General features: G+C 71.7%; 47 protein-coding genes, 3 tRNA genes and 1 pseudogene. 16 read left to right on the top strand and 35 right to left on the bottom strand.

The genetic code is table 11. The features are described from left to right. Window positions 1-86: 86 nt before the first annotated feature. From purL to purS, 3 genes are read right to left on the bottom strand one after another with little or no spacing between them, the layout of a single operon-like run. Entirely contained in the window at window positions 87-2,336 is a 2,250-nt protein-coding gene (gene purL / locus EST54_RS13625) for a phosphoribosylformylglycinamidine synthase subunit PurL (protein WP_129247862.1), read from the bottom strand. After that, entirely contained in the window at window positions 2,333-3,013 is a 681-nt protein-coding gene (purQ, locus tag EST54_RS13620; RefSeq protein WP_129247861.1) for a phosphoribosylformylglycinamidine synthase subunit PurQ, read from the bottom strand. Before purQ ends, purL begins: the two co-directional genes overlap by 4 nt. Then, window positions 3,010-3,255 carry a phosphoribosylformylglycinamidine synthase subunit PurS gene (purS, locus tag EST54_RS13615; protein WP_006604673.1) on the bottom strand — a complete coding sequence of 82 codons (246 nt, stop codon included), beginning with the start codon at window positions 3,253-3,255 and terminating at the stop codon, window positions 3,010-3,012. The genes purQ and purS overlap by 4 nt, the downstream gene beginning before the upstream one ends. A 300-nt stretch (window positions 3,256-3,555) precedes the next feature. Between purS and EST54_RS13610 the strand changes: the two genes are divergently transcribed. The 4 genes from EST54_RS13610 (at window position 3,556) to EST54_RS13595 (ending at window position 5,697) form a co-directional block, all read left to right on the top strand. After that, window positions 3,556-3,876, top strand: a complete 321-nt coding sequence (locus EST54_RS13610; protein ID WP_026170169.1) for a histone-like nucleoid-structuring protein Lsr2 — start codon at window positions 3,556-3,558, stop codon at window positions 3,874-3,876. 119 nt (window positions 3,877-3,995) lie between these two features. Then, window positions 3,996-4,067 (top strand) — tRNA-Gly (locus tag EST54_RS13605). A gap of 74 nt (window positions 4,068-4,141) precedes the next feature. Next, window positions 4,142-4,214, top strand: a tRNA-Gly gene (locus tag EST54_RS13600). 1,410 nt (window positions 4,215-5,624) lie between these two features. After that, window positions 5,625-5,697, top strand: a tRNA-Gly gene (locus EST54_RS13595). 84 nt (window positions 5,698-5,781) lie between these two features. Here EST54_RS13595 and EST54_RS13590 read toward each other — a convergent pair. The 4 genes from EST54_RS13590 to purD form a co-directional block, all read right to left on the bottom strand. Continuing rightward, a complete protein-coding gene (locus tag EST54_RS13590) occupies window positions 5,782-6,681 on the bottom strand; it encodes a phosphoribosylaminoimidazolesuccinocarboxamide synthase (protein WP_129247860.1) in 900 nt (299 codons plus the stop codon). Window positions 6,682-6,891: 210 nt separating this feature from the next. Further along, window positions 6,892-8,373: a N,N-dimethylformamidase beta subunit family domain-containing protein gene (locus EST54_RS13585; protein WP_129247859.1), complete on the bottom strand. Its 1,482-nt coding sequence runs from the start codon at window positions 8,371-8,373 to the stop codon at window positions 6,892-6,894. Between the two features lie 272 nt (window positions 8,374-8,645). Next, window positions 8,646-10,520 carry a hypothetical protein gene (locus tag EST54_RS13580; protein WP_244942509.1) on the bottom strand — a complete coding sequence of 625 codons (1,875 nt, stop codon included), beginning with the start codon at window positions 10,518-10,520 and terminating at the stop codon, window positions 8,646-8,648. Window positions 10,521-10,957: 437 nt separating this feature from the next. After that, window positions 10,958-12,232: a phosphoribosylamine--glycine ligase gene (gene purD, locus EST54_RS13575; RefSeq protein ID WP_129247858.1), complete on the bottom strand. Its 1,275-nt coding sequence runs from the start codon at window positions 12,230-12,232 to the stop codon at window positions 10,958-10,960. Window positions 12,233-12,520: 288 nt separating this feature from the next. Here purD and EST54_RS13570 point away from each other — a divergent pair, with 288 nt between their 5' ends. Further along, window positions 12,521-13,285 carry an SLATT domain-containing protein gene (locus EST54_RS13570; RefSeq protein WP_129247857.1) on the top strand — a complete coding sequence of 255 codons (765 nt, stop codon included), beginning with the start codon at window positions 12,521-12,523 and terminating at the stop codon, window positions 13,283-13,285. A gap of 171 nt (window positions 13,286-13,456) precedes the next feature. Here EST54_RS13570 and EST54_RS13565 read toward each other — a convergent pair whose 3' ends face one another. The 4 genes from EST54_RS13565 to EST54_RS13550 all read right to left on the bottom strand — a co-directional run bounded on the left by EST54_RS13565 (window position 13,457) and on the right by EST54_RS13550 (window position 17,460). Next, the gene (locus EST54_RS13565; protein ID WP_129247856.1) at window positions 13,457-14,107 is read right to left on the bottom strand and encodes a hypothetical protein; all 651 of its coding nucleotides are present in this window, start codon (window positions 14,105-14,107) and stop codon (window positions 13,457-13,459) included. 94 nt (window positions 14,108-14,201) lie between these two features. Further along, window positions 14,202-14,879 (bottom strand): GntR family transcriptional regulator, encoded by a 678-nt coding sequence (locus EST54_RS13560; RefSeq protein WP_129247855.1) that lies wholly within the window; start codon window positions 14,877-14,879, stop codon window positions 14,202-14,204. Between the two features lie 232 nt (window positions 14,880-15,111). Continuing rightward, on the bottom strand, window positions 15,112-16,485 hold the full coding sequence (locus EST54_RS13555) for an aspartate aminotransferase family protein (RefSeq protein WP_129247854.1): 1,374 nt from the start codon (window positions 16,483-16,485) through the stop codon (window positions 15,112-15,114). A gap of 180 nt (window positions 16,486-16,665) precedes the next feature. Further along, window positions 16,666-17,460: a VTC domain-containing protein gene (locus EST54_RS13550; RefSeq protein ID WP_129247853.1), complete on the bottom strand. Its 795-nt coding sequence runs from the start codon at window positions 17,458-17,460 to the stop codon at window positions 16,666-16,668. Window positions 17,461-18,001: 541 nt separating this feature from the next. Here EST54_RS13550 and EST54_RS13545 point away from each other — a divergent pair. Next, entirely contained in the window at window positions 18,002-19,687 is a 1,686-nt protein-coding gene (locus EST54_RS13545) for a serine/threonine-protein kinase (RefSeq protein WP_129247878.1), read from the top strand. A gap of 208 nt (window positions 19,688-19,895) precedes the next feature. Here EST54_RS13545 and EST54_RS13540 read toward each other — a convergent pair whose 3' ends face one another. Further along, window positions 19,896-21,182, bottom strand: a complete 1,287-nt coding sequence (locus EST54_RS13540) for an adenylosuccinate synthase (RefSeq protein WP_129247852.1) — start codon at window positions 21,180-21,182, stop codon at window positions 19,896-19,898. Between the two features lie 206 nt (window positions 21,183-21,388). On the opposite strand from EST54_RS13540, the gene EST54_RS13535 reads away from it, so the two are divergent. After that, complete coding sequence (locus EST54_RS13535; RefSeq protein WP_244942507.1) at window positions 21,389-22,381, top strand: diacylglycerol kinase catalytic domain-containing protein; 993 nt, start codon at window positions 21,389-21,391, stop codon at window positions 22,379-22,381. A 40-nt stretch (window positions 22,382-22,421) separates the two neighbouring features. On the opposite strand, the gene EST54_RS13530 is transcribed toward EST54_RS13535, so the two are convergent. Then, entirely contained in the window at window positions 22,422-22,979 is a 558-nt protein-coding gene (locus tag EST54_RS13530) for a GbsR/MarR family transcriptional regulator (protein WP_129247851.1), read from the bottom strand. A gap of 93 nt (window positions 22,980-23,072) precedes the next feature. On the opposite strand from EST54_RS13530, the gene EST54_RS13525 reads away from it, so the two are divergent. The 3 genes from EST54_RS13525 to EST54_RS13515 all read left to right on the top strand — a co-directional run bounded on the left by EST54_RS13525 (window position 23,073) and on the right by EST54_RS13515 (window position 26,400). Next, window positions 23,073-24,005, top strand: coding sequence for an ABC transporter ATP-binding protein (locus tag EST54_RS13525; RefSeq protein WP_129247850.1), 933 nt, complete (start codon window positions 23,073-23,075; stop codon window positions 24,003-24,005). After that, window positions 24,002-25,642, top strand: a complete 1,641-nt coding sequence (locus EST54_RS13520; RefSeq protein ID WP_129247849.1) for an ABC transporter permease — start codon at window positions 24,002-24,004, stop codon at window positions 25,640-25,642. The genes EST54_RS13525 and EST54_RS13520 overlap by 4 nt, the downstream gene beginning before the upstream one ends. A gap of 293 nt (window positions 25,643-25,935) precedes the next feature. After that, window positions 25,936-26,400, top strand: coding sequence for a BP74-related protein (locus EST54_RS13515; RefSeq protein ID WP_129247848.1), 465 nt, complete (start codon window positions 25,936-25,938; stop codon window positions 26,398-26,400). A 72-nt stretch (window positions 26,401-26,472) separates the two neighbouring features. On the opposite strand, the gene EST54_RS13510 is transcribed toward EST54_RS13515, so the two are convergent. The 14 genes from EST54_RS13510 to EST54_RS34250 all read right to left on the bottom strand — a co-directional run bounded on the left by EST54_RS13510 (window position 26,473) and on the right by EST54_RS34250 (window position 41,001). Further along, window positions 26,473-27,129, bottom strand: coding sequence for a response regulator (locus EST54_RS13510; protein WP_006604655.1), 657 nt, complete (start codon window positions 27,127-27,129; stop codon window positions 26,473-26,475). Continuing rightward, window positions 27,126-28,448 (bottom strand): sensor histidine kinase, encoded by a 1,323-nt coding sequence (locus EST54_RS13505; RefSeq protein ID WP_129247876.1) that lies wholly within the window; start codon window positions 28,446-28,448, stop codon window positions 27,126-27,128. Before EST54_RS13505 ends, EST54_RS13510 begins: the two co-directional genes overlap by 4 nt. Window positions 28,449-28,563: 115 nt before the next feature. Beyond that, a complete protein-coding gene (locus tag EST54_RS13500; RefSeq protein WP_129247847.1) occupies window positions 28,564-29,346 on the bottom strand; it encodes an alpha/beta hydrolase family protein in 783 nt (260 codons plus the stop codon). Further along, window positions 29,343-30,677: a kynureninase gene (kynU, locus tag EST54_RS13495; protein ID WP_174857436.1), complete on the bottom strand. Its 1,335-nt coding sequence runs from the start codon at window positions 30,675-30,677 to the stop codon at window positions 29,343-29,345. Before kynU ends, EST54_RS13500 begins: the two co-directional genes overlap by 4 nt. After that, window positions 30,670-31,572, bottom strand: a complete 903-nt coding sequence (locus tag EST54_RS13490; RefSeq protein ID WP_174857435.1) for a tryptophan 2,3-dioxygenase family protein — start codon at window positions 31,570-31,572, stop codon at window positions 30,670-30,672. The genes kynU and EST54_RS13490 overlap by 8 nt, the downstream gene beginning before the upstream one ends. Before the next feature lie 215 nt (window positions 31,573-31,787). Beyond that, entirely contained in the window at window positions 31,788-32,201 is a 414-nt protein-coding gene (locus EST54_RS13485) for a DUF3151 domain-containing protein (RefSeq protein ID WP_006604650.1), read from the bottom strand. A 118-nt stretch (window positions 32,202-32,319) separates the two neighbouring features. Continuing rightward, a complete protein-coding gene (locus tag EST54_RS13480; protein ID WP_129247846.1) occupies window positions 32,320-33,900 on the bottom strand; it encodes an MFS transporter in 1,581 nt (526 codons plus the stop codon). Window positions 33,901-33,993: 93 nt separating this feature from the next. Beyond that, on the bottom strand, window positions 33,994-35,016 hold the full coding sequence (fbaA, locus tag EST54_RS13475; RefSeq protein ID WP_129247845.1) for a class II fructose-bisphosphate aldolase: 1,023 nt from the start codon (window positions 35,014-35,016) through the stop codon (window positions 33,994-33,996). Window positions 35,017-35,229: 213 nt separating this feature from the next. Continuing rightward, window positions 35,230-35,772, bottom strand: coding sequence for an orotate phosphoribosyltransferase (gene pyrE, locus EST54_RS13470; protein WP_006604647.1), 543 nt, complete (start codon window positions 35,770-35,772; stop codon window positions 35,230-35,232). Between the two features lie 10 nt (window positions 35,773-35,782). Then, the gene (locus tag EST54_RS13465; RefSeq protein ID WP_129247844.1) at window positions 35,783-36,676 is read right to left on the bottom strand and encodes an aldose epimerase family protein; all 894 of its coding nucleotides are present in this window, start codon (window positions 36,674-36,676) and stop codon (window positions 35,783-35,785) included. A gap of 120 nt (window positions 36,677-36,796) precedes the next feature. Continuing rightward, window positions 36,797-37,726 carry an SRPBCC domain-containing protein gene (locus tag EST54_RS13460; RefSeq protein ID WP_129247843.1) on the bottom strand — a complete coding sequence of 310 codons (930 nt, stop codon included), beginning with the start codon at window positions 37,724-37,726 and terminating at the stop codon, window positions 36,797-36,799. Between the two features lie 164 nt (window positions 37,727-37,890). Further along, window positions 37,891-39,615, bottom strand: a complete 1,725-nt coding sequence (locus EST54_RS13455) for a polyamine aminopropyltransferase (protein WP_129247842.1) — start codon at window positions 39,613-39,615, stop codon at window positions 37,891-37,893. A 277-nt stretch (window positions 39,616-39,892) separates the two neighbouring features. Further along, window positions 39,893-40,414, bottom strand: coding sequence for a DUF2617 family protein (locus EST54_RS13450; protein ID WP_129247841.1), 522 nt, complete (start codon window positions 40,412-40,414; stop codon window positions 39,893-39,895). 326 nt (window positions 40,415-40,740) lie between these two features. Next, a complete protein-coding gene (locus EST54_RS34250) occupies window positions 40,741-41,001 on the bottom strand; it encodes a hypothetical protein (RefSeq protein WP_161989281.1) in 261 nt (86 codons plus the stop codon). Window positions 41,002-41,233: 232 nt separating this feature from the next. Between EST54_RS34250 and EST54_RS13440 the strand changes: the two genes are divergently transcribed. Beyond that, entirely contained in the window at window positions 41,234-42,412 is a 1,179-nt protein-coding gene (locus tag EST54_RS13440) for a pyridoxal phosphate-dependent aminotransferase (protein ID WP_129247840.1), read from the top strand. Window positions 42,413-42,472: 60 nt separating this feature from the next. Here EST54_RS13440 and EST54_RS13435 read toward each other — a convergent pair whose 3' ends face one another. From EST54_RS13435 to clpB, 4 genes are all read right to left on the bottom strand, one after another. Beyond that, the gene (locus EST54_RS13435) at window positions 42,473-43,189 is read right to left on the bottom strand and encodes a hypothetical protein (RefSeq protein ID WP_129247839.1); all 717 of its coding nucleotides are present in this window, start codon (window positions 43,187-43,189) and stop codon (window positions 42,473-42,475) included. A 351-nt stretch (window positions 43,190-43,540) separates the two neighbouring features. Continuing rightward, the gene (locus tag EST54_RS13425; protein WP_129247838.1) at window positions 43,541-44,308 is read right to left on the bottom strand and encodes a hypothetical protein; all 768 of its coding nucleotides are present in this window, start codon (window positions 44,306-44,308) and stop codon (window positions 43,541-43,543) included. A gap of 92 nt (window positions 44,309-44,400) precedes the next feature. Further along, window positions 44,401-44,937: a YbjN domain-containing protein gene (locus EST54_RS13420; RefSeq protein WP_129247837.1), complete on the bottom strand. Its 537-nt coding sequence runs from the start codon at window positions 44,935-44,937 to the stop codon at window positions 44,401-44,403. Window positions 44,938-45,174: 237 nt separating this feature from the next. Beyond that, on the bottom strand, window positions 45,175-47,805 hold the full coding sequence (gene clpB, locus EST54_RS13415; RefSeq protein WP_129247836.1) for an ATP-dependent chaperone ClpB: 2,631 nt from the start codon (window positions 47,803-47,805) through the stop codon (window positions 45,175-45,177). Window positions 47,806-48,040: 235 nt separating this feature from the next. On the opposite strand from clpB, the pseudogene EST54_RS35385 reads away from it, so the two are divergent. From EST54_RS35385 to EST54_RS13400, 3 genes and pseudogenes are all read left to right on the top strand, one after another. Beyond that, a pseudogene (locus EST54_RS35385) lies at window positions 48,041-48,208 on the top strand (Uma2 family endonuclease); the annotation flags it as partial. Between the two features lie 49 nt (window positions 48,209-48,257). Continuing rightward, window positions 48,258-48,662: a pyridoxamine 5'-phosphate oxidase family protein gene (locus tag EST54_RS13405; RefSeq protein ID WP_006604634.1), complete on the top strand. Its 405-nt coding sequence runs from the start codon at window positions 48,258-48,260 to the stop codon at window positions 48,660-48,662. Between the two features lie 80 nt (window positions 48,663-48,742). Beyond that, entirely contained in the window at window positions 48,743-49,147 is a 405-nt protein-coding gene (locus EST54_RS13400; protein WP_129247835.1) for a hypothetical protein, read from the top strand. Between the two features lie 82 nt (window positions 49,148-49,229). Here EST54_RS13400 and EST54_RS13395 read toward each other — a convergent pair whose 3' ends face one another. Genes EST54_RS13395 through dnaK form a run of 4 tightly spaced genes read right to left on the bottom strand, consistent with a single transcriptional unit; the run spans window position 49,230 to window position 53,408 of the window. Beyond that, window positions 49,230-49,682 carry a heat shock protein transcriptional repressor HspR gene (locus EST54_RS13395; RefSeq protein ID WP_006604632.1) on the bottom strand — a complete coding sequence of 151 codons (453 nt, stop codon included), beginning with the start codon at window positions 49,680-49,682 and terminating at the stop codon, window positions 49,230-49,232. 1 nt (window position 49,683) lies between these two features. Next, on the bottom strand, window positions 49,684-50,853 hold the full coding sequence (gene dnaJ / locus EST54_RS13390; protein WP_129247834.1) for a molecular chaperone DnaJ: 1,170 nt from the start codon (window positions 50,851-50,853) through the stop codon (window positions 49,684-49,686). A gap of 45 nt (window positions 50,854-50,898) precedes the next feature. Beyond that, window positions 50,899-51,558 (bottom strand): nucleotide exchange factor GrpE, encoded by a 660-nt coding sequence (gene grpE / locus EST54_RS13385; RefSeq protein WP_129247833.1) that lies wholly within the window; start codon window positions 51,556-51,558, stop codon window positions 50,899-50,901. After that, window positions 51,555-53,408, bottom strand: a complete 1,854-nt coding sequence (dnaK, locus tag EST54_RS13380; protein WP_129247832.1) for a molecular chaperone DnaK — start codon at window positions 53,406-53,408, stop codon at window positions 51,555-51,557. The genes grpE and dnaK overlap by 4 nt, the downstream gene beginning before the upstream one ends. Before the next feature lie 288 nt (window positions 53,409-53,696). Here dnaK and EST54_RS13375 point away from each other — a divergent pair, with 288 nt between their 5' ends. Continuing rightward, the gene (locus tag EST54_RS13375) at window positions 53,697-55,964 is read left to right on the top strand and encodes a (Fe-S)-binding protein (RefSeq protein ID WP_129247831.1); all 2,268 of its coding nucleotides are present in this window, start codon (window positions 53,697-53,699) and stop codon (window positions 55,962-55,964) included. Between the two features lie 170 nt (window positions 55,965-56,134). Continuing rightward, window positions 56,135-57,463, top strand: a complete 1,329-nt coding sequence (locus EST54_RS13370) for an FG-GAP repeat domain-containing protein (RefSeq protein ID WP_129247830.1) — start codon at window positions 56,135-56,137, stop codon at window positions 57,461-57,463. The last annotated feature ends 208 nt before the right edge of the window (window positions 57,464-57,671 follow it).

The following is a 57,671-nucleotide window of genomic DNA, read 5'->3' as shown; positions in this document are numbered from 1 at the left end:
GGGGAAACGCCGACGGCCCCTCCCCGTAGTGGGGACGGGCCGTCGGGACCGTCAGTGGGGACGCGATGCGCCGCCCGGGCTCCGGCTCAGGCGATGAGGCCCGGGATCGTCGCCTCGTGGGCCTCCTTCAGCTCGCTCAGCGGGATGCTGAACTGGCCCTGGATGTCGATCTCTTCGCCGTCGACCACACCGATCCGGGTGGCCGGCAGCCCCCGCGCACCGCACATGTCGGTGAAGCGGAGCTCCTCGCTGCGCGGGACGGCCACGACCGCACGGCCCGCCGACTCGGAGAACAGCAGGACGAAGGGGTCCAGACCGTCCGGAACCACCACGCGGGCGCCCTTGCCGCCGCGCAGGCACGACTCCACCAGGGCCTGGATCAGCCCGCCGTCGGAGAGGTCGTGCGCGGCGTCGATCATGCCGTCGCGGGAGGCGGAGATCAGTACCTCGGCCAGCAGCCGCTCGCGCTCCAGATCGACCCGCGGCGGCAGACCGCCGAGGTGCTCGTGCACGACCTGCGACCAGGCCGAACCGCCCAGCTCCTCGCGGGTGTCCCCGAGGAGGTAGAGCAGCTGACCCTCCTCCGCGAAGCCGATCGGCGTACGGCGGTTCACATCGTCGATCACGCCCAGCACCGCGACGACCGGGGTCGGGTGGATCGCCACCTCGCCGGTCTGGTTGTAGAGCGAGACGTTGCCGCCGGTGACCGGCGTGCCCAGGGTCTGGCAGGCGTCCGCGAGACCACGGGTGGCCTCGGCGAACTGCCACATCACCGCCGGGTCCTCGGGCGAGCCGAAGTTCAGGCAGTCGGAGACCGCCAGCGGCTTGGCCCCGGACGCGGCGACGTTGCGGTACGCCTCGGCCAGCGCCAGCTGGGCACCCGCGTACGGGTCGAGCTTGGCGTAGCGGCCGTTGCCGTCCGTGGCGAGCGCGACACCGAGGTTGGTGTCCTCGTCGATCCGGACCATGCCGGAGTCCTCCGGCTGCGCCAGGACGGTGTTGCCCTGCACGAACCGGTCGTACTGGTCGGTGATCCACGCCTTGGAGGCCTGGTTGGGCGAGGCCACCAGCTTCAGGACCTGCGCGCGCAGCTCCTCGGCGTTCGCCGGGCGGGCCAGCGCGGCGGCGTCGTCTGCCTGGAGGGCGTCCTGCCAGTCGGGGCGCGCGTAGGGGCGCTGGTAGACCGGGCCCTCGTGCGCGACGGTGCGCGGCGGCACGTCCACGATCTGCTCGCCGTGCCAGAAGATCTCCAGCTGCGAGCCCTCGGTCACCTCACCGATGACGGTGGCGATGACGTCCCACTTCTCGCAGATCTCCAGGAAGCGGTCGACCTTGCCGGGCTCGACGATCGCGCACATCCGCTCCTGCGACTCGCTCATGAGGATTTCCTCGGGCGAGAGGGAGGAGTCACGCAGCGGGACGGTGTCCAGCTCGACGCGCATACCGCCGCTGCCGGCGCTGGCCAGCTCGCTGGTCGCACAGGACAGCCCGGCGCCGCCGAGGTCCTGGATACCGGCGACCAGCTCCTCCTTGAAGATCTCCAGGGTGCACTCGATGAGCAGCTTCTCCTGGAAGGGGTCACCGACCTGGACGGCGGGGCGCTTGGCGGGCTTGGAGTCGTCGAAGGTCTCGGACGCCAGGACCGAGACGCCGCCGATGCCGTCGCCGCCGGTGCGGGCGCCGTAGAGGATGACCTTGTTGCCGGTGCCGGAGGCCTTGGCGAGGTGGATGTCCTCGTGCTTCATCACGCCGATGCAGCCGGCGTTGACCAGCGGGTTGCCCTGGTAGCAGGCGTCGAAGACGACCTCGCCGCCGATGTTGGGCAGGCCCAGGCAGTTGCCGTAGCCACCGATGCCCGCGACCACGCCCGGCAGCACGCGCTTGGTATCGGGGTGGTCGGCGGCGCCGAACCGCAGCGGGTCGACGACGGCGACGGGGCGGGCGCCCATGGCGAGGATGTCGCGGACGATGCCGCCGACGCCGGTGGCCGCGCCCTGGTAGGGCTCGATGTACGAGGGGTGGTTGTGGGACTCCACCTTGAACGTGACGGCGTAGCCCTGGCCGACGTCGACGACACCGGCGTTCTCGCCGATGCCGACGAGCAGTGCGTCGTTCTCGGGGGCCTTCTCGCCGAACTGCTTCAGATGGACCTTGCTGCTCTTGTAGGAGCAGTGCTCGGACCACATGACCGAGTACATGGCGAGTTCGGCGCCGGTGGGACGGCGGCCGAGGATCTCCCGGATGCGCTGGTACTCGTCCTGCTTCAGGCCGAGCTCGGCCCACGGCTGGTCGGTGTCCGGCGTCTCGGCTGCGTGCTTGACGGTGTCGAGAGTCATACGTTGACCAGCTTCTTCAGGATCGAGGTGAAGAATCCGAGGCCGTCGGTACGGCCCGTACCGATCAGCGGCTCCACGGCGTGCTCGGGGTGCGGCATGAGGCCGACGACATTGCCCGCCTCATTGGTGATGCCGGCGATGTCGCGGAGCGAGCCGTTGGGGTTGCCGTCCAGGTAGCGGAAGGCGACCCGGCCCTCGGCCTCCAGCATGTCGAGCGTCCGCTCGTCGGCGACGTACCGGCCGTCGATGTTCTTCAGCGGAATGCTGATCTCCTGCCCGGACGAGTAGTCCGCGGTCCAGGAAGTCTCCGCGTTCTCCACCCGCAGCTTCTGATCACGGCAGATGAAGTGCAGATGGTTGTTGCGCAGCATGGCGCCGGGCAGCAGGTGGGTCTCGGTGAGCACCTGGAAGCCGTTGCAGATACCGAGGACCGGCATACCGGCCTTCGCCTGCGCGATCACGGTCTCCATCACCGGCGAGAAACGGGAGATGGCCCCGGCCCGCAGATAGTCCCCGTAGGAGAAACCGCCGGGCAGCACCACGGCGTCGACCTGCTTGAGGTCCTTGTCGCGGTGCCACAGCGGCACCGGTTCGGCCCCGGCGACGCGGACCGCGCGCTGGGTGTCGCGGTCGTCGAGCGTGCCGGGGAAGGTGATGACCCCGATCCGCGAGGTCATGAGTCGACCCGCACGGTGAAGTCTTCGATGACGGTGTTGGCGAGGAAGGTCTCGGCCATCTCATGGATGCGAGCGAGGGCGGCGTCGTCGACCGGACCCTCCACCTCAAGTTCGAAACGCTTGCCCTGACGGACGTCGGCGATCCCCTCGAAGCCCAGGCGTGGCAGTGCGCGCTGCACCGCCTGCCCCTGCGGGTCGAGGATCTCCGGCTTGAGCATGACGTCGACTACGACGCGTGCCACTGGCACTCCCGGTGGTGTGGTGCGTAAGGCGGTGTCCTCACAGTACCGTGTTCGAAAATCTACGCGCATAGATATGCGGCAGGCCCGATCACGGTCCGGTATCGACAGGAGTGCGGCTCAGGAAAAATTCTCGAAAAGATCCGGGGTCCGGATTGCGGGAAGACACGCTGACAAAATTAACTGGGCTTCACAATGCAATGCCCATCGCTGTACAAATGAAAAAGCATTGATCCCAATCAGCCGGATCCGGAGCATCACCCCATGTCAACAAGGGGTCGCTCCACGAAAGGACCGATATCCGTGGCGCAGCGCGTAGTAGTAACGCTCTCCGATGACATCGACGGAGGAGAAGCCGCAGAGACGGTCGCCTTCGGATTGGACGGGAAGTCGTACGAGATCGACCTCAATCCCGCCAATGCGAAGAAACTGCGCGGCGCCCTCGCTCCGTTCGTCGAGGCCGGCCGCAAGCGGGCCAAGTCCGGCAAGGCCTACCACCGCACCGCGGTGACCCCCGACCCCGCGGCCGTCCGCGCCTGGGCCCGCTCGAACCAGATGGACGTCCCGCCGCGCGGGCGGATCCCGAAGAAGGTGTACGAGGCCTTCAACGCCGCCAATCACTAACCGACTTAGCGGCGTCCCCCGGCCCGGGCACAGCCGACTTGCACAGCACCCCTACTGATCAGCTAGAGTCTGGAACACGCCGAGGGGCGAGGCCGACAGGCCGGACCTCACGGAGTCACGCGGGTGTAGCTCAGTAGTAGAGCGCCCCCTTTCCAAGGGGGAGGCGCAGTGTGCAATCCCTGTCACCCGCTCTGACGGCTCGACCGGTCCAATGGATCAGGTAGAGTAGCCGTCGCGCCGCTCGGTGAAAGCCGAGTGGATGCCTGCGGACGTAGCTCAGTTGGTAGAGCGCAACCTTGCCAAGGTTGAGGTCGCGAGTTCGAGCCTCGTCGTCCGCTCAGAATAAGAAGGCCCCGGTCATCATGACCGGGGCCTTCTTCATTTCCCTGGATCCACTCAGGCGCTCCGGCACTTCGGTCACTTCCCGCACTCCCGACACGGGCAACTGACATTTGTCCCCGGCTGTGGTGACGGGCAGGCAGCACGGACCGGAACCGTGATCCGGTGAAACGCCGGACGCATGAACATCGGGGAGAAAACCCCCGCGAGCGGCGCCGGAAGCGCCCATTCCAGGGGCGATGTGATGGACATCACCGGTGTTTGCAGACGCTATGCCGCCGGCCGTCCGCTGCCCGGACGGCCGGCGGCAGCGGAGCGGGCCCGGCGGCCGGAGCCGTTCGAACGGCCGGCAGGGCCATGAGGCCGGGCGTGGGATCGGTTTCTCCGTCGGCTGCGACAGGGTGGCGAGGCTCTCGGCTTCCCGGGGCGGGAAGGGGATTTCCTCCGGTTTTCAAAGGGGCCGGGGAAGACATCGGGGGAAGTACGGGACGCCGCACGGGCAATGCAGCGGCGAAAAACCCGGCAGTAACCGGGAGTGCGCCCGTCTGCTGCCCCTGGGGCGGGCCGAGTTGGCGCTTCCGGGCCGCGACAAGTCCGCGCCGGACACTTCGCCGGTTATCCAGGTAGCCGGAGCGCTCGCGGGAAAGGGGCAGTTGGCGGAATGGACCTGGCCCGCACCGGACTGTCGGCCGAAACGATGCCGCACGGCGTCCTGGTCTTTGCCCTCCACTCCCTTCACCGATGCCTATGCCGCACGGCGTGCGGAAATGGCGTCCCAGCGGCTGCACACCGCTGAGTGACCCGATCGGAAATCCTGACCGGCACCGCGGCGCTCCTGCCCGTGCTGCCAGGGCGGGCACGGTGCGCCAGGGGGCTCGGGTGCACGTACCGGAGGTGGCGGTGCCGGATCTGCAGAGGCGGGCGCGGACGGTGCGGACGGTGTGGTGTGGCGGTGGCCACATCGCCGCGGAGTGAGGTGTCGGGCTGCCGGGCGGTGATCGTGACGAGCCACGGGCGGCCGGGGCATCCGAAGCGGGCGCTGGAGGCGGCGGTGCGGGCTTCGCGCCGACGACGGTGCCGGTGCTGTGACCGGCCGGGATCATCCGCGCCGTATGCGCCGGAAGCCGTTGTGCGGGCCCGGAGTTGGTGACGGGCGCTGGGGGCTCGTCGCCGGGCGCCCGGGAGGCCGGACCGGGGGATGCAACGGTGGCCGGGGTGCCGGTCACGGAGATCGCCCGGTGGGCGTCGACGGCGCCGGGGGCGGTTCGGGAGCGCCGCTCGGCAGTGGCCGCGAAGCCCGGCGCGGAGAACTGCCGTGCGGCGGCGCGGCTCGCCCGCCGGCGAGGTTGGCTATAGTGGTCTCCGCACCGCGCGGCGGCGACTGATTCCAGGAGCCTTGTGCGGGGCATGCGGACGTAGCTCAGTTGGTAGAGCGCAACCTTGCCAAGGTTGAGGTCGCGAGTTCGAGCCTCGTCGTCCGCTCAGCAGGGGAAGACCCCGGTCGGTAGAGATATCGGCCGGGGTCTTTTCGTGCGCCCGGGCCCTCGGGGCCCGGGCCGGGAAGAGCTACGACCAGGAAAGGCCCGTGAGGCGTTCGTAAGCCTCGGCGTACTTGGCGCGGGTGCGCTCGACGATCTCGGGCGGGAGGGCCGGCGGCGGCAGCTCGCCCGTACGGTCCCAGTCCGCGGCGGGGGAGGTCAGCCAATCGCGGACGAACTGCTTGTCGAACGACGGCTGGGCACGGCCCGGCTGCCACAGATCGGCCGGCCAGAAGCGCGAGGAGTCGGGCGTCAGGACCTCGTCGGCCAGGGTCAGCCGCTCCCCGTCGAAGCCGAACTCGAACTTCGTGTCGGCCAGGATGACGCCGCGTTCACGGGCGATGTCGCGGGCCCGGCCGTAGACGGCGAGGGTCGTTGACCGCAGGTCGGCGGCGACCTCGGCACCGACCTGGTCGGCGACCTCCTCGTAGGAGACGTTCTCGTCGTGGTCGCCCACGGCGGCCTTGGTGGCCGGGGTGAAGATCGGGGCCGGCAGCTCGGAGCCGTCGACGAGACCCTCGGGGAGGGCCAGGCCGCAGACCGTACGGGTCTGCCGGTATTCGGCCAGGCCGGAGCCGGTGAGGTAGCCGCGGGCCACGCACTCGACGGGGACCATGTCCAGCGACTTGCAGACCAGGGTGCGGCCCGCCCAGTCGGCGGGGGCGCCGGCCGGGACGTCGGTGGACAGGACATGGTTCGGGGCCAGGTCGGTGAGCTGCTCGAACCACCACAGGGACAGCTGGGTGAGGATGCGGCCCTTGTCGGGGATCTCGGTGGGCAGCACCCAGTCGTAGACGGAGGTGCGGTCGCTGGCGACCATGACCAGCTCGCCGGCGGCGTTGCGGTAGAGGTCGCGCACCTTCCCGGTGTGGAGGTGGGTGAGCCCGGGGACCTCCACCGGCTCAGGCTTTTCTACAAAACCGGGCACGCTTCCTCCGCGTAGGTTGATCCAGGAATCCCCTCGATTCTCCCTCACCCGGGGCGGTGCTGACGGGCGGGGGCCGGATGCGCCCGGCGGCGGTGATCGTCGCCCGCCGGAGCGGATGCCCCGGCGAGGGATCGGCACAGGGACGGTCACAAGGGTGCGGGCTCGCGTTGCGGGGTACGGCAACGTTTCTGCCGGCGTGGGCTGCCTGGTTCAGTCGCGTTTGCAGATGCGGTCGAGGAGGTTGGCGGTGGCGCGCTGGATGCGCTGGTCTACATGGCCGGGGCGGTCGAGGGCGGGGGACCAGGCGAAGGTGCCGGAGGCGAAGACCCAGGCGCCGCTGGGGGCGCGGTAGAGGGAGGTCTCCTGATGGCGGCGGGCGCCTTCGCTGTCGCGGTACGGGGAGTGGGCGAGCAGGATGCGTTCGCTGTGGTCGGGGAGGCTGGTGCGGGGGAAGTAGCGGTCGGCTTCCCCGGCGACCAGGCCGGGCAGTTCGTCGCCCTCATGGGCTCCGGTGGCCTCCCACAGCCAGTGCGCGCCGTTGCGGACGACCAGGGGCGCCGGCTCGGGGACCCGTCCGGCGTACTGAATACCCATCAGCCGCTGCTCGGGGTCGCCCAGCTCGCGCCAGAGCGCGGGACGGCCCGGGCCCTGCCGCTTGCGGCACTGGAGCAGCGAATCCGGGCCCGAGGGCGACGGGGAGAGCTCGACCTGCCAGTACATGGTGTTGGCGGACAGGAAGACGAGGGAGGTGCCGGTGTCGCGGGCGCTCTCGACCGTGCGGCGCATGGGCACCGACCAGTATTCGTCGTGGCCGGGGAAGACCAGGCCGCGGTAGCGGGACGGGTCGACCCGGCCGGCGTGCAGATCACGGGCGTCGGCGTAGGCGAGGTCGTAGCCGTAGCGCTCCGCCCAGCGGATGAAGTCGTAGGCGTGGCCGACATGGAGGGGCAGTCCGGCGCCGGCGTAGGGGCGGTTGAAGGAGACGGTGGTGGCGGCGTCCCGCTCGCCGAGCAGCGCGCCCTGCTCGTCCCAGGCGTGGTAGAGGCTGGCGCCGGTGCGGCCGTCCTCCGGGTAGAGGTTGTAGGCCTGCCAGGTGATGTCGGGCAGCAGCAGAAGGAGGTCGGCGGGCTGGTTGTCGCGGACCGTGAAGGGGATGTGGGAGCGGTAGCGGCCGTCGGCGGTGGTGAGCACGGCGACATAGGCGCCGAGGTTCCAGTACGTGGGGACCTGGAGGCGCCAGGACAGCCACCAGTGGTGGCAGGAGACCGTGCGCTCGACCGCCATCGGGGGCGGCTGGACGATGCCGGCCAGGCGGGGGCTGGTGGTGACCTTGTGGGCGCCGGTGCCGCCGTAGTGGCCGATGCGGTAGATGTCGATGCTGAACGGCTGGGGCGGATCGACCGAGACCCGGAAGTCGATGGCCTCCCCGGGAGCCACCGCGCCGGTGCCGGCGAAACCTTTGATCTGGCGGTGGACGTCATCGGCGGTGCGCGGGCCGTTGTGCTTGTGGGGTGCGGGTTCGCGCAGATCGCCCTGGGCAACGGCGGGGTCGACGTACCAGGGAATGATGCGGCCGGATTCGAAGTACGTCTCACTGCCGCGCAGCCAGGGCAGCGGGCCCTGTCCGAACGGGTCCGTGACCGCGTGCGCCAGCGCGCCCGATTCCCAGCGCCTGATCTGATCCGTCGCCACCTTCCACTCCCCTCCCGCATCCCCCGTCGGCCCGGGCCGACGGTCCGGTGCTGCGCCCGGCTGGGCGGACCCGGCCGGCCATCCCCCAGCACATCACATTACGCACTCACTTCGTCACCCTTCGTCGTGAATTTAGAGGGCACTGCCCCCGAAATGCGAACTGGAAGGGAACATTCAGCCGGTGGGGCGAGCGGCCCCGGACGACCGGCCCGGATCTCGCTGCCCGCTGCGCGTCCTTGCGGCAGCGGTTGCGGGCAGGTGCGGCCGTTGAGTCATACCAGCCGGACCGGCTTTTCGGGGCGGACGCCGACGGTCGTCAGCCAGCCGCGGAGCGGCCCGGCATCCCCGTCGTCGACCAGGCTGAGCACCGGGCGGCCGAGGTCTGCCCGGCGGGCGCCGTCTACCAGCAGCGCCGGGCCGTCGAGCCAGTCCAGGCCCGGGGTGGCACCGGCGGTGTCGACGGCGGCGCAGCAGACCATGGCGGTGACGTGGTCGGCGAGGAGTTCGCGGCCGGTGCGGGGCGGTTGCAGCGGGAACAGCGGGAGGCCGCCCTCGGCCATGCCGTCGCCCCAGGCCACGCCGATGGCGGCGTCCTGCTCGCAGCGGCCGCGGGCGGCCTGGCGGGCCGCCTCCTCGCGCTCCTCCCGCTCGACCTCGGCACCCAGCCGGGCGGCCACCAGGTCGCCGGCGCGCTCGTCCTGCGCGAGCCGGTCGATGACCCGGGCCAGCGTCGGGCCCGGGGCCGGTGCGGCCGGCGGGCCGTCGGCGGGAGGCGGGCTCTCGGCGCGCGGCAGGCTCTCGGTGTGCGGCGGGCCGTCGGCGGGCGGGCTCACGGCCGGGCCGCCGTCAGGTCCGGGCGCCGCCGGGCGGCGGCCCGCGGGCGCATGGGCCGGGGTGTGGGCGTACGTGAGGGGCACGGCGGGGCCGGGGGCCGCGGCCCCGGTCGCGGGCGGGGCCACGGGAAGCACGGTGGTCGGAAGATTGTCGAGAACGCGATGGAGGCGGGCGGCCTCCAGGCGCCACTTCCGGTCCACGACCTCTTCCGGATACTGCTGCCAGCCGACCGGTGACCAGTCGGGCCCCGGCTCGGCGGGGCCGCCGTGGAAGAGCCGGGCGGCCAGCAGGGAGGCGGCGCGGTCGATGGCGCCGGGCTCCTCCAGCAGGTCGCAGGCGGGGCGCTCGCCGAGGCGGGAGGCGAAGCCGTCGGCGAGGCGGTCGCGGCGGGAGAGTTCGGTGAGCGCGGAGACCACGCCGGCGTCCAGCCGCGACGGCCAGCGGCCCATCCGCCAGGCGGGCAGCGCGACCCGCGTCAGCAGCCGGTCCCAGCCCGCGTACGCCAGGCCGACCTGCTCCTGGGCGACGATCCGCAGGCCGTAGTCGACGTTCTGGGCGCGCTCGGAGGCGGCGGCCGCGACGGCGCGCTCCATGATCATGGCGTGCTCGCGGCCGGCGCGCAGCAGCAGCCGCGCCACCCGGCCCACGAAGCGCAGCGGCAGACCGCGCAGCCGGCCCCCGGAGCGGGCCGAGACCGCGACGGCGGCGTCCAGGCCGCGGATGAACCGGCGGGCGGCGGCTATGTCGGGGTGGGCCGAGGGGCCGGTGCCTGCGACGACGGGCGCCAGCAGCGCGCGAAGCTCGGCGACCCGCATCCACCACAGGAACGGTGAGCCGATGACCAGGACGGGTGCCTCGGGCGCCCGGCGGGCCGCACCGTCCGGTCTGCGGAGGCGGCGGGGCGGGCCGTGTGCGCGGTGGGTGCGGTCCTCCAGCCAGCTGTCGCAGTCCGGGGTGAGCGCTATGGCCGAGGGCGCGGGGACCTCCAGGCGCTCGGCGAGATCGCGGACGAGGCGGTAGAGGTCGGGGGCCGATTTCTCGGAGATCGGCACGGACGGGCTGAGGGCGGGCCGGGCGCGCGCGACGACGGCGGTGACCAGCCCGGCCAGCAGCAGGCTGACCACGGCGGCACCGCCGGCGATCCAGCCGGCGAGGTCCCAGCCGGCGCCGAGCCGGCCGGTCGCCCGGCCGGCGAACAGCACCACGGCCACCGCGGCGGGCAGCAGCGCCACCGCCCTTGCCGTGCTGCGGATCCGCAGCACGGCAAGGGCGCGGGCACGCGCCGCCAGGACGCCTGTTTCCGGACTTGCCACGAGCCTGTACACCCCCTGCTGTCCTGACGGAGCCGGACGGAGAGAACACGGGACGGACGTACGAGATGTGCGCGTCGGGTGGTGCGCGCGTGCGCACTCCACCACCACTGTGGCACCGGCCACTGACATCGCAATGCCGGTGAGCCAGTTGCCGGACGCCACCGCGGCAACCGTGCCGGATTCCGGCACGACAACCGCAGGACGCTTGCGCGGCACCCTAGTTGGGGGTGCGCGCCCCGTCAGCGGGATATGGGGGGCGGTCACCCGATGGAATGGCTTTGGGCAAAGCCGGGAACCGGTGCCGGGATGATGTGGGCAGTGGGCGATTCGGCCCTGTCTGCACCCACAAAGCCTGGGGCATATGCCACGGTATGTGACATATGCCCCAGAAGAGATCTCGCCGGCCGGAGCGGGTACGCCCCGCGCGCCCGCTCCCGCTACGCGCCCGGCGCCTGAGCCGCCTCGTCCGCGACCTTGGCGGCGATGTCCGTGCGGTGCTGGGAGCCGTCCAGCCGGATCCGGTCCACGGCACGGTAGGCGCGCGTCCGGGCGGTGGTGAGGTCGGCACCGGTGGCGGTGACGGACAGCACCCGGCCCCCCGCGCTGAGCACCGCGCCGGAGTCGTCACGCTTGGTGCCGGCGTGCAGGACGTAGGCCTCCGGGGCGTCCTGCTCCGTGACCTCGGCCAGGCCCGCGATGGGATCGCCGGTACGCGGGGTGTCCGGGTAGTTGTGCGAGGCGATGACGACCGTGACCGCGGCGTCGTCGCGCCAGCGCAGCGGCGGCAGGGCGGCGAGGTTGCCGGTGGCGGCCGCGGTGAGCAGCCCGCCGAGCGGGGTCTTGAGGCGGGCGAGGACGACCTGGGTCTCCGGGTCGCCGAAGCGCGCGTTGAACTCGATCACGCGCACCCCGCGGGAGGTGATCGCCAGGCCCGCGTAGAGCAGCCCGGAGAACGGGGTGCCGCGGTGGCGCAGCTCGTCGACGGTGGGCTGGAGGACGGTGGCCATGACCTCGTCGACCAGCTTGGGGTCCGCCCAGGGCAGCGGGCTGTACGCGCCCATGCCGCCGGTGTTGGGGCCCTCGTCGCCGTCGTAGGCGCGCTTGAAGTCCTGGGCGGGCTGGAGCGGGACGACGGTCTCGCCGTCGGTGACCGCGAAGAGGGAGACCTCGGGGCCGTCGAGGAACTCCTCGATGACGACGCGGTCGCAGGCCAGGGCGTGCGCGCGGGCCGCCTCGACGTCCTCGGTGACCACCACGCCCTTGCCGGCCGCCAGACCGTCGTCCTTGACGACGTACGGCGCCCCGAAGGCGTCCAGGGCCTCGTCGATCTCTTCCGGGGTGGTGCAGACGTAGCTGCGGGCGGTGGGGACGGCCGCGGCGGCCATCACGTCCTTGGCGAAGGCCTTGGAGCCCTCCAGCTGGGCGGCCTCGGCCGACGGGCCGAACACCGGGATACCGCGGTCGCGTACGGCGTCCGCGACGCCCGCCACCAGGGGGGCCTCGGGGCCGACGACGACCAGGTCGGCCTGCAGGCCGGCGGCGAGGTCGGCGACGGCGGCGCCGTCGAGGGCGTTGACCCCGTGCAATTCGGCCACCTCGGCGATACCGGCGTTGCCGGGAGCGCAGTGCAGCGCGGTGACGTCGGGGTCGAGGGACAGAGAGCGGCACAGGGCGTGTTCGCGGGCGCCGCCGCCGATGACGAGGACCTTCACGGTGGCAGCCTAGACGAGAGCGCCGGCCGGCCGGACGCCGGCCGGGCCCGGGCGGCAGGCGCGCGCGAAGCGGCCGGAAACCGTACGTCGCCGCGGTGGCAACTCTTTCGGGTGAGTTGCCCGATGCCCCTATACCCGACATGGCACTCCTTCCGGGCGGAAAGAGCGTGATCGTGGGGCCGACGCCAGCCGTTCGGCGGTAGGAAGGGGGCTGCGTGCAACGACCGTCCCGGATGTCACGCGTGCATCGCACGTATCGGAAGAGAGCCTTGGAGAGGGAGTGCACGGGTGAGTCAGCCGGAGATGCAGCCCGAGGGACCCCCTCGGGAGGGCGGCAGCCCCACGCGGGAGAACGGCCGCCGGGCCTCCGGCCGGAGGGATCTTGCGGGGCGGGTCTTTCCGCTCGGCGACTGGGGAGAGCCGGGCGACCGTCTGGACGCGCTCTATCTGTGGACCGAGGAGGGCGCGCTGCGCGCCGCCGACTGGTATCTGCACGACCGGCTGGGCAAGCGGCGCGGGGCGCGGGTGCTGCGGCTGGGTGCCGCGGCCGGGGTGACGGTGGGCGGGGCGCTGCCGCTGCTGGATCTTGCCGGGGTCTGGGCGGGCGGGGCGTCCTGGGGCTGTCTGTCGCTGCTGCTGGCGGCGGTGTGTGTGGGCGGTGACCGGTACTTCGGGGTGACGGCCGGCTGGATGCGGGACCTGGCGACCGCCCAGGCGATCCACCGGCGGCTGGAGGCGCTGCAGTTCGACTGGGCGGCGGCCGGCGTGCGCGAGGTGCTCGGGCCGGCCGAGGGCACGGCGGGCGAGGCGGCGGAGCGCTGTCTGGGGATGCTGCGGCGGTTCAACGAGGACCTGGCGGAACTGGTGCGGGCCGAAACGGCCGACTGGATGGCGGAGTTCCGGGCCGGGCCGGTGCCGCAGGCCACGCAGTCGATGGTGCCGTGGGCGGCACCGCGGCAGGAGGGCGCGGCGCCACAGACGCGGTACCCGCTGCCGCCGCCGGGCACCCGCCCGAACATGCCGCGGCAGCGGCCGCCGGAGTCACCGCGCTGAACGCGGGCCGCCCGCAGCGCCGTCCGGACCCGGCGCGCGGACCCGCCGTACGGACCCGGCACGCGGCGGTGCGCGGCGGCGGGAGCGGCCGGGGCGGGGCCCGGGGGCTCCCCCGGCTTCCGGCGCCCCGCCGCTCCCCCACTCCCCCGCTGCCGTCCGTACGACTCCGGGTCAGCTGAAGACGATCATGGAGCCCTGACCCAGGCTCCGGGTGGCGGCCGCATGCAGGCCGAGCCACACATGCCGCTCCCGGGCGAACGGGCTGTCGTCCAGGGGCACCGCGCTCGCCCGCTCCTCCAGTGAGGTGGGCCCGGCCGGCGGTGCGGGTGCGGCCGGCGGATTGGCCGGATCGATACCGAGGGACGGCGCGACCAGTTCGAGCTCGCGCAGCAGACCGTGCGAGGAGCCCAGCGGGCCGCCGCCCTCCAGCAGTTCGTCGTTGGCGAGCGGATGCGGGAAGTCGACCGGGACGTACGCACCCGCGTGGTCGTAGTGCCACACCAGATGGGACTCCTGCGCGGTGGCCTCGAACATCTCCAGCAACTGCTCGTAGTCGCCGCCCAGTTCGTCGACCGGGGTCACCTCCAGGCCGCACAGCCGCAGCAGGTAGGCGCGGCGCAGGAAGTGCAGTGCGTCGTAGTCGAAGCCGGCGATGGGCGCGACGTCGCCGGAGAGCCCCGGCATGTAGCTGAAGACCGGGACCGCCGGCAGGCCCGCGTCCGTCAGGGCCTTGTCATAGGCGGCGATCTCTTCGGAGAACGGGTTGTCGGGGCTGTGGCACAGCACATCGACGAGGGGTACCAGCCACAGGTCACATGCCACGGGTCAGGGCTCGCTTCCGGTCGGGGACGGGGACTCCGGCGCACGTACGCTACGGGTACGGCCCATTACGGCCGACGGTCGGGACAGCGTAGTGCTAGCGGCGCGTTCCGACGAGAGCGAGGGAGTGCTCGTTGTACTCCGCGATCAGCCGCTGGGCGGTGGCCAGGTCGTGGTCGATCAGGGCGTCGGCCAGCGCGCTGTGCCCCTGCCACAGATGGCCCCTGAGGTCGGCCTGCCGGCGCAGCAGCGGCACCGCGTACATCCAGGTCTGGACGCGGATCCGGTCGAGAAAATCGCTGATGTAGGCGTTGCGCACGATGCTGCTGAGCTCGCGCCAGAACCGCAGGTCGTAGCCGATGAGGACGTCGAGGTCGCCGGCCCGGGCGGCCCGCTCGGCCTCGTCGGCGCGGCGCCGGATGGAGACCAGCACCTCGGCGGGGGTGGCGCGCAGGGCGGGGTCGGCGCCACTGCGGAAGATGCCCTCGATGATCAGCGTGCGGGCCTCGACCATGGCGCGGAAGTCGTCGGTGGTGAAGGCGTGCACCTTGTAGCCGCGGTGCTGTTCGACGTCGAGCAGGCCCTGGGCGCACAGATCGAGCAGCGCTTCGCGCACCGGGGTGGCGGAGACGCCGTACTGCTCGGCGATCTCCTTGACGGTGAAGGGGTGGCCGCACGGCAGCCGGCCGGCCAGGATCTCGTCGCGCAGCGCGTCGGCGATCTGCTGGCGCAGGGTGCTGCGTCGTATGACTGAGCTGTCTCCGCCGGCGGCCATCTCGTGCGTCTCCTTCGACTCCCTGACCGCGCGGATGGGAGCGGCCCCCGCCCACGATAGGCGAGGGCCGCGGCGGGCCGCCGGGCGAGGCTGCTCGGGGAGTGTGCCGCGGGGCGGCCGTGACCTGCGGTTTCCGTGCGCGGGGACACCGCAGGTCGACGGTTCGGACGGTGTGTACGGACACCGCGACCGAGGGCTCGGACCGGTGCGTACGGGCACCGCGGCCGACGGCTCAGACGGTGTGGGCGTCGGCCGCCGTCAGGGCCTCGTCGAGGGCGGCGAGGCCCTCCTTGGCCTCGGCCTCGGTGATCGTGCAGGCCGGGACGACATGCGTCCGGTTCATGTTCACGAACGGCCACAGCCCGCCGCGCTTGCAGGCCGCGGCGAATTCGGCCATCGGAGCGTTGGCGGCGCCGGACGCGTTGTAGGGGACCAGCGGCTCGCGGGTCTCCTTGTTCTTGACCAGGTCAAGGGCCCAGAAGACGCCCATGCCGCGGACCTCGCCGACCGACGGGTGGCGTCCGGCGAGCTCGTGCAGCGCGGGGCCGATGACCTTCTCGCCGATCTCGGCGGCGTTCTCCACGATCCGCTCCTCGGTCATCGCGTTCATGGTGGCGACGGCGGAGGCGCAGGCCAGGGGGTGTCCGGAGTAGGTCAGACCGCCTGGGTAGGGGCGCTGGTCGAAGGTGGCCGCGATCTCGGCGCTGATCGCCACGCCGCCCAGCGGGACATAGCCGGAGTTGACGCCCTTGGCGAAGGTCAGCAGGTCGGGGGTGACGCCGAAGTGCTCGGCGGCGAACCACTTGCCCGTACGGCCGAAGCCCGCCATGACCTCGTCGAGGATGAACACGATTCCGTGGCGGTCGCAGATCTCGCGGACCCCGGCGAGGTAGCCGGCCGGCGGGACCATGATCCCCGCGGTGCCGGGCACGGTCTCCAGGATGATCGCCGCGATCGACTGCGGGCCCTCGAATGCGATGGTCTGTTCCAGGTGCGCGAGGGCGCGCTCGCACTCCTGCTGCTCGTTCTCGGCGTGGAAGGCCGAGCGGTAGAGGAACGGGCCCCAGAAGTGGACGACACCGGCCGAGGCGGTGTCCGAGGGCCAGCGGCGCGGGTCACCGGTCAGGTTGATCGCGGCGGCGGTGGCGCCGTGGTACGAGCGGTAGGTGGACAGCACCTTGGCGCGGCCGGTGTGCAGCCGGGCCATCCGGACCGCGTTCTCCACGGCCTCCGCGCCGCCGTTGGTGAAGAAGATCTTGTCGAGATCGCCGGGGGTGCGCTCGGCGACCATCCGGGCGGCCTCGGACCGGACGTCCACGGCGAAGCCCGGTGCGATGGTGCACAGCTTCGCGGCCTGCTCCTGGATCGCCGCGACGACCTTGGGGTGCTGGTGGCCGATGTTGGTGTTGACCAGCTGGGAGGAGAAGTCGAGGTAGCGGTTGCCGTCGTAGTCCCAGAAGTACGCGCCCTCGGCGCCCGCGATCGGCAGCGGGTCGATCAGTCCCTGCGCGGACCAGGAGTGGAAGACATGCGCACGGTCGGTGGCCTTGACCGCCGCGCCGGCGGCGGGGTCGGCGGCAGCGGAGGAGGGTTGCGTCGTGGTCACGGTCAGTACCTCGGATCGGGTCGCTCGGGTCCGCCGGGGATGGGCGCGGCGAACGCCCTCAGCGTAGGGATCACAGGGCACCGGACGACACCGACATTGTGTATGGCGCTCACCACGCGCGCGGACAGACTGTCTACGGGCCGGCAGAATGATCCGGCCTCCGGGGCGGACGCCGGGAGGTCAGCCGGCCGCGGGGAACACCGCCCGTACCGCCCGTCGTGAGGGGTGGGCGGTCAGCTCCGGGCGCAGCGCCGACAACCCCCCGCAGTAGGGGGTGAATTCGGCGGCGCGCACCCCGTGGTCGTCCAGCAGCCGGTCCGCCTCGCCCGGCCGGCCGGCGGTCCGGCTCCGTACGAGGATCAGCCCGCCGTCGGCGCGCACCGTGCGGCCGGTCGCCACGTCCCGGCAGCGCAGCGCCGCGTCACAGGTGAGGCGCTGGCCGTCCGCGACCAGGGTGGCTCGGGTGCAGTCCGTTTCGAGGACACGGCCCAGGCCCTCGGGGGCCGCGAGGCCGTAGGAGCGCTCCAGTACGGAGGCGAGGAAGTCCCGCGGGGCCGGGTCCGGCGCCGCGCCCCCCGGAAGCAGCGGGCGGCGATGTGTGACCGGTGCGCCGCGGCGCCCGGTGAGCTCGATCTCGAACTGCCGCTCTCCGGTGTCCTCGCAGCGCGCCTCCCGGAGCGTGTAGCGCACCCGGCGGCCCAGCCGCCGATCGTGGAAGGACCGCAGATCAGGGGTGTCGTAGTAGACGGAGTGGCAGCGAAACCAGCGGCGGCCGTTGAGGCACGGCGCCACGAACGCGCCGTCCGGTCTGCGCCGGTCGGTGAGTTCGGCCGTCACGGCGGTGAAGACCTCGACCGGGACGAGGTAGCTGCGGACGGGCGGGGCGAGGAGACCGGCCCGCGCCCGGACGTCGGCGAACGGCACGGGACGCGCGGCCATGGCGGCGCGGGCGAGGGCACGTACGGCGGGAATCACACGGTCTCCTTCGGCTGGGCCTCGGGTGCGGGGCGGTCGGCGGCGTCGTTGGTCGGAGGCGGCGCGTCGGAGCCTCGTTGTCGGAGGCGTGGCTGTCGGAAGCGTCGTTGTCGGAAGCGTGGCTCTCGGAAGCGTCGTTGTCGTACGCGTTCTACGTCCTTGAGGCGTCGGGGAGTTCCGGAACGCGGAAACCGACATCCGCCACCCGCTGCGTCTCGGACAAAGTCGGCCGGTTGTGGCCCACCGTCAGGGACCGGGGCCGGCACCGGTTCACTGACTGGGCAGAGGGGTGATGTTGTCCGCTCCACTCGGTACTCTCTGAGCGGAAGAGAAGGGCAGAGGGGGACACCCGTACAGGCCGCAGCGGCCCCGTCACAGCGGGTGGGGACCCCACAACGGAATGGCCGACGCCGTCCTGGGTACTCGCGTCTGCGCCGACTCTCCCGCACGGCGGATACGGGCAAAAGGGCGGCAGATCGTGGAACAGCCGGGACGTGCTGAGCAGCAGGGACCGTCGGGACGGACGCGACGGCTCGGCGCACTGGCGCCGCTCAAGGACCGGGACCCGCAGCGGATCGGTGCGTACCGCCTGATCGGGCGGCTCGGCGAGGGCGGCATGGGCCAGGTGTTCCTGGCCCGTTCCGACCGTGGGCGCACGGTCGCCGTCAAGCTGGTGCGCGCCGAACTGGCCGACCAGGAGCAGTTCCGGGCGCGCTTCCGGCAGGAGGTGCGGGCCGCGAGCCGGGTCGGCAGGGAGTGGACCGCGCCCGTACTCGACGCGGACACCGAGGCCGAGACGCCCTGGGTCGCCACCGGCTACATCGCGGGCCCCTCCCTCCAGCAGGCCGTCGCCGGGGGCGCACCGCTGCCCGAGCGGACCGTACGGATCCTGGCCTCCGGCCTGGCCCTCGCCCTGGAGTCGATACACGCCGCCGGGATCATCCACCGCGATCTCAAGCCGTCCAACGTCCTGCTCACCATCGACGGCCCCCGGGTCATCGACTTCGGCATCGCGCGGGCGCTGGACGTGGTGACCGGCAACAGCCTGACCCGCACCGGCGAGGCGGTCGGCTCCCCGGGCTTCATGTCGCCCGAGCAGATACGCGGCACCTCGCTCACCCCGGCCAGCGATGTCTTCTGCCTCGGGTCGGTCCTCATGTACGCGGCCACCGGGCGGCAGCCGTTCGGGACGCCCGACAGCGGGGTGCACGCGGTGATGTACCGCATCGCGCAAGAGGAGCCCGACCTGTCCGCGCTGCCCGGAGGCCTGCATGACCTGATCGCCGGCTGTCTGGCCAAGGATCCCGGGCAACGCCCCACACCGGCGCAGTTGTTGGCCCAGGTGGAGGGGGACGGCGAGGACGACCGGGGCGCGGACGACGAACCGTGGCTGCCGGGCGCGCTGATCGCCCGGCTCGGGCGGCACGCCGTGGAGTTGCTGGAGGCGGAGAACCCCATGGGCGGCGGTACGGACGGGGCCGGGGCACGGCTCGCCCCACCGGACGCGTCCTGGGCGGCCGACGGCCCGGCGCTGCATGCGCCGCCGGCCACGGTCTCGTCCGCGTCCGCTGCGGCCACCCTGCCGCCGTCGCCCGTACCGCAGGGCCCGGTGGCCGGTACCGCTCCGGCCGCCCCCTCGCCCGCGTACGGATATCCGTACGCGGGAGGCACCCAGGCACACGGCGCCGAGGCCTACGCTCCCCCGCCGCCCGCCCCCGCAGCGCCCGCGCCGCGCCGTCGCGGCGCCGTCACCGCCCTGCTGGTCACGGCCGCGCTCGTACTGGCCGGAGCCGGTGCGGCCACCGCGTACGCGCTGCTGAACGGGAAGGACCAGGGCGCCGGGTCGACGGCGGCGAAGGACGGTGGAAGCGGCAAGAAGGGGCAGGGGTCCGCGGAGAGCGGGAGCCTCCCCGCGGCCTTTCTCGGAACCTGGGAGACGACGACCGGCGCCGACGGCGCCAACATCCTGCGCCTGACGCTCAGCCAGGGCAAGGTCGGCGACCCCGTGCTGAAGATGACGATCAGCGGATCCGGCTATCAATGCGAGTTCGCGGCCACCTTGAAGAGCGCGGGGCCGCCGGTGCGCCTCGGCCCCTCCACGGTGGTGTCGGGCCCGTCCACGAACTGCCGCCCCGGCTCCTCAAGCAGCCTGGAGCTGGTCAACGGCCACCTGCGGCGCGTCACCGACAACGGCAGGCCGCCGTTGTCGTACGGCAAGATGACGTAACGGGCGCTCCGAACGGCACAGCTGACCGTCGGCCCCTCGGTCGTCGACCGACCCGTGCCCGGCTGCACGGCGAGCAGCACCTCCGCCCTCCGCCCAGGCGGTGACGGCACCCCGCACCGCGAGCTCCTGGGCGACGACACAAGCCGCGCACCTGCTCCAAGGCGGAGTAGGTGCGCGGCTTGTGTCTGCCTGCGGGGTGCCGGCCGTCCTACGACAGGAACGAGTTGATCTCGATCGTCTCGTCGCGGCCGGGGCCGACGCCGATGGCGGAGATCGGGGCGCCGGACATCTCCTCCAGCGCCTTGACGTACGCCTGGGCGTTCTTCGGCAGGTCGGAGAAGGACTTCGCCTTGGTGATGTCCTCGGACCAGCCCGGCAGCGTCTCGTAGACCGGCTTGGCGTGGTGGAAGTCGGTCTGGCTGTAGGGCAGTTCCTCGACGCGCTTGCCGTCGATCTCGTACGCGACGCAGACCGGGATCTGCTCCCAGCCGGTCAGGACGTCCAGCTTGGTGAGGAAGAAGTCCGTCAGGCCGTTGACGCGGGTCGCGTAGCGGGCGATGACCGCGTCGAACCAGCCGCAGCGGCGGTCGCGGCCGGTGGTGACACCGCGCTCACCGCCGATCCGGCGCAGCGCCTCGCCGTCCTCGTCGAACAGCTCGGTCGGGAACGGACCGGCACCGACGCGCGTCGTGTAGGCCTTGAGGATGCCGATGACGCGGTTGATCTTCGTGGGGCCGACGCCGGCACCCGTGCAGGCGCCGCCCGCGGTCGGGTTCGAGGACGTGACGAAGGGGTACGTGCCGTGATCGATGTCGAGCAGCGTGCCCTGACCACCCTCGAAGAGGACGACCTTGTCGTCGTCGAGGGCCTTGTTCAGCACCAGGGTGGTGTCGGCGACATAGCCCTTGATCTGCTCGGCGTAGCCCAGCAGCTCCTCGACCACCTGGCCGGCCTCGATGGCGCGGCGGTTGTAGAGCTTGGTCAGCAGCTGGTTCTTGACGTCGAGGGCCGCCTCGACCTTCTGCGTGAGGATCGACTCGTCGTAGAGGTCCTGCACCCGGATACCGACACGGTTGATCTTGTCGGCGTAGGTCGGGCCGATGCCGCGCCCGGTGGTGCCGATCTTCCGCTTGCCGAGGAACCGTTCCGTCACCTTGTCGACGGTGATGTTGTACGGCGTGATCAGATGCGCGTTACCACTGAGCAGCAGCTTGGACGTGTCGACGCCACGCTCGTTGAGTCCGCTCAGCTCGGAGAGCAGGACCGCCGGGTCGACGACGACGCCGTTGCCGATGACCGGGGTGCATCCCGGCGAGAGGATTCCGGAAGGGAGAAGGTGCAGTGCGTACTTCTGGTCGCCGACGACGACCGTGTGGCCGGCGTTGTTGCCGCCCTGGTAGCGCACCACATAGTCAACGGACCCACCGAGCAGATCGGTGGCCTTTCCCTTGCCCTCATCACCCCACTGAGCACCGAGCAGCACAAGTGCGGGCACAGGCGTACACCCCTTCCGGGCGGGGCATGTCCAACGTGCGTGGATGGCGACAACGTGCGTGTTCACGCCTACGTCATCGCCAGAGCCGTCGAACCGGTGCCCCGGAATAGACGAAGCCCCTGGCGCAATAGCGCAAGGGGCTCTTGCACCGAGATGCTACCTGAGGAAGGACCGAGGTGTCGGCGCAGCCTTCTGGGCATTCTCCCGTGGACTCCGTTCGGGGGTACCCCCTGCTCGTGGTCATCGACCCGGATGCCCGTAGTACCGACGGCGAGGCCGTACGGATCGCGAAGGATGTCCTGTGCGCGGGCGCGGGGGCGAAAATCTGCCTTCCGGAGGGCCCGGAGGAATTCGCGCGGATGCTTGCCCGGCGCGGGCAGCGACGGCCGGTGGTGATCGGTGACGACCGGGCGCTGCTGCGGGTGGTGGGCCTGCTGCACAAGGAGCGGGAGCTGGCCGGGGTGCCGCTGTCGATGGTCCCGGTCGGGTCGCCGGCCGCCGTCGCGCTGAGCCGCACGCTGGGCATCCCGACGGACACGGTGGCCGCCGCCCGTGCCGTCCTGGACGGCGGGGAGCGCCCGATGGACCTGCTCACGGACGACAGCGACGGCATCGTGCTGGGCAGTCTGCGCATCCCGGGCGGCAGCGAGGCGACCGGGGCGGGGCGCGGGGCGTCCGTGCCGCGGCAGTCGTCCGCGGCGGATGCGGCGGATGCGGCGGATTCCCCGGCGGCACGCGGCGGCGGCCCGGTGGGCGCGGTCAACGGGCACCACCCCTGGTGGAAGCCGTATGCGCGCACCGCCCGTACGGCGCTGTCACTGCTGGGTGCACCGGCGGGCGGGCGCTGGGCCGCTCCCCGGGCCGGCGCCGGCGGGCGCGGGGGCGTGCGACGCACCCGGGTGCCGGGGCAGCGGCTGCGGATCGAGGCGGACGGGGTACTGCTGGCGGATCTGGACCGGCCGGTGCGCGGGGTGTCGGTGGTGCCGGGCCGCCGGTCCGCGGCGGACGGCGGCGAGCTGGCCGAGGTCGTGGTCCACTGGCCGGGCGGCGCGCGGCCGGTGCGGACCCGGGCGCGGGCGGTGACGGTGTCCGGCGCGGACTTCCACTACCGGGCGGACGCACTGGTCGGCGGGCCGGTCCGGACCCGTACGTGGACGGTGCAGCCGGCGGCCTGGCGGCTCCAGCTGCCGCGGGACTAGGACCCGTCCGGCCCTGGCCCACCGGGCAGCCCCTGGAGCGTCAGCGGCCGGCGTCTTCGAACTCGGCCCGCATCTGGTCGCGGTGTTCGCGCCAGCGCTGGAGCAGCCCGGCGAGCTCCTTCTGGAGGAACTCGAAGAACACCAGCGTCTCGCCGATCCTGCGGCCCGCGGGCGAGTCCTCGCCGAGGCTCTCGACGCCCTCGCGCAGGGTGCCCTCCCAGCGGGTGAGGGCGTTGTCACGGCGGGCCAGCGCCTCGTACCACTGGTCGCTGTGCACGCGGTAGCGGTCGCGGCGGGAGCCCGGCTCGCGCTCGCGGCTGACCATGTCGACCTGGGAGAGATAGCGGATCGCGCCGGAGACGGCGGCCGGGCTGACCTGGAGGCGCTCGCCGAGTTCGGCGGAGGTCAGCACACCGGAGTCGGAGGCCAGCAGACAGGCGAAGACCCGGGCGGACATCCGCTGCATCCCGGCGTCGACCAGTTGCGAGGCGAAGCGCTCGACGAACTGCGAGACCGCCTCGTCATCGCGCTTGTCGTCGGCGCTGTCGGGGCGGACGTCAGCGGTCCGGTCCGCGCCCTGCTGTGGCTGCTCGCTCATCTCCGCATCATCTCCCCTTGATCAGAACCGCCCCTCAACTTTATACGGTTTCTTAACTTCACAAATTTGTGAATCTAGCGTACCTTCAAAATCATGACCACGGCACTCTCTCCCGCTCCCGCGATCCGGGTCGACGGCCTGCACAAGTCGTTCGGCCGCACCCACGCGCTGGACGGCCTCGATCTGCGGGTCGGGGCCGGTGAGGTACACGGCTTCCTCGGACCCAACGGCGCCGGGAAGTCCACGACGATCCGCGTTCTGCTCGGCCTGCTGCGGGCCGACGGCGGCACCGCCCGACTGCTGGGCAGGGACCCCTGGCAGGACGCCGTCGAACTGCACCGCCGTATCGCCTACGTCCCCGGTGACGTCACCCTGTGGCGCAATCTCTCGGGCGGCGAGGTCATCGATCTCTACGGCCGGCTGCGCGGAGGCCTGGACACCGCGCGCCGCGCCGAGCTCCTGGAGCGGTTCGAACTCGACCCCACCAAGAAGGGGCGGACGTACTCCAAGGGCAACCGGCAGAAGGTCGCCCTGGTCGCAGCCTTCGCCTCCGCCCCCGAGGTCGAGCTGCTCATCCTCGACGAGCCGACCTCCGGCCTCGACCCGCTGATGGAGGAGGTCTTCCAGAACTGCGTGGCCGAGGAGCGCGACCGCGGGCGCACCGTCCTGCTCTCCAGCCATGTGCTGTCCGAGGTCGAGGCGCTCTGCGACCGCGTCAGCATCATCCGCAAGGGACGGACCGTCGCATCCGGCTCGCTGGGGGAACTGCGGCATCTGACCCGCACCTCGGTGGTTGCCGAACTCGCCGGCATGCCCAACGGGCTGGGCGCCCTCCCCGGCGTCCACGGGCTGGAGATCCGGGGGCAGCGCGTCACCTTCCAGGTCGACACCGACAAGCTCGACGCCGTGCTCCGCTCGCTCGGCACCTCCGGCGTCCGCAGCCTCACCAGCACCCCGCCCACCCTGGAGGAGCTCTTTCTGCGCCACTACCAGGACGACGCCCGCAGCGAGGCGATCGCACGATGACCACCATGGCCGCCCCGCTGTCCGCCCCGGCCGTGCGTGCCCGCCAACTGGCGGGCACCGGGCCCCTGTTGCGCCTGGCGCTGCGTCGCGACCGGGTGCTGATCCCGGCGTGGGTCCTGGGCCTCGGCCTGGTCGTCGTCGGCACCGGCTCGTCCTTCGAGGCGCTCTACGACACCGCCGCCCGGCGCGCCGCGCTGGCCGCCTCGATGAACGGCAACGGCTCGATGCGCGCGCTGTACGGACCGGTCTTCGGCGACTCCGTCGGCGGGCTGATCGCCTGGCGGATGGCCGGCTTCGGCGCCGTCCTCGCCGCCGTGATGAGCCTGCTGATCGTGGTCCGGCACACCCGCGAGGAGGAGGAGACAGGGCGTCAGGAGCTGCTCTGTGCGGCCATGGTCGGCCGTCGCGCCCCGCTGACCGCGGCTCTGCTGACGGCCCTGACCGCCAACGCGGCGCTCGTCGTGGTGATTGCGGGCGGTCTGGCCGGCTCCGGCCGGCCGGCCGCCGGTTCGCTCGCGCTCGGCCTCGCCATCGGCTGCACCGGCATGCTGTTCGCCGCACTGGCCGCCATCGCCGCCCAACTCACCGAGAGCGCACGGCTCGCCAAGGGCCTGACCGGCGCCGCGCTCGGCCTCGCCTTCGCGCTGCGCGCCGCGGGCGACACCGCCACCACCGGTGCCGGCTCCCCGCTCACCTGGATCTCGCCGATCGGCTGGGCGCAGAACCTGCGCGCCTACGCCGGCGAACGCTGGTGGCTCGTCCTGCTGTTCCTGGCGGCGGCCGCCCTGGCCGGCTGCGTCGCCTACGCCCTGACGGCCCGCCGCGACCTCGGGATGAGCTTTCTGCCCGCCCGCCCCGGCCCGGCCGTCGCACCCCGTTCCCTGAGCGGCCCCTTCGGCCTGGCCTGGCGGCTCCAGCGCACCACCCTGGGGGGCTGGACGCTCGGCTTCGTCTGCGCCGGCGGACTCTTCGGCGGTATCGCCAAGGGCGCCGCCGATCTGGTCGGCGGCAATGAACGGACCCGCGAGATCTTCGCGCGGATGGGGGGTCAACAAAACCTGACCGACGCCTTCCTGGCCACGATGGCCGGCATGCTCGGCATGGTCGCCGCGCTCTACGCGGTGGGCGCGGTGCTGCGGCTGCACGGTGAGGAGACCGCCGGGCGGGCCGAGCCGGTGCTGGCCGGCGCGGTGGGCCGGCTCCGCTGGACGGCCGGTCATCTGGCCCTCGCCTACGGGGGCAGCGCCGTCATCCTGGCCTTCGGCGGTCTGGCCCTGGGGGTCTCCTACGACCTCTCGGCCGGCGACCCCGGCGGCCGGACGGGCCCGGTGCTGGCCGCCACCCTCGCCCAGGTCCCGGCCGTCTGGACGCTCACCGGCCTGGCGGTCCTCGCCTTCGGCCTGCTCCCCCGGGCCACGACCGCCGTCTGGGCCCTGGTCGGCGGCTGTCTGACCCTCGGCTGGGTCGGCCCCTCCCTCGATGTCCCCCGCTGGGCGATGGATCTCTCGCCGTACGGTCACCTCCCCAAGCTGCCCGGAGCGGACGCCACCGCGGCCCCGTTCCTCTGGCTGCTGGCGCTCTCCGCCCTGTTCACCGCCGCCGGTCTGGTGGGCGTACGCCGACGCGACCTCGGCTGATCCCGGGCGGCCGGCCCCCGGCCGCCCCCGCATCCGTGCGCCGCCGGAGCTGTAGCGGACTCCGGCGGCGCACTCGCCTGCGCGGAAACGGGGCCGGCGGGCGGGCATCCACAGGGTGTGGATGCCGGGTGCCGCCCCGCGTCGGCAGCACACCAGGCTCCCAATGACCAGTCACCCTGCGCCATTTCACCTGACGGTGCGATAACCCACAGTAACTCTAGAACCCAGGGTGATCGTGTTGTTACTTTGCGTATGCGTGGTCGTGACCACGGCACGCGGCATCGGAGGGGATCATGCGACGCATCAGTACCAGGATCGGCATGCTTGCGGCGGCGGCGCTGCTGGCCGTCACCGCGGCCGGGCCCGCCCGGGGACAGCAGGCGAGCGACACCGCCCGGCGCACCGCCACCGACACCGCGGCCTACTTCGTGATGACCGACATCACGCGTGCGGAGTTCGTCATCAAGCTCACCGACCCCCGCAAGATCCAGCACGCCCGGGAGTTGCTGAGCGGGGCGACCAGCTCGGAGCCGCATGTCATCGGCCGGATCGAGAAGCGCCCCGCCCCGTACAACGGGCGCTGGAGCTTCCATCTCCGCCCGGAGACCATCGACTTCTTCGACTTCGCCATCGAGGTCTGTGACGCCACCACGCCCTATGTCGAAGACCATCTCGACGAGGCCGGCGGCCCGTTCCTGCCCGGGCTGATCTGGTGCCCCTGGAGCTCGACCCTGGTGCGGGAGGTGCCCCAGCCGTAAGGCCCCCGATCCGGGCCGCCGGCCTGCCCCGCCCACGGCTCCCGGGCGGGGTCCCCGCCGGGGCGGCGGCCCTCAACCTCCCGGCGTCACCAGCCGCGCCTCGTACGCGAACACCGCCGCCTGGGTGCGGTCCCGCAGCCCCAGCTTCACCAGGATGCGGCTGACATGCGTCTTCACCGTGGATTCGGCGACGACCAGATGCTCGGCGATCTCACCGTTCGACAGGCCCTGGGCGACCAGCACCAGGACCTCGGTCTCACGCTCCGTCAGGTCGGCGATGCGTTCCTGGGCCGGGGCGCGCGGGGTGCCCAGCCGGGAGAATTCGGAGATCAGCCGCTTGGTGACGGTGGGGGCGAGCAGGGCCTCGCCGGAGGCGACGATCCGTACGCCCTCGGCGAGCTGGCCGGCCGAGGCGTCCTTGAGCAGGAAGCCGCTCGCCCCGGAGCGCAGCGCTTGGTAGACGTATTCGTCCAGGTCGAAGGTGGTCAGCACGAGCACCTTGGCGTCCGCGTCGGCGGCCACGATCTCGCGGGTCGCCTCCAGGCCGTTCATCTCCGGCATCCGGATGTCCATCAGGACGACATCGGGCCGCAGGACCCCGACCTTCTGCACCGCTTGGCGGCCGTCGACGGCCTCACCGACGACCTCGATGTCCGGCATGGCGTTGAGCAGGACGGAGAAGCCCTCGCGAACCATCACCTGGTCGTCGACGATCAGTACGCGGATCATGCTCGTTGCCCCCCTGTCGCGGCCTCGCCCGCCGCATTCCCCACCGGAATGAACGCCGCGACCTCGAAGCCGCCGTCCTCGGTGTGGTCGGCGGTCATCTCGCCGCCCAGCATTTGTACCCGCTCGCGCATGCCCAGCACACCGTGCCCCGCCCCCGGGGACGGCTTGGCGAGGCGGCTGGGCCGGCCGTTGACGATCCGCAGGCCCAGGCCCCCCAGGACGTAGGAGATCTCCACCCGGGCATCGGCACCCGGCGAGTGCCGCAGCGCGTTGCTCAGCCCCTCCTGCACGATCCGGTACGCGGACAGCTCCACGCCCTGCGGCAGCGGCCGGGGCGCCCCGGTGATCACGGCCTCGACGTTCAGCCCGGCGCTGCGGACGCTGTCGAGCAGCGAATCGAGGGTGGCGAGCGTGGGCTGCGGGGCCTCCGGGTCGCTCTCGGCGAAGGCGTCCGGGTCCGCGGAACGGACCACGCCCAGGATGCGGCGCAGCTCGGTCAGCGCGGCGACGGCGTTCTCCCGGATCGTCGCGAAGGACGTGGCGAGCTCGGGCGGGGTGTTCTCCACGCGGTACGGAGCGGCCTCGGCCTGGATGGCGATCACGGACATGTGGTGGGCCACCACGTCGTGCAACTCGCGGGCGATCAGCGCGCGCTCCTCCAGCAGCGTGCGCCGGCCGCGCTCCTCGGCGGTGACGGTCCGGGTCTCGACGACCTGCCGGCGCTCCTCGCGCCAGGCCCGGACGGCGGCGGCGGCGAGCAGCACCACTCCGCTGAAGAACGCCGCCGGCGGCAGATCGCTCGGGTCCTTCCCCACGAGCGCCGTCAGCACGGCCGCCAGGCCAAAGGTGACCAGCCACATCTCGATGGCCAGCCGGGGCCGGGTGCGCAGCACCACGAGCACCATCACCGAGAAATGGGTGGCGAAGGCGGAACCGACGAAGATGCTGGCGAACGGGGAGGAGAAGCCCGCATAGGCGAACACCGACACCACGAAGGCGGACAGCGACAGCCAGTAGGCGCCCACCGGGCGGAAGAGCGTGAGCATCGGCCCCGCGGCGACCAGCCCGCTGAAGCCGGTGACCAGGATGCCGCGCAGCGAACTGGTCCCGGAGCCGCTGGTGAGGGTCGCCAGGAAGACGCACAGCGAGAAGAAGCCGACGGCGAAGTGCGGCAGCCAGCGCGTCCAGTGCCGCAGCCGTTCCGGCAGCCACGGCACCCACCGGGACACCTTGGCGTCCTCCAGCGGAGGCATCGGGCGGAACGCGAAGGCGTCGACGAACAGGTCCTGGCGCAGCCGGTGCAGCGCGCCGTGCGCCATCCGGGCCTCCGAGCGCAGGGTGCCCTGCGTCTGGGTCGTGTCATTCACGCTGACAACGGTAAGCAACCGCGCGCCGCCGGGCGTCCCCACCAGTGGGGATCTGCCGGCGTCCGCCTCAGGTACTAGACGGCCGACCCACCAGCCCGGCCAGGACGTCACAGCTGGGGCTGCCGGGAGTGACGGGGGCGTAGTGACCGACGCCGGGCAGCTCACGCAGCACGGTGGTGGCGGGGCTCCGTGCCGCGTACCGGCGGGAGAGGTCGAGCGGGACGTCCGGGTCGTCGGTGCCGTGCAGGATCGTGACCGGGATGCCGGCGGGCGGCCGGCGCGCGGGGTCGGCCGCGGCGAGGCGTTCCGGGAAGCCGGGCCCCGCGCCGAGCAGCTCGCCGACCGCACCGTCGCTCAGCCCCAGCTCATGGGCGCGGGCGAGGTCGGCGACCGGGGAGACGGCCAGCACCCGGGTCACGGGGGTGTCCGGGCGGGCGGCGGCGAGCAGCGCGAGATGGCCGCCCGCGGAGTGGCCGACGAGGACCAGGGACGGGTCCGCCGCCGCCCCCGCCAGGGCCGCGCAGGCCGCCTCGATGCCCGCCGTGACGTCCTCGAACGTCTGCGGCGCCCCGCCGCCCGCGCCGACCCTGCGGTACTCCGCGAGCGCGACCGGCAGCCCCCGCCCGGCCAGCTCCGCGGCGAGCGGCGACAGATGGCGGCGGTCGTAGGCCGCGCGCCAGAATCCGCCGTGCAGCAGGACGACCAGCGGGCCGCGCACCGGCGCACCGCCGCCAGCCCGCGGCACATACAGGTCGACGAGCTGGTCCGGGTGCGGCCCGTAGGCCACCGTCCGGTCCGGCGCCACCGGGGCCAGCCCCAGCAGCGCCGACTCCTCGTCCGCGACCGTCACCCGGCGTCCCCGGACGACACCTCGGGCAGCGCCCGCAGCACCTCGCCCAGCACCCACGCCGCCCGCTCCGCGTCCGCGAAGGAGGTGTAGAGCGGGGTGAAGCCGAAGCGCAGCACATCGGGAGGGCGGAAGTCGCCGACCACCCCGCGCCGGATCAGCTCGTCCATCACCAGGCCGGCGACGGGGGTGCCGCCCTGCCCGAACGACGAGCCGAGCTTGGGGGAGCAGGCCAGCGACACCTGGCTGCCGCGCCGCTCGTGCGCCTGTGGCGTCAGGGAGCGGACCACGTCCGGCGGCACATAGGCCTGCACGCACTCCAGGAAGAAGTCCGTCAGGGCCAGGCTCTTGGTGCGTACGGCCTCGATGGACACCCCGTCCCAGGCCTCCAGCGCCGCCTCCAGCGCGAGCAGCGAGAGGATGTCGGGGGTGCCGACCCGGCCGCGCGGAATGCCGTCGGCGGGGGTGTAGGCCGGGTCCATCGCGAACGGATCGGCGTGGGAGTTCCAGCCCGGCAGCGGCGATTCGAACCGCTCCTGGAGGCTCTCGCGGATGTAGAGGTAGGCGGGCGAACCCGGGCCGCCGTTGAGGTACTTGTACGTACAGCCGACGGCGAGGTCGACGTGGTGCGCGTCGAGGCCGACCGGCAGCGCACCGGCGCTGTGGCACAGGTCCCAGACGGCGAGCGCGCCCGCGGAGTGCAGTGCGTGGGTGATGCCCGGCAGGTCGTTGAGCCGGCCGGTGCGGTAGTCGACGTGGTTGACCAGCGCCAGCGCGGTCCGCTCGGTGACCTCGTCGGCGATCCCACCGGGCTCGACCGGGCGTACCGCGAGGCCGGTCATCCGGGCCGCGGACCGGGCGATATAGCCGTCGGTGGGGAAGGTCGTGGCGTCGACGAGGATCTCCGTGCAGCCCTTCCCGGCCATGCGGACCCCGCCGACCACGGCCTTGAAGAGGTTGACGCTGGTCGAGTCGCCGACCACCACCCGGCCCGGTCCCGCCCCGATCAGCGGCGCGATCTTGTCGCCGATCCGCTCCGGCGCGGTCCACCAGCCCGACTCGGTCCACGACCGGATGCGCAGCTGACCCCACTCGCGGGCGATGACATCGGCGATCCGGCCGGGCACCGCACGGGGCAGCGCCCCGAGGGAGTTGCCGTCGAGATAGACGCCGGCGCCGCCCGAGGCCTCATCCGGCGCGGCATCGAGGACGAAGCGGTCGCGGATCGCGGCGAGCGGGTCGGCGGCGTCCAACTGCTCGGCGCGGGCGGCCTGTTCACGGGCGCCCGCGGAACCGGGGCGGGCGGCGGCAGGGAATCCGGGGGTCTCAGACATGGCTGCGCGCCGTCCACAGCTCGGGGAAGACGTTCTTGCGGGCCCGCTTCTCCAGCCAGGCCACGCCCGCGGAGCCGCCGGTGCCCATCTTGGCGCCCATGGCCCGCCGGGTCGCGACCAGATGGTCGTTGCGCCAGCGCCAGACCAGCTCGGCGACATCGGTCAGCGTCTCGCCGAGCTGGACGAGGTCCGACTCCTGCGGGCCGTCGTAGATCTCGGCCCAGACGGCCTCGACGCCCGGATCCGGTTCGTAGCGCAGCGCCGGGTCCCGCCGCAGCACGGCCTCCGGGACCGGGTAGCCGCGGCGGGCGAGCAGCCGCAGCACCTCGTCCCACAGGCTCGGCTCCTGGAGGGCCTTCTCCAGCTCGGCGCGCTCGCGCGGCGCGCCGCGGTGCGGCACCAGCATGGAGGCGGACTTCTCGCCGAGCAGGAACTCCATCCGCCGGTACATCGCGGACTGGAATCCGGATCCCTCACCGAGCGCGCTGCGGTAGGCGTTGAACTGCGCCGGGGTCAGCCGGGCGAGCGGTTTCCAGGCGGCGTTCAGCGCCTCCAGCTCGTAGGTGGAGCGGCGCAGCGCGTCCCGGGCCACGGTCAGGTCGTCGCGGCGCAGCGCCTCGGCCGCGGTGCGCCACTCATGGACGATGACCGTGAACCACAGCTCCATGACCTGGGTGGTGACCAGGAAGACCATCTCGCCGGGGTCGTCGGAGAGCGGGTGCTGCAGATGGGTGAGGACGTCCGCCTGGACATAGTCCTCGTACGGGGTGGTGCTGCTGGAGCCGATGCTGAGATCGGGGGCGAACGGCGGGTCGGGCTCGGCATCGGCCGGCACGGGAACGGCGGGTGCACTCGCCACGCTGTCCGCGGGATCTGTGGGAGACGGCTGCGACATGAGGGACTCCTCAGGTGCGAACTACCGGGTAGCGGTCCGCCCCTTCCTCGTCGGCTCGGGAGCCCCGGTCCCCTCGGGCTCGGGATGGCCCGGCCCACTGAAATCATCGGTGCTGGACAGCGACCGCGCAAGGGCCGGCTGCGATCACGCGGCCGGCCCTCGGTCGTGCCCGGCGCCCCCGGCGGCGGGGCCGCCCGGAAGGACCGCGGCGGCCGTCAGGTGAGGGTGTCGGCCGCGGTCGGCGAGGAGTCCCGCAGGAAGGTCGAGCAGCGCTCGTACTCCTCCTGCTCGCCGATCGCCTGGGCGGCGCGGGCGAGGGCGTGCAGCGCCCGCAGGAAGCCGCGGTTGGGCTCGTGCTCGAACGGCACCGGGCCGTGGCCCTTCCAGCCGGCCCGGCGCAGCGCGTCCAGGCCGCGGTGGTAGCCGGTGCGGGCGTAGGCGTACGACTCGACGACCCGGCCGCCCTCGAACGCGTCGTCCGCCAGCTGCGCCCAGGCCAGGGAGGAGGCCGGGTACTTCGCGGCGACATCGGACGGCGCGGTGCCCGCGGCGAGCATCTCGCGGGGCTCGGGGTCGTCGGGCAGGTGGGTCGGGGGCGGTCCCCCGAGGAGGTTCTCGTGAATGGCCATGTCTCCCAGTCTGCCTGGTCGCGGGGGCGGGGTGGGACCGGCCCGGGAGCGGGCGGGGGTCCGCGGCGGCTCACCGGCTGCCGCTCCCGCCCGGTGGCCGCTCCCGCCCGGCGGCCCCTCACCGGCTGTTGCTCCCGCCCGGCGGCCCCTCGCCGCCGGCCGGTGGCCGCTCCGCCTCCAGCGCCCGGGCCTCGCCAGGGTCCAGCGGCGGTGCACTCACCCCGCAGTGGTAGACGCACTCCGGGTGACACCGCTCCGCGGGGGCGGGCTCGGCGGCCCGCAGCGCCGGGGTGCGCACCGTCAGCCAGGCGATCAGCCCGCCGACCACCAGGATCCCGGCACACAGCGGCATCGCCCGCCGGAAGGCCGCCCCGAACTCGTCCGCCGAGCGGTAGGCCTCGGGGCCGAAGCCCGCCAGCAGCGGCAGCGCGGCGACCGCCATCAGGCTCGCGGCCCGGGCCGCGGCGTTGTTGATGCCGCTGGCCAGGCCCGCCCGGTCCACGTCCACCGACGCCAGTACGGTCGAGGTGAGCGGAGCGACCAGGGTCACCATCCCCGCGCCCAGCACCACCAGCGCGGGCAGCACGTCGGTGGGGTATGAGGCGCCGCGGCCCGCCCGCGTCATCAGCAGCATCCCCGCGGCACACAGCAGCGGCCCGACGGTGAGCGGGATCCGGGGCCCGATGCGCTGCCCCAGCGCCCCGGAGCGGGCGGACAGCAGCAGCATCAGCACGGTGGTGGGCAGCAGCGCCGTGCCGGCCTGCAGCGCGGAGTAGCCCACCACGACCTGGAGCTGGAGCACGACCAGGAAGAAGAACCCGCCGAAGGCGGCGTACACGCACACGGTCACCACGTTGACCGCGGAGAACAGCCGGATCCCGAAGATGGCGGGCGGCAGCATCGGATCCGGGCTCCGCCGTTCGACACGGAGGAAGAGCACCCCGAGCAGCACCCCGATGACGGCGGGCAGGATCACCCCCGGCGACGCGCCCCCACCCGGCGCGGCGATCAGCGCATAGGTCACCCCGGCCAGCGCCAGCGCCCCCAGCACCGCGCCCGGTACGTCGAAGCCACGCCGCTCGCGGGCGTCCCGCTCCCGGGTCTCCGGTACGTGCCGCAGCGCCACGGCCACGCACACCACCGCCAACGGCACGTTCAGGAAGAACACCCAGCGCCAGCCGGCGCCGTCCACCAGCCAGCCGCCGATGAACGGGCCGACGGCCGCGGCCACCCCGCCGAGCCCGGACCAGGCGCCGACCGCCCGCGCCCGGTCGTCGGGGTGGAAGACGGCCTGGATCAGCGCCAGCGAGCCGGGGGTGAGCAGCGCACCGCCGACGCCCTGCAGCGCCCGGGCCGCGATCAGCACCCCGGCATGCGGCGCGAGCCCGCACAGCAGCGAGGCCGCGGCGAACCACACCACACCGATCACGAACACCCGGCGCCGGCCGAACCGGTCGCCGAGCGCACCGCCCAGCAGGATCAGCGAGGAGAGGGTGAGCATGTAGGCGGTGACCGTCCACTGGAGCACGGCCAGATCGGCGTTGAGATCCTCGCCGATCCTGGGCAGGGCGACATTGACGACGGTGCTGTCGAGCATCGCCATGCCGGACCCCAGCACGGCCGTCGCCAGCACCCACCGGCCCTGTGCCGAGGTCAACCGGACGCCGCCGGGGGCCGTGGACTCCTGCCGTGCACTCATACCGCGAGCTTGCCCGGCGGCAGGGCGCTCTGCACGGCGAAGACCCCGCATCTCTCCCGGAGACGCGGGGCCCTCGGACCCGTAGGGGACGGGCTACTTGATCTTGGTGCCGGCGGAGCGCAGGTGGGTGCAGGCCTCGGTGACGCGCTTGGCCATGCCGGCCTCGGCCAGCTTGCCCCAGCTGCGCGGGTCGTAGGTCTTCTTGTTGCCGACCTCGCCGTCGACCTTCAGCACACCGTCGTAGTTGCGGAACATGTGGTCCGCAACCGGGCGGGAGAAGGCGTACTGGGTGTCGGTGTCCAGGTTCATCTTGACCACGCCGTTCTCCAGCGCGGTGGCGATCTCCTGCTCGGTGGAGCCGGAGCCGCCGTGGAAGACGAAGTCGAACGGGGCGGACTTGCCGTACTTGGCGCCGACGCCCTCCTGGAGGTCCTTCAGCAGCTCGGGGCGGAGCACGACGTTGCCCGGCTTGTAGACGCCGTGGACGTTGCCGAAGGAGGCGGCGAGCAGGTAGCGGCCCTTCTCGCCCAGGCCGAGCGCCTCGGCGGTGCGCAGCGCGTCGTCGACCGTGGTGTAGAGCTCGTCGTTGATCTCGTGGGTGACGCCGTCCTCCTCGCCACCGGTCGGGGTGATCTCGACCTCAAGAATGATCTTGGCGGCGGCGGCCTTGGCGAGCAGCTCCTGGCCGATGGCCAGGTTCTCGGCCAGGTTCTCGGCCGAGCCGTCCCACATGTGGGACTGGAAGAGCGGGTTCTGCCCCTTGGCCACGCGCTCCGCGGAGATGTCCAGCAGCGGGCGTACGTAGCCGTCGAGCTTGTCCTTGGGGCAGTGGTCGGTGTGCAGCGCGACGGTGACGTCGTACTTGTCGGCCACGACGTGCGCGAACTCGGCGAGCGCGACCGCGCCGGTCACCATGTCCTTCTTGTACTGGCCGCCCAGGAACTCCGCACCACCGGTGGAGATCTGGATGATGCCGTCGCTCTCGGCCTCGGCGAAGCCACGCAGCGCGGCGTGCAGCGTCTGCGTCGACGTGACGTTGATGGCCGGGTAGGCGAACTTTCCTGCCTTGGCCCGGTCCAGCATCTCGTTGTAGACCTCGGGGGTTGCGATGGGCATCTGTCCGCTCCTTGTGTGTGGGTGTGCGTTCTTGGCCCTGACCAGGGGGCGAGGACTTCGCCGAGCACATCTTCCCAGACGAGGCCCATCGGGCCGCATCGCCTGCCCGGCCGTCTCGCACAGTGGGCGGCCGGTTTCACGTGAAACCAGCCGCCCCTCGGCAAAGCCGCAGTTCAGAGCCGTTACGCACGCCGGAGCGGGCTCGGCCGGACCTCAGCCCAGGCCGAGGTCACCGAGCTGGTAGCCGGTGAGGTACGGCAGACCGGCCTCGGCGATGGCCGACGCGGCGCCCCGGTCCACGATCGTCGCCACCGCGACGACCTCGGCGCCCGCCTCCCGCGCCGCCTCGACGGCGGTCAGCGGCGAGCCGCCGGTCGTGGAGGTGTCCTCGACGACCAGGACCCGGCGGCCCGTGATGTCCGGGCCCTCGATACGGCGCTGCATACCGTGCGCCTTCTGCGCCTTGCGGACGACGAAGGAGTCCAGCCGCCGGCCGCGCGCGGCGGAGGCGTGCAGCATCGAGGTCGCGACCGGGTCGGCGCCGAGCGTGAGCCCACCGACCGCGTCGTAGTCCAGCTCGGCGGTCAGGTCCAGCATCAGCTGACCGACCAGCGGCGCGGCCTCGCCGTCCAGGGTGATCCGGCGCAGGTCGATGTAGTAGTCGGCCTCCTTGCCGGAGGAAAGCGTCACCTTGCCGTGCACCACGGCCTTGTCCTTGATCTGCTGCAGCAGCGCGCCGCGCACGTCGTCACTCATGCGCACGAGCTTATGCGGTCTCCCCGGACAGGCTCCGCCAGCTCCAGGTCATGGAGATCTCCAGGGGATCGATGGGGGTGACCAGGCGCGGCATGGTGTTGAGGCCGTTCGGCGGCCCGGTCTGCGGCTCGACACAGACCGCGGCCTCCTGCTCGTCGTAGACCACGACCCACTCGGCACGGCTGGTGATCTTCAGCTGCAGCCGGCCCGGCCAGGTGAGCGTGGCGTCGACCCCCCGCGGCATACCGAAGCAGTCGTCCCAGGGGCCCGGCGCCGGCGGGATCCGCCGGCCGGTCGGGAGGTGGTCCTCGCCCCGCTCCTCCTGCCACTCGGGGGCGAAGTCGAGGCGGACGTCCTCGCCGCCCTCCCCCAGGTTCCGCCGGAACCAGGGGTGCCAGCCGGCCTGGGCGGGGAAGGAGTCATCGATCGTCTCGATGCCCATGGTCAGGGTGAGCGAGCCGCCGTCCTCGGCGAGTTCGACGAGCTGGGTGACCCGCCCCGGGTACGGCCAGGGGGCCGCCGGGTCGGTGAGCTCATAGGTGAAGACCGCCTCCGTGGCGCTCGAACGCGCCGTCCGCCAGCGGAGGTTGCGGCCGGTGCCGTGGATGGCGTGCGGTGCGGCATTGAGCGGCATCTGGTGCAGTTCACCGCCGCCGTGCGCCCCCGACCCGAGGGCGACACCGCTGCGGAACTGCCCGTGATCGAGCCTGCCGCACCACGGAACCATCGGGAAGCAGCCGTAATGGTCGCCCTGCCGCAGCAGCTCCGTACCGCCGACGCGAAGGCCGGCGATCCGGCAGCCGTGGTCCGGCCGGACGATCACTTCGGCGTCTCCGGCGGCCAGCCGTACGCCCTCCGGCGCCTCGGTCCGCGCTGCGCTCTGCGTGGTGTTGTCGGTACTCACGGAAGCGACCCTAAGGGCTGTCCCGTCATCCCTGGTGGATCAGCGCACGGCGTCAGATGCACTGCGCTCGCTGCGCTCACTCCGCCTGCCACCGCCCGCCACCGACCGCGAACGGCAAGGTCAGCGGCGTCGGCGCAGCACCCGGCCGACGACCACGGCGGACGCCAGCACGACCGCGGCGGCGGGCGCCGCCCAGCGCAGCGTCATCGAGGTGGCGTTCGGCTCCGGCGCCGGCACCGGGGCGTACCGCCCGCGCGGCGGGGCGTGGTCGACCTCCTCCGCGCTGCGCCCGATCATCGTCCGGCGGGCGTGCGCGGCCTCGGCGGGGGCGATCCCGTCCTCGTCATGGCCGTACGCGTGCTCGGGGCGCGCCTCGTGCGCGGCGTGGAAGGCGTCCGCCGCGTCGTCCACATCGAGGTCCTCGACGGCATCGAGGTCCTCGGCACCGGCCACCTCACCGATGTCCGCCGTCCCGAGGGCGTCCTCGTCACTGAGCGGGTCCAAGGACGGCGGCAGCACCTCGGCGTCGGACACCCCGGGCACCGGACCGGCCTGACCGTCTTCCCCGGACGCCTCCGCCCCCGGCCGCTGCCGCAGATCCTCCGTCAGGTGCTCCGCGAAGCGGTCCAGCAGCCGGCGGCCGGCGGCCGCCGCGGACTGGTCGGTGGCCTCGGCGAGCCGGCCGTCGCTGTGGACCGTGCCGGAGCAGACCAGTCGCGTACCGGGACCGGGCTCGGTGGCCGGGAACAGCCGCAGGGTCAGGGACAGCACCGCCGCCCCGTCCCCGCGCGACTCGGCGCCCTTCGCCTCGACGGCCACCACGGCCGCGGCGTCGTCACCGGGCTCGACGTCCGCGGCGGCGACCGTCAGCGAGCCGCGGTAGGTGATGGTGGAGCTTCCGATACGTAGCCGCAGCCGTCCCTCCGGGCGCCGGGGGACCGCCTCGGCATCGAGCTGGACTCCTGGGACACAGCGCGCCACCCGCTCGGGCTCGGTGAGCGCCTGCCGCACGGTCCCGACGGGAAACGGAACGTACACCTCATGCTCCATGACATGGGAGCCTACCCAGCGTGCCCGCACCCGTGCCCGCCCACGCAAGGTTTTCCGCGCACCGGCCCGCACCCGCACACTCCCGCCACCACGGCGCATCGCCCGGAGGCGCCCCCCGGATCCGGTGGGCGCCCGCTCGGTCCAGAGAGCGCGGACGCATCAGCTCACCCCAGATAGCGCGGATGTATCAGCGTCGACGCCGGCAGTCCCGGTATCCGGCCCCGGGCCACCCCGCGCCGGCCGGCCTCCAGTTCCTCCCGGCCCAGGCCCCCCAGCGGGGGTGCGTCGGGCGCCAGGCCGAACCGCGGGCGGTGCCGCGCGGCCAGGACGAAGCCCCAGTAGCGGCCCCGGCCGGCCGAGGGCGCGGCGGCGGGCACCTCCGCGTCCACCAGCGGCAGGGGGTGCGCCGCGCGGTCCGGGCCTCCGTAGAAGGACGCGGGCCGGCCGGGCAGGCGGTACGGCACGGTCGCCAGGCCCACCGAGCGGACGGTCGCCTCCACCGTCCAATACAGCCGCGCCCGCTCGACCGGCGGCCCGGCGTGCACCACCAGCCGCCCGTCCTCGGCCAGCATCCGCGCCGCGAGGCCGTAGAACTCCTGGGAGTAGAGCTTGGTGCTCGCGGCGATCCCGGGGTCGGGCAGATCGGAGACGATGACGTCGTACGGGGCCGGCCGCCGGCCGCCGCCGCGCATCCCCTGCTCCCGCAGCCAGTCGAAGGCGTCCTCGGTCACCACCGTCACCCGCGGATCGCTGAGCGAGTGCCGGTTGAGCCGGGAGAGGCCGGGGTCGGTCCGCGCCAAATGCAGGACACCCGGGTCGAGTTCGACGACGGTCACCGAGCGGACCGAGTGATAGCGGAGGATCTCGCGCACCGCGAGACCGTCACCGCCGCCGAGGACCAGCACCCGGTGGTGCGGGCCGCCCGCCATCGCCGGATGCACCAGCGCCTGGTGGTAGCGGTACTCGGTCTCCGCGCTGACCCGCAGCCGGCCGTCCAGATACAGCGCAAGCGGCCCGCCGGAACCTTTCCTCCCCCGCCCTCCACCGGCTCCGTCACCCGTGCCGCCGGTCATCACCACCTCCTGGATGCCGGTCTGCACCGCCACCCGCGCCGAGGAGCCGTACACCGCCTGCCGGGCGGCCCGTTCGAACGGCGTGGCCAGCACCATGCCCGTGGCCAGCAGCGCGAGGACCAGGACATTGGCGCCGAGCAGCGCCCAGCGCGCGCGGGCGGTCAGATCGCGGCGGAAGAGCCACAGCACCAGCACCCCGCCGGCCACCGCGTTGACGCCGCCGGTGAGCAGGGCGCCGGTCAGCTGGCCGAAGCTCGGCAGCAGGAGGAAGGGAAAGGCCAGGCCGCCGACGAGCGCACCGACATAGTCCGCGGCGAAGAGGTCGGCGACCGCACCGCCCGCGTCCTGCCGGCGCACCCGCTGGATCAGCGTCATCAGCAGCGGCACCTCGGCGCCGATCAGGATGCCGATGGCCAGGGAGAAGCCGACGAGCGCGGAACGGGACTGGCCGAACCACGCGAAGCACGCGTACAGCGCCATCGCGGAGGCGCCGCCGACCAGCGCAAGGCCCGCCTCGACCGCCCCGAAGCCGACCGCGGCCCGGCACCGCAGCCGCTTGGCGAGCAGCGCACCGACGCCCATCGCGAAGACCATGACGGACAGCACGACCGATGCCTGGGTGACGGAGTCGCCCACCAAGTACGTGGCCAGGGCGACGAGTTCCAGCTCATAGACCAGACCGCAGGCGGCGCAGACGAAGACGACGCCGAGGACGAGCAGCCGGCCGAGGCCGGCCGGCACGGGCAGCCGCGCCGGTGTCAGGTCCTCCGGCGGCCCGACGACTCCGGTGGGAGCGGGCTCTGGCGGGTCGATCATGCGTGAACGTTACGTGACGGTTCCGTGGCTCTCCGTCACCCACACGAGTACAGTCTGCGGGCCCCGCACGGGAGTTGAGGCCGGGGCGCCGCACAGGGCACCGTAGGGGCACCCGCACCGCACACACCGCGCGCACGCCATCCTTCGCGCCCCGCCGGACCTCCACGCCCCCGACCCGGACCGCCACGCCCCCGGCGCAGCACCCTCGCGCTCCTCGCACCGCCCACGCCCCCACACCCTCCTGTCGACCGGACCGGTCACTTTCGCCCGGCTCCCGCTAGACCGCCGCGACCGCCGCACGTACGCCCACGCGGGTACGGGTGGCCACCAAGCGGCCCTCCTGCGGATACGCGTGCCAGGTCCGCCAGCGCACCTGCCCCTGCTGACACTGCGCCAGCATCGCCGTGAAGGCGTGCGGCGAGCCGGGGAACGTACCGGCGAGGCCGTGCGGATGCTCGGCCACCAGCGCCAGCAGCTCCTGCGCCCGCCCGGCGAACGAGCCGCGCGAGAGGTTCTCCACATGGGCGGCGAACTCGTACTCCCACTCCCCCAGCCGCTTCGCCACACCGAGCGGCAGCGGTGTGCTGCTGCCCGGCATACAGGCGACCGTTTCGGAGCACGTGCCGCGCTCCTCCTCAAGAAGCACCTGGTGAGAGGCGCCGAGCAGCCTCAACTGCAGCTGCACGCCGTGGAGTTGGAGGTCGAGTACGGCGAGCGCGGGCAGGGGTTCCCTGCCCAGCGCCCAGGCCAGGTCGGATGCACGGGTATCGGTGTACGCCGTCGTCAAAGTGGTGAGCATGGGTCGGCTCCGCAAGCACGCAGTGGAATGGTGGGCCGGCCCGCCCAAGAAGGATCAGGAATGTACGACTGCCTGCCGGCTCGTGCCCACGCGGGATCGGAGAACGTGGGGGATTCTCTGATGAAGAGGGAATCATGAAAGTCCGGTCGCCCACAGCGCTTTTACCCATCTCCCCCCGGGTTTACATCCGCTCGGGGGCCTTGCAGTTCAGTTGTTCAACACCCATACGTAAGGCGGGCGTTGAGGTTTCCCTCCACGCCCGCCGTGCGCATATGCGGTAGCAATGAGCCACCCGCATAGTGCGGTGTGAGCGGCCCGCCGGCGGGTCAGGAACCGCCGCCTCCGCCACCGCAGCCACCACCGCCACCGCAGCCACCACCCCCGCAGGAGTGGCCGCCGCCGCACCCGCCGTGGTGGCCCCCGCCGTGTCCGTGGTGCCCGCCGCCCGAGCCCCCGTCACCGCCGGCCCACCAGCTTCCGGCGGCCGCACCGCCGGAGCCACCTCCCCGCCCGGCGCCGCTGCGCGCAAACAGGGCCACCAGCCCGATGACCGCCGCGCAGATCACGAGGAACATCACGATTCCCATGTGCCTCACACTCCTTTCGTTCCCCCGAAGCGTGGGGCACCTCCCACGCCCTTCAGGCAGTGGGGGCGCATCCGCTCCGTCCGGCGCCCTGTGCGCCGTTCCGGCGCCGTCCCGCGCCGGTGGCCGTCCTCGTCGACGGCCGTCACTGTCCTTCGTGCGGGGCTGATGCCCCGGCCGCGCGGTCTCAAAGCACAGTTGAGGAACTCCAGAGGTTCGACGGAGGATGGCGGGCATGGACCGACCGCTGCTCAACCGCCGCCTCGCCGAATTCGGCACCACGATCTTCGCCGAAATGTCGGCACTCGCCGTACGGACCGGCTCCATCAACCTCGGCCAGGGCTTCCCCGACGCCGACGGGCCGGAAGAGGTCAGGGAGGCCGCGGTGCGCGCCCTGCGCGACGGCCGCGGCAACCAGTACCCGCCCGGCCCCGGCATCCCGGAACTGCGCACCGCCGTCGCCGCCCACCAGGAGCGCTTCTACGGACACCGCGGCCTGTCCTACGACCCCGACACCGAGGTCCTGGTCACCGCGGGCGCCACCGAAGCCATCGCCGCCGCGCTGCTGGCACTGCTGGAGCCGGGCGACGAGGTCATCGCGCTGGAGCCGTACTACGACTCGTACGCCGCGTGCATCGCGATGGCGGGCGGCCGGCGCGTCCCGGTGACCCTGCGCCCGGACCCGGAGGCCGGCGCCTACCGCCTCGACCTCGACGAGCTGCGCGACGCCGTCACCGACCGCACCCGCCTCATCCTCCTGAACACCCCGCACAACCCCACCGGCACGGTCCTGTCCCCCGAGGAACTCACCGAGATCGCCCGCCTCGCCGTCGAGCGCGATCTCCTCGTCATCACCGACGAGGTCTACGAGCACCTGGTGTTCGAGGGCGCGCATCTGCCGCTCGCCTCGTTCCCCGGCATGCGCGAACGCACCGTCACCATCGGTTCGGCCGGCAAGACCTTCTCCTTCACCGGCTGGAAGGTCGGCTGGGCCACCGCGCCCCCGGAGCTGATCAACGCCGTCCGCTCGGCGAAGCAGTTCCTCACCTATGTCTCCGCCGGCCCCTTCCAGTACGCCGTCGCCGAGGCGCTCGCCCTCCCTGACGACTACTTCACCGGGCTGCGGGACGACCTGCGGGCCAAGCGCGACGTCCTGGCCCACGGACTGTCCGAGGCCGGCTTCCGCGTCTACCGCCCCTCCGGCACCTACTTCATCACCACCGACATCCGCCCCCTCGGCCACGACGACGGCTTCGCCTTCTGCCGCGCCCTCCCCGAACGCGCCGGCGTCGTCGCCATCCCCAACGCCGTCTTCTACGACCACAAGGAGGTGGGAGCGCCCTTCGTGCGGTTCGCGTTCTGCAAGAGCCCCGAGGTACTCCAGGAGGCGGCAGACCGCTTGAAGCGTCTCTGACGGCCGCCGGCCAGGGCCCCGGCGGTCGTCACGGCCGGGGCAGCACGCCTCCCCGCCGACTCACTGCGGAGCGAGCGGCATGGCCTCGAAATCCTCGAAGAGGTAGGCATAGACCTGCGCGAGATAGGCCCGCAGCTCCCGCTGGTCGGGGAAGCGCACATAGGTCAGCCCGAACCACTGCTCCACCGTCAGCGGCTCGTTCGTCACGAGGTGCATGAGCCCCGCGCGAATCGTGTCCTGGTAATCGGGCCAGGCCGCATCGAAAGTCCCCCGCAGCATGCCGAGATCGTCGACCGCCTCGACCCCGAGAATTCCCGCACAGAAATGCAGAAAGCGGCGGTCGATGCCGGGTACGTCCAGCCCCAGGTCGGCCAGCGGGGCGGTGACCGGGTCCATCTCCTCGTAGCCGCCCGGGTACGGGTAGAGCGTGGTGTTCCGCAGGTCGGCGTCGTTCTCCGGCCCGTCCTCGTTCTCCAGTTCCTGAGCGGGGCGATATACCCCGTACAGCAGGCCGCGCGTCGAGAAGTCCGCGTAGACGTAGTTCACTTCACCGCTGGGGCTGTACGGCCGCCGGGGATCGATGGTGATCGCCGTGGCCTTCCCCAGGCACTTCTCTCCCTCTCCGTAAACGGCCTCGAACGGCAGAATCGGGGAGAGGTCGTGATTCTTCAGCGCCGCCTCACGCAAGGCGTCGTCCGCTTGGACCATGGCCTCCTCGGTGTCGAAACGGCTCGCCCACGGGCCGGTGCGGGGCGGCAGCTCGTCGCGGATCGACATGGGGGTGGGACTCCGTCCGTGAAGGTGGGTGGCGTGAGCGGGGATCGTCTTCGCATGGCCCGGTGGCGCACCGGGCCGCCGTTACGTCCAAAGAAGACGTGGGTCAGCTGGCCCCATTGCTCCGCCGTGACCGGGCGTTCACGGAGCAGATACTCCAATGCCTCGTGTAGATGCCGGGCGAACGGCGTGTCTCGCTTCGCCTTCCCCTTCATCTTGTCGATGTCGTCAATCCATTCGACACCGAGCGCAACCTCAAAGAAGGTACAGATATCCGGATCCGCCACAAAGTGCGGAATACCTTCCCCGCGGTACCTCATGTGTTTTTGTCCCTCTCTGGCTCCGGATACATGGTCACCAGTTTGTGCCCGCCCTTGCCATCCGGATCATAGATCGCCAAGAGTCCCGCTCCTCGAAAGTCGACCGGCTTGTAATTAATGCTTCCGCTCGCCTGGTCCACCGGGTTCTTCGGGTCGACATAAAAACCGCGGAAGCGCTCGTGATGGTCACTCCCGGGGCCCATGCATCCTTGGGCCGGAACCGAATGTACTGCCTCTCCGTGTCATGCGGATCGAGCCGACTACAGCCATGGAGATCGGCATGCATGAATGCGTCGCCCTGATCGCGGTTGAAGGCAGTGGAGAAAGAATCGCACTTGTGCTTGCGATTCATGTCCTCCGCGTCCATGTACGCATCTTCGCCCAACCGCTCCTTGGCGTTCGGACCGTGCGCCGGGTCGATCTTCTCCTTGGTCTGCACATAGCCGTCTTGGTAGTGGTAACGCGGATTACCGTCGTCGTCTTTGAGCGGATTGCCATTGGCGTCCTCGGGCCCGGCCGGCTTTCCCAGCCGGTCCTTCAGCATGTCGTCGGTCGGATCGAGATGCCGTTGCGGGCCGTGCCCCTGCCGGCGGAGGTCATCGACGCGCTCCGCGACGCGCTTGCTGTGCTTGTCTCGCAGGTCGTCCTCGCCCAGCACCCGCTGGCCGAGCTTCAGGTGAACCGCGTCCCGCTCGTCCTTGTGGCGCCGCAGGTTCTTGCGTCCCCCCCGCTCCGCATGCCCATGGGCATCCTTGGCCGCCTTCGCCATATGACCGGTGTCGGCCCGGAACTCCTTGCTCATGCGGCACCCCCCGCAGCACAAGACAGACGCGGGCCCCGGAGCCTCAAAGCTCCGGGGCCCGCGCAGCAGGGTGGGTGTGGGACGGACGGGGCTCAGGCCTCGTCGTCACCCGGCTTCTGGTCGGAGTCGCCTTCGATCTCGGCCTCCAGGCCGAGCTGCTCGACGATCCACTTGTCGAATTCGATCGAGGCGCGAACCCAGCTGACCGTGCTCGACACGAAGTGTTCGAGCGAGACACCGGTGCCGATCAGCATCGATGCTTCACCGATCAGACGGACCGTGCCGTCGTCGTGGGTGTGGGTGTAGGCCTTGGGCCACAGCGTCCGGCGGTTCCAGTCGTCGATCGCCTCCAGCAGCTTCGACTTTTCGTCGATGCCGTGGGGACGGTCGTAGAACGTACGAACGGAGAAGAGCTGCTGCTCCTCCTCGCCCCGGAACATGAAGTACGTGCGGAACTGCTCCCACGGGGCGGCGAGGTCACCCTCCTCGTCGACGACGTACTTCAGCTCCATCTGGTCGAGGAGCTGCTTGACCAGGTCCTGGTCTGGCACGACGGGACCATCAGGCCCCGACGGCTCGGGTTCGGGCTGGCCCCCGAAATTCGGAATCGAGGACGGGTCGATGCTCACCGTGGAATTCCCTTCGTATGGACCCTGCCATCCTCCCCCACATCCGCCCCGTACTGGCAACCCGGGACGAGGTGGATGCGGGCAAGGTGTCGGGCAGGGACACGATCACGCGGTTGCCCGTCGGGCGGCCACCGGCCGTGACGGCCCTGCGGTGCGGCCCGGCGGTACGCCCCGCCCGTGCGGCCCGGCACCCGGGCCGGCGCGCGCCCGCCGGGTGCCACGGCCGCAGCGCCCCGGTCAGCCCGCGCCCTGCCCCACGGACCCCACCGACAACTGGTCGCCGTCCACGTCCACCCGCACGGTGTCCCCGTCGAGCACCTCGCCGGCGAGGATGGCGCGCGCGAGCGGGTCGCCGATGGCCGTCTGGACCAGGCGGCGCAGCGGGCGGGCGCCGTAGGACATGTCCGGCGCGGGGGCGTCGGGGACCGGCTCCTGGCCGAGCCAGGCGAGCCAGGTCAGGGCGCGGTCGGTGACGTCCAGCGTCAGCCTGCGGTCGCCGAGGCGGCGCTGCAGATGGTCGAGCTGGATCCGGGCGATCCGCTGCAGCTGGTCGGTGCCGAGCGGATGGAACACCACCACGTCGTCCAGGCGGTTGAGGAACTCGGGCCGGAAGGAGGCCCGGACCGTCTCCAGCACCTTCTCCTTCTTCTGCTCCTCCTTGAGCAGCGGGTCCATCAGGAAGCCGGAGCCCAGGTTGGAGGTCAAGATGAGGATGGTGTTGCGGAAGTCGACCGTGCGGCCCTGGCCGTCCGTGAGCCGCCCGTCGTCGAGGACCTGCAGCAGGATGTCGAAGACCTCGTGGTGGGCCTTCTCCACCTCGTCCAGCAGCACGACGGAGTACGGACGGCGGCGCACCGCCTCCGTGAGCTGGCCGCCCTCCTCGTAGCCGACGTAGCCGGGCGGCGCGCCGACCAGCCGCGCGACGCTGTGCTTCTCGCCGTACTCCGACATGTCGATCCGGACCATCGCCCGCTCGTCGTCGAAGAGGAAGTCCGCGAGCGCCTTGGCCAGCTCGGTCTTGCCGACGCCGGTCGGGCCGAGGAAGAGGAAGGAACCGGTGGGGCGGTCCGGGTCGGCGATCCCGGCGCGGGTGCGGCGTACGGCGTCGGAGACCGACCGTACGGCCTCGGTCTGGCCGATCAGCCGCTTGCCGAGCTCCTCCTCCATCCGCAGCAGCTTCTGGGTCTCGCCCTCCAGCAGGCGGCCGGCCGGGATGCCGGTCCAGGCGCCGACCACATCCGCGATGTCGTCGGGGCCGACCTCCTCCTTGACCATGGACTCCTTGGACGCCTCCTGCTCGGCCTCGGCGGCGGCCGCCTCCTCCAGCTCGTGCTCCACGCCCGGGATCTCGCCGTAGAGCAGCTTGGAGGCGGTGTCGAAGTCGCCGTCGCGCTGGGCGCGCTCGGCCTGGCCGCGCAGCTCGTCGAGCTTCTCCTTGAGGGCACCGACGCGGTTGAGGCTCTGCTTCTCCTTCTCCCACCGGGCGGTCAGACCGCGCAGCTCCTCCTCCTTGTCGGCGAGGTCCTTGCGCAGCTTCTCCAGGCGCTGGACGGAGCCGGCGTCGGTCTCGTTCCTGAGCGCCAGCTCCTCCATCTTGAGCCGGTCGACGGCGCGCTGGAGCTCGTCGATCTCGACGGGGGAGGAGTCGATCTCCATCCGGAGCCGGGAGGCGGCCTCGTCGACCAGGTCGATGGCCTTGTCGGGCAGGAAGCGGGAGGTGATGTAGCGGTCGGAGAGGGACGCGGCGGCGACCAACGCGGAGTCCGCGATCTGCACCTTGTGGTGGGCCTCGTAGCGGCCCTTGAGCCCGCGCAGAATGGCCACCGTGTCCTCGACGGTCGGCTCGGCGACCAGCACCTGCTGGAAGCGCCGCTCCAGCGCCGGGTCCTTCTCGATCCGCTCGCGGTACTCGTCGAGCGTGGTCGCGCCGACCATGCGCAGCTCACCGCGGGCCAGCATCGGCTTGAGCATGTTGCCCGCGTCCATGGACGAGTCGCCGCCGGCGCCCGCGCCGACGACCGTGTGCAGCTCGTCGATGAAGGTGATGATCTGGCCCTCGCTGGACTTGATCTCCGCCAGGACGGTCTTCAGCCGCTCCTCGAACTCACCGCGGTACTTGGCTCCCGCGACCATCGCCCCGAGGTCCAGCGCGACCAGCCGCTTGTTGCGCAGCGACTCGGGCACGTCGCCCTTGACGATCCGCTGCGCCAGCCCCTCGACGACGGCGGTCTTGCCGACGCCCGGCTCGCCGATCAGCACCGGGTTGTTCTTCGTACGGCGGGAGAGCACCTGCACCACGCGGCGGATCTCGTGGTCCCGGCCGATGACCGGGTCGAGCTTGCCCTCACGGGCGGCCGCGGTGAAGTCCGTACCGAACTTCTCCAGAGCCTTGTACGTGCCCTCCGGGTCGGCGTTGGTCACCCGCTGCCCGCCGCGGTTCGCCTCGAAGGCGGCCAGCAGCTTCTTGGCGGAGGCGCCCTGCTGCTCCAGCAGCTCGCCGGTGCGCCCGCCCTTGGCGGCGATCCCGATCAGCAGATGCTCGGTGGAGACGTACGCGTCACCGAGCTCCTTGGCGCGCTGGGTGGCGTCCGCGATGGCGGAGAGCAGATCGCGGTCCGGCTGCGGCGGCGCGACCGTCGAGCCCTGCACGCTGGGCAGCGCGGCGAGCTGGCGGTCGGCGCCGTTGCGCAGCGCCGCGGCGTCCGCCTCGACGGCGGCCAGCAGGTCCATGATGTTCTCGTTGTCCTGCCCGGCCAGCAGCGCGAGCAGGAGATGGGCGGACGTCATGTCCGCATGCCCGGCGGTGACCGCCCGCTCATTGGCGGCGCTCAGCGCCTCCCGGCTCTTGTTGGTCAGCTCGGCGTCCACGTGCTCGTGATCCTCCTCGACTCGTCCTGCCCGGCCTCAGTGCCCAGTCTGGACCCACTTCGGCACATCCTGCACACACCAACGTGCGATAAGTTGAGTCTATTCCACTCAAGGCTGCGTATGCGAGCCCCCTCACCCGGTTCTCGCTCGCTCGTTCGAGGGAATCGGGGCGCGATCGCACCGCCCCCCTCTGCGGCGCCCGTCGACACTGGCCTTCGACCACAAGGGGTGCAGCATGACGGCTATGGCACACGCGCCTCTGCCCACCGACGAAGAGACCCTCCTGGATTACTTCCTGGCCTTGGATACGCCCACGGGCTTCCGAGCCGAGCTGATCGAGGGGGAGATCGTTGTGACACTGCCGACGGACGGTACGCACGAGCACTGCTTCAGCAGGGTCCTGTCTGACCCGGGCTTCCGCTGCCCCCCGGGCCGCGAACTACCCTGCCCCCATGGCCCATGACCTCAGTGCCCTCAGCCCGGAGTACCTCGCCTTCTGGGGCGAGTACCTGATGCCGACGCTCACCACCCTGCGTCCGGACGGCACGCCGCACGTCGTCCCCGTGGGCGTCACCTATGACGCCGGGCAGCGGATCGCGCGGATCATCACCCGCAAGGACAGCGCCAAGGTCAAGAACGTCCTCGCCGCCGGGGCGGACGGTGCCACGGTGGCCGTCTGCCAGGTCGACAAGGGGCGCTGGGCGACGCTGGAGGGCCGGGCGCGGGTGCGTACGGACGCCGAGTCGGTGGCCGACGCGGTGCGCCGCTACGCCGAGCGGTACGGGCGGACGCCGGCGCCCAACCCCGACCGCATCATGATCGAGATCGCGGTGACCCGCGCCATGGGCCGGGCCTGATCCAAGCGCTACAACCCTCCACCACGGGCCGCCCGCAGGGGTATCGTCGCCCCCACAGTCGCCACGCCCCGGAGGGCACGATGAACTCGGTCCGAGTCACGGCGATCGCCTGCCTGATGCCGCTGTCCGAGCTGGACGAGGATCCGTTCCTGGTCGACGACCGCAGCCAGCACGACATGTGCACCCGGTGGGCGGCGGCCCGTGACTACCACCTCGCCTGCCGCCTCAGCCTGCACCAGCTGCGCGCCGACCACTGCGCGCTGTGGCGGGACGTCGAAGAGGGCCTGGTCGATGTGTTCGTGACGCCCAACCGGCGGGCGCTGGAGAACGCCATCGACGGGGCCGACGAATTCGGCGCCCGGTGCGCCGCGGCCGGCGTCCGGCTGGAGACCGCGGACCTCGACGAGCCGGTCTACACCCTGGCGATGAAGTCGCAGGTGCACCGGCGGCTGTCGATGCCGACCGCGGGATACGGCGGCTGCTGACCACGCCCCGGGACAGCGAAAAGGGCCGGGTTTCCCCGGCCCTTCGCCGCGTCCTGCGCCGGGCGGCCGCCCGGCCGGCCCCCTACTCGGACCGCTTGGGCCGCCAGACCACCAGCGCGCTGGTCTGCTGCACATCCTGATACGGCACCAGATCGCGCCGGTAGGAGGCGTGCACCGCCGCCTCCCGCTGCTGCATCGCGCTGGCCGCGCCCTCCAGGGCGCCCTGGAGCTCGGCGACCCGCTGCTGCAGGGCCGCGACCTGGTTCTCCAGCTCGATGATGCGCTTGATGCCGGCGAGGTTGATGCCCTCGTCCTGGGACAACTGCTGCACCGTACGGAGCAGTTCGATGTCCCGGGCCGAATAGCGGCGGCCCCGCCCGGCCGTGCGGTCGGGCGAGACCAGCCCCAGCCGGTCGTACTGCCGAAGGGTCTGCGGATGCAGGCCGGAGAGCTGGGCCGCGACGGAGATGACGTACACCGGCGACTCTTCGGTCAGTTCATACGGGTTACGACGCTGCCCGCCCCGGCTGTCCATCTCATGCTCCCTTCGCGGCCTGGAACAGCTCCGCCCGCGGGTCCGGCCCCGCGGTCGCCTCGCGATACGACTCCAGCGATGCCTTGGCCTGGTCGCTGAGATCACCGGGGACCAGCACCTCGATGGTGACCAGCAGATCACCGCGGGTGCCGTCCTTACGGGTCGCTCCCTTGCCGCGGGCTCGCATGGTGCGTCCGTTGGGGGTACCGGCCGGTAGCTTCAGCGTCACCGGCGGACCGCCCAGCGTCGGCACCTTGACCTCACCGCCGAGGGCGGCCTCCGGGAAGGTGACCGGCACCGTGACGGTGAGGTTGTCGCCCTTGCGGCCGAAGACCGGGTGGGCGTCGACATGCACGACCACATACAGATCACCGGCCGGACCGCCCTGCTCGCCCGGAGCGCCCTTGCCGCGCAGCCGGATGCGCTGCCCGTCGGAGACGCCCGCGGGGATACGGACCTGCATCGTGCGGGCACTGGTGGCGCGCCCGCTGCCCTTGCAGACCTCGCAGGCGTCCTGGGCGATCAGACCCCGGCCCTTGCAGTCGCCGCACGGATCGGTGAGCGAGAACCCGCCGCCGGTGCCCCGGCTGACCTGGCCGGTACCCACACAGGTCGGGCAGACCCGGGGCGTACCGTTTTTGTCGCCGGTGCCCGAACACGCCTTGCACGGCGCCTGGCTGGACATCCGCAGCGGGACCGTGGCCCCGTCGACCGCCTCGGTGAAGCTGAGCGTCACCTCGGACTCGATGTCCTGGCCGCGGCGCGCATGGGTGCGCGTGCCGGCACCACCACGGTTGAACAGGCCGCCGAACACATCGCCCAGGCCGCCGCCGAAGCCGCCGCCGCCCTGGCCCTGGCTGCCCCCGAAGAGGTCGCCCAGGTCGAAGTTGAAGTTGCCGCCGCCCCCGCCGGGGCCCGGCCGGAACCCGCCGTTGCCGAACAGCGCGCGCGCCTCGTCGTACTCCTTGCGGCGCTTGCTGTCGCCCAGGACGTCGTTCGCCTCGGAGATCTCCTTGAAGCGCTCCTCGGCCTTGGCGTCGCCCTTGTTGGCGTCCGGGTGGTACTCCCGGGCGAGCTTGCGGTACGCCTTCTTGATCTCCGCTTCGGTGGCGTCCTTCGGGACGCCGAGGACCTTGTAGTAGTCCTTCTCGACGAAGTCCTTGGTGCTCATCCCCGACGTCCCTCCTCCCGCGCGGTCTTCTTGTCTGTGCTCACGTCAGCCCTCGTCCGGGCCACCGCTCTCCTCGTCCGAAGCCGCGGCGCCCTTGGCGTCGTCATCGGCTCCGGACTTGGCGCTCTGCGTGCCCGGCTGCGGCTCGGCGACGGCGACCCGCGCGGGGCGGATCGTTCGTTCACCGATGCGATACCCGGGCTGCAGGATCGCCACGCACGTCGTCTCGGTGACATCCGGTGCGTACGAGTGCATCAGCGCCTCGTGGATCGTCGGGTCGAAGGGCTCGCCCTCCTTGCCGAACTGCTGCAGACCCAGCTTGGCCACCACGGTCTCCAGCGATTCGGCCACCGACTTGAAGCCGCCGACCAGTTCGCCGTGCTCACGGGCGCGGCCGACGTCGTCGAGCACGGGCAGGAGCTCGGACAGGAGGTTCGCCGCGGCGATCTCCTTGACCGTGACCCGGTCCCGTTCCACCCGACGGCGGTAGTTCTGGTACTCCGCCTGGAGCCGCTGGAGGTCCGCCGTGCGCTCGTTGAGCGCCGTACGTACCTGGTCCAGCTGCGCCTGGAGCCCTACGTCGGTTACGTCCCCGGCCGGGGCCGAGCCCGCCTTGTCGGCGGACTCGGCCTGCGCCGCGTCTTCGGGAGCGGCGTCAGAGGGGACGTCGGGCTTCTCGTCGAAGCCCGGGGTCTCCTCCGTCACGCGGCACCATCCTTCTTCGGCTTCTCGTCGTCGACGATCTCGGCGTCCACGACGTCGTCCTCGGCCTTGGCCTGCTCACCGGCGGCGCCCTCGGCACCCTCGGCGGCCTGCGCACCCTGGGCGTCGGCGTACATGGCCTGGCCCAGCTTCTGGGAGACGGCCGCGACCTTCTCGGTGGCCGTGCGGATCTCCGCGGTGTCCTCGCCCTTGAGCTTCTCCTTCAGCTCAGTGACGGCCTCCTCGACCTCGGTCTTGACCTCGCCGGGGACCTTGTCCTCGTTGTCCTTGAGGAACTTCTCGGTCTGGTAGACGAGCTGCTCGGCCTGGTTGCGGGTCTCGGCGGCCTCGCGCTTGCGGCGGTCCTCCTCGGCGTGGTGCTCGGCGTCGCGGACCATCCGGTCGACCTCGTCCTTCGGCAGCGAGGAGCCGCCGGTGACGGTCATCTTCTGCTCCTTGCCCGTGCCCAGGTCCTTCGCGGTCACGTGCATGATGCCGTTGGCGTCGATGTCGAAGGAGACCTCGATCTGCGGGACCCCACGGGGGGCCGGCGGCAGACCGGTCAGCTCGAACATCCCGAGCTTCTTGTTGTACGCCGCGATCTCGCGCTCGCCCTGGTAGACCTGGATCTGCACGGACGGCTGGTTGTCCTCGGCCGTCGTGAAGATCTCGGAGCGCTTGGTCGGGATCGTGGTGTTGCGCTCGATCAGCTTGGTCATGATGCCGCCCTTGGTCTCGATACCGAGGGACAGCGGGGTGACGTCCAGCAGGAGGACGTCCTTGACCTCACCCTTGAGGACACCGGCCTGGAGGGTGGCGCCGATGGCGACGACCTCGTCCGGGTTGACGCCCTTGTTGGCGTCCTTGCCGCCGGTCAGCTCCTTGACGAGCTCGGCGACGGCCGGCATACGGGTCGAGCCGCCGACCAGGACCACGTGGTCGATCTCGGACAGGTTGATACCCGCGTCCTTGATGACGTTGTGGAACGGCGTCTTGCAGCGGTCCAGGAGGTCCGAGGTGAGCTGCTGGAACTGCGAGCGGGTGAGCTTCTCGTCCAGGTGCAGCGGGCCCTCGGCGGACGCGGTGATGTAGGGAAGGTTGATCGTCGTCTCGGTGGAGGACGACAGCTCGATCTTCGCCTTCTCAGCGGCCTCGCGGAGGCGCTGGAGCGCCATCTTGTCCTTGGCCAGGTCGACGCCGTGGCCGTTCTGGAACTGCTTGACCAGGTAGTCGACGACGCGCTGGTCCCAGTCGTCACCACCGAGGTGGTTGTCACCGTTGGTGGCCTTCACCTCGACGACACCGTCGCCGATCTCCAGCAGCGAGACGTCGAAGGTACCGCCACCGAGGTCGAAGACCAGGATGGTCTGGTCGTCCTTCTCCAGGCCGTAGGCCAGGGCGGCAGCGGTAGGCTCGTTGACGATACGCAGGACGTTCAGGCCCGCGATCTCGCCGGCCTCCTTCGTGGCCTGACGCTCGGAGTCGTTGAAGTAGGCCGGAACGGTGATGACCGCGTCCACGACCTTCTCCCCGAGGTACGCCTCGGCGTCACGCTTGAGCTTCTGCAGGATGAAGGCGCTCATCTGCTGCGGGTTGAAGCCCTTGCCGTCGATGTCGATCTTCCAGTCGGTGCCCATGTGGCGCTTGACCGACCGGATGGTCCTGTCGACGTTGGTGACCGCCTGGCGCTTCGCGACCTCGCCGACCAGCACCTCGCCGTTCTTGGCGAAGGCGACGACGGACGGCGTGGTCCTGGCGCCCTCGGCGTTGGTGATGACGGTGGGCTCACCGCCTTCGAGAACACTGACGACGGAGTTCGTCGTGCCCAGGTCGATGCCGACCGCACGTGCCATTTCAATTCCTCCAGCTGACTTGAGTGGAACAGGCTCAACAGTGCAGCACCGAGGAAAGCCTGTCAACAGAGGTGAGTCGGTGCCGCTCAAGTTTTATATCGCGCTTATCGTCACCACGTCACCACGAGGACGCGCACAAGGCCGCAGACGGTTGCCTTCGCGACGCAGATCACCGGCCGGGCGGCTTCATGGCGCCCGGGAGAATGGGTAACCTCAGCGCAGACCCGAAAAGTTACCGCTTAGTAGTTCCGCTCAGTTTTCCGCTCTCGCAGGTTCGAGGAGCCACCCATGCAACTCGCCGCGATCATCGTGTCGCTGGTCCTAATCGCGGTCGGCGTCGCGCTGTTCGGCCGTGCCCTCCTGCAGATCTACCGCTTCGTGCGGCTCGGTCAGCCGGTGCCCGCCGGCACCCGGACGGACGATCCCAAGCAACGCACGATCACGGTGGTCAAGGAGTTCCTCGGCCACACCCGGATGAACCGCTGGGGCGTCGTCGGGGTGGCGCACTGGTTCGTGGCGGTGGGCTTCTTCTCCCTGCTGCTGACGATCGTCAACGCCATCGGCCAGCTCTTCCAGGCCGACTGGCTGATCCCGGTGATCGGCGACTGGCTGCCGTACGAGATCTTCGTCGAGTTCCTCGGCCTGACGACCACGCTGGGCATCGTGACCCTGATCGTCATCCGCCAGCTGAGCAAGCCCGGCAAGGCGGGCCGCAAGTCCCGCTTCACCGGCTCCAACTTCGGCCAGGCGTACTTCGTCGAGGCCGTCATCCTCATCGTCGGCGTGTGCATCATGACGCTGCGGGCCCTGGAGGGCGTCCAGCACGGCGTGGACCACTTCGAGATCGGGTTCTTCGCCTCGTACCCGCTGATCGTGGCCTTCAAGGGGCTCAGCCTCACCGCGATCCAGAACATCACCTACCTCGTCGCGGGGATCAAGATCGCGACGTCCTTCATCTGGATGATCACGGTCGCCCTCAAGACCGACATGGGCGTCGCCTGGCACCGCTTCCTGGCCTTCCCCAACATCTGGTTCAAGCGCGAGGCGTCCGGTGACGTGGCCCTGGGCGCGCTTCAGCCGATGACCAGCGAGGGCAAGCCGATCGACTTCGAGGATCCGGGCGAGGACGACCAGTTCGGCGTCTCGCAGATCGAGCACTTCTCCTGGAAGGGCATCCTCGACTTCTCCACCTGCACCGAGTGCGGTCGCTGCCAGTCGCAGTGCCCGGCCTGGAACACCGGCAAGCCGCTGTCGCCGAAGCTGCTGATCATGGCGCTGCGCGACCACGCCCACGCCAAGGCTCCGTATCTGCTGGCCGGCGGCGGCAAGACCATGGAGGGCGAGGAGAAGGCCACCGAGGAGCAGCTGAAGGACGTCCCGGCCGCCGCCCTCGCGGAGGCCGAGCGCCCGCTGGTCGGCACCCTCGAAGAGGGCGGGGTCATCGACCCGGACGTGCTGTGGTCCTGCACCACCTGCGGCGCCTGTGTGGAGCAGTGCCCGGTCGACATCGAGCACATCGACCACATCGTCGACATGCGCCGCTACCAGGTCATGATCGAGTCCAGCTTCCCCAGCGAGGCCGGCACGATGCTGAAGAACCTGGAGAAGAAGGGCAACCCCTGGGGCCTGGCCAAGAAGCAGCGCCTCGCGTGGACCAAGGAGGTCGACTTCGAGATCCCCGTCGTCGGCAAGGACGTCGAGGACCTCACCGAGGTCGACTACCTCTACTGGGTCGGCTGCGCCGGCGCCCTGGAGGACCGCGCCAAGAAGACCACCAAGGCCTTCGCGGAGCTGCTGCACATCGCGGGCGTGAAGTTCGCGATCATGGGCGGCGACGAGGCCTGCACCGGTGACTCCGCCCGCCGCCTGGGCAACGAGTTCCTCTTCCAGCAGCTCGGACAGCAGAACGTCGAGATGCTGAACATGGCCTTCGGCGAGGACAGCGAGGACGAGTCGACGAAGAAGCCGACGTCCAAGAAGAAGATCGTCGCGACCTGCCCGCACTGCTTCAACACGATCGCGAACGAGTACCCCCAGCTGGGCGGCGAGTACGAGGTCATCCACCACACCCAGCTGCTGCAGCACCTCATCGACGAGGGCAAGCTGGTCCCCGTCACCCCGGTAGAGGGTCTGATCACCTACCACGACCCCTGCTACCTGGGCCGCCACAACAAGGTCTACACCCCGCCGCGCGAGATCATCGCCAAGGTGCCGGGCCTGCGGAACGAGGAAATGCACCGCCACAAGGAGCGCGGCTTCTGCTGTGGCGCCGGCGGTGCGCGGATGTGGATGGAAGAGCGCATCGGCAAGCGCATCAACAACGAGCGCGTCGACGAGGCCCTGTCGCTGAACCCCGACATCGTCTCGACGGCCTGCCCCTTCTGCCTCGTCATGCTGACCGACTCGGTCAACGGCAAGAAGAACGACGGCAAGGCAAAGGAATCCATCCAGGTCGTCGACGTCGCCCAGCTGCTGCTGGACTCCGTCAAGACCCCCGTCGACCCGGCGGGCGACGAGGAGTCCGAGGACACCCCCGAGCCGGAGCCGGTGCAGTAACCGCACGGTGACGAGCATTGCCGGCGGCCGGCCCCGTGGTGCACGGGGCCGGCCGCCGGGGTTTTCCACAGGCTGTGCAGCCGGCGTTGCGGCGCGGCCGGGCCGCCGGGGAGCATCAGGGGCGGGGAATGACGACACGACGACAGCGGTACGAACGGGGTGGGGACGGCATGCGAGGACGGTCTGCCGTGGCAGCGGGGCTCGGGCTCGCGCTCGCCCTTTTCCTCAGCTCCTGCGGCCCGCTCTCCTCCTCCGGTGCCGGCCGTCCCGCCGCCCGGCACCGTGCCTCCTCACTCCCTGCCGCGCGCCCCGTCCCCGCCGGCCACAGCAGCCGGACCGCCCATGACTTCAACGGGGACGGCCATCCCGACCTCGTCGTCGACAGCCTGCTCGCGCCCGCCAAAGGTCATGACGACGACCCCGGCATCGGCATCGTCTACGGCTCCGCGCACGGACTCGCCCCGGCCACCAGGGAATTGCTCACTCCGGCCCGGAACGCCGCGCGCACCGGCTCGGCCGTGCCCGCGTCCTTCGAGGCCGAAACCGTCTGCGATCTCGACCAGGACGGCTTCAGCGACCTCGTCGTCACCACGGACCCGCCGTACGACGGCATCGGCCGCCCGCCCGTCCCCGTCCAGCTCCTCTTCGGCTCACCGCGCGGGCTCGGCGCCGGCCGCGCCGTGCGGCTCCGCATCCCCGACCGGGCCAGATTCGGCAACGAATGGCCCGACCAGCCGGTCTGCGGCGACTTCGACGGGGACGGCGCCGAGGACCTGGCCGTCACCGCCTCCGGCCCCCGGATCAGCTACCTCCGGGGCCCGTTCACCCGCACCGGCGCCCCCAAGGCAGCCGGCGCACCGATCAACGTCCCCGGAACCGCCCTGGCCACCGCGGCTCCCCTCTCGTCCGCCGTCGACCTCGATCACGACGGCGCCGACGACCTCCTCGTACGCACCGCCGCCCCCGGCCACCGGGCCCGCAGCCGTCTGGCGCTCGGCGGCCCCCGGGGCCCGGTCCGCGCGGGGCCGGCCGCCTACCCGCCCGGTTACGCCACGGTCTTCGGCCACTTCTCCGCCGGCGGCCGGGGACCGACTCCCGCCACCGCCGGCACCGACGGCCTGCTGTCTGTCGCCGGTCGCCCCGGCCCGCTCCGCACGGGGACGGGCGGCACGCCCACCCTCGCCGCCGCCGAGGTGACCGGCGACGGCTACACGGACCTCGTCACAGGCGGCACCCGCCCCGCCCTCCTCGTCGGCTCCGCGGACGGGCTGTCCACCACCGTGCGCCGCCTCACGGTGCCCCGCCTCCCCGGGCCCGGCCGCCCGCTCTCCACGGTCCTCGCCCTCACCGACTTCGACGGCGACGGCCATGCCGACCTCGTACTGCTGACCCGGCGCGGCCACACCCACGACAGGGTGACGGTCCACCCCGGCGGCCCGTCAGGCCTCACCTCAAAGCCCGACGTGTCGTTCACCACGGCGGACTTCACGGCTCCCTGACCTCTCCGTATCTGACCATGCGTCAGGAATGCAGCGAACGTGGGGGAATGGGGTCGCGAGGCAAGGGATTGGGCCGTGGGGACATGGGGACATGAGGGCATGGGTCCACGGCCAACCGCGCCCCGGCCACCGCGGCTCAGCGCCAACTCGCCCACGCCCACACCCACCCGACCCACGACCACGACGGCCGCCACCTCCCGCCCGACAC

It is taken from the genome of Streptomyces sioyaensis (assembly GCF_004122735.1).
Lineage (GTDB): Bacteria > Actinomycetota > Actinomycetes > Streptomycetales > Streptomycetaceae > Streptomyces > Streptomyces sioyaensis.
The sequence above is the reverse complement of the archived record's forward strand: the minus strand, read 5'-3'. Positions and strand labels throughout refer to the sequence as shown.

Coding starts and splice junctions, on each gene's coding strand:
- EST54_RS13515 (WP_129247848.1), top strand. CDS start 25,936: ATGCGACGCATCAGTACCAGGATCGGCATGCTTGCGGCGGCGGCGCTG.
- purL (WP_129247862.1), bottom strand. CDS start 2,336: ATGACTCTCGACACCGTCAAGCACGCAGCCGAGACGCCGGACACCGAC.
- EST54_RS13520 (WP_129247849.1), top strand. CDS start 24,002: ATGACCACCATGGCCGCCCCGCTGTCCGCCCCGGCCGTGCGTGCCCGC.
- purQ (WP_129247861.1), bottom strand. CDS start 3,013: ATGACCTCGCGGATCGGGGTCATCACCTTCCCCGGCACGCTCGACGAC.
- EST54_RS13405 (WP_006604634.1), top strand. CDS start 48,258: ATGGCCCATGACCTCAGTGCCCTCAGCCCGGAGTACCTCGCCTTCTGG.
- EST54_RS13435 (WP_129247839.1), bottom strand. CDS start 43,189: ATGTCGATCCGCGACGAGCTGCCGCCCCGCACCGGCCCGTGGGCGAGC.
- EST54_RS13510 (WP_006604655.1), bottom strand. CDS start 27,129: ATGATCCGCGTACTGATCGTCGACGACCAGGTGATGGTTCGCGAGGGC.
- EST54_RS13490 (WP_174857435.1), bottom strand. CDS start 31,572: ATGTCGCAGCCGTCTCCCACAGATCCCGCGGACAGCGTGGCGAGTGCA.
- fbaA (WP_129247845.1), bottom strand. CDS start 35,016: ATGCCCATCGCAACCCCCGAGGTCTACAACGAGATGCTGGACCGGGCC.
- EST54_RS13375 (WP_129247831.1), top strand. CDS start 53,697: ATGCAACTCGCCGCGATCATCGTGTCGCTGGTCCTAATCGCGGTCGGC.
- pyrE (WP_006604647.1), bottom strand. CDS start 35,772: ATGAGTGACGACGTGCGCGGCGCGCTGCTGCAGCAGATCAAGGACAAG.
- EST54_RS13440 (WP_129247840.1), top strand. CDS start 41,234: ATGGACCGACCGCTGCTCAACCGCCGCCTCGCCGAATTCGGCACCACG.
- EST54_RS13480 (WP_129247846.1), bottom strand. CDS start 33,900: ATGAGTGCACGGCAGGAGTCCACGGCCCCCGGCGGCGTCCGGTTGACC.
- EST54_RS13455 (WP_129247842.1), bottom strand. CDS start 39,615: ATGATCGACCCGCCAGAGCCCGCTCCCACCGGAGTCGTCGGGCCGCCG.
- EST54_RS13370 (WP_129247830.1), top strand. CDS start 56,135: ATGCGAGGACGGTCTGCCGTGGCAGCGGGGCTCGGGCTCGCGCTCGCC.
- EST54_RS13485 (WP_006604650.1), bottom strand. CDS start 32,201: ATGGCCATTCACGAGAACCTCCTCGGGGGACCGCCCCCGACCCACCTG.
- kynU (WP_174857436.1), bottom strand. CDS start 30,677: ATGTCTGAGACCCCCGGATTCCCTGCCGCCGCCCGCCCCGGTTCCGCG.
- EST54_RS13460 (WP_129247843.1), bottom strand. CDS start 37,726: ATGGAGCATGAGGTGTACGTTCCGTTTCCCGTCGGGACCGTGCGGCAG.
- EST54_RS13450 (WP_129247841.1), bottom strand. CDS start 40,414: ATGCTCACCACTTTGACGACGGCGTACACCGATACCCGTGCATCCGAC.
- EST54_RS13560 (WP_129247855.1), bottom strand. CDS start 14,879: ATGGCCGCCGGCGGAGACAGCTCAGTCATACGACGCAGCACCCTGCGC.
- EST54_RS34250 (WP_161989281.1), bottom strand. CDS start 41,001: ATGGGAATCGTGATGTTCCTCGTGATCTGCGCGGCGGTCATCGGGCTG.
- dnaK (WP_129247832.1), bottom strand. CDS start 53,408: ATGGCACGTGCGGTCGGCATCGACCTGGGCACGACGAACTCCGTCGTC.
- EST54_RS13395 (WP_006604632.1), bottom strand. CDS start 49,682: ATGGACAGCCGGGGCGGGCAGCGTCGTAACCCGTATGAACTGACCGAA.
- EST54_RS13400 (WP_129247835.1), top strand. CDS start 48,743: ATGAACTCGGTCCGAGTCACGGCGATCGCCTGCCTGATGCCGCTGTCC.
- EST54_RS13425 (WP_129247838.1), bottom strand. CDS start 44,308: ATGAGCAAGGAGTTCCGGGCCGACACCGGTCATATGGCGAAGGCGGCC.
- EST54_RS13530 (WP_129247851.1), bottom strand. CDS start 22,979: ATGAGCGAGCAGCCACAGCAGGGCGCGGACCGGACCGCTGACGTCCGC.
- EST54_RS13525 (WP_129247850.1), top strand. CDS start 23,073: ATGACCACGGCACTCTCTCCCGCTCCCGCGATCCGGGTCGACGGCCTG.
- EST54_RS13505 (WP_129247876.1), bottom strand. CDS start 28,448: ATGGCGCACGGCGCGCTGCACCGGCTGCGCCAGGACCTGTTCGTCGAC.
- dnaJ (WP_129247834.1), bottom strand. CDS start 50,853: ATGAGCACCAAGGACTTCGTCGAGAAGGACTACTACAAGGTCCTCGGC.